This is a genomic window from Microbacterium sp. B35-04, assembly GCF_010634885.1.
Lineage (GTDB): Bacteria > Actinomycetota > Actinomycetes > Actinomycetales > Microbacteriaceae > Microbacterium.
This window is the reverse complement of record NZ_MWLP01000001.1, coordinates 57672-104485: the sequence shown is the minus strand read 5'-3', so window position 1 is coordinate 104485 and position 46814 is coordinate 57672. Positions and strand designations below refer to the sequence as shown.

Below are 46814 nucleotides of genomic sequence, written 5' to 3'. Positions count from 1 at the left end.
GCGCAGGCGGTGTTCGCCGCCCTCGTCACGCGTGAGCTGGTGGCGGCGCTGCCCGCGGAGCAGGGGGAGTGCGGCGACCTCGACGAGCTCGCGGGCCTTCTCGTCGAGACCGCCGACCGCGTGCGCCGGCTGCCGCTGGTCGATCGGCTGCGGGACACGGATCCCGAGCTCTTCGCGCACTACATCCTCGACCGGCTCGGAACGAGCCAGCGCGCCATCCACGCCGAGACCGCGCGCCGGATCGCGGCGGGGCAGCGGGCGGGGTTCGTGCGATCAGGAGACCCGGATCAGCTCGCCGCGATGGTGCTGCTGATCGCGCAATCCGCGGTGCAGTCCGCACCGCTCGTGGCCGAGTGGCTGCCCGAGCGCGCATGGCGCACCGAGCTCGCGCACGCGCTGCGGGGGTATCTCGGGTCCGAGGTCGAGGTGGCGTGAGGCGATGGCGGGTGACATGCATTACGTACCTGAGACATTGTGTTTGATACTCACTATGTTGCACCCCGAGCGATGACCGGGCGCATCGTCGGGCGCACGCCCTTCTCCTCGGCCCTCACCGCGTCCCGGCGCGCGCGAGAGCTCGAGGCGCTTGCCGACGAGCGGGAGATCGATCTGCTCGTGATCGGCGGCGGCATCACCGGGGTGGGGATCGCGTTGGATGCCGCAGGCCGCGGCCTGCGCACCGTCCTGGTGGAACGGCACGACCTCGCGCACGGCACGAGCCGCTTCAGCTCCAAGCTCGTGCACGGGGGCCTGCGCTATCTCGCGTCGGGGCAGGTCGGCATCGCGCGCGAGAGCGCCCTCGAGCGGCACATCCTCCTCACCCGCACCGCACCGCACCTCACGCGCGCGTTGGCGCAGGTCGTACCGCTGCACGGGCGGGGCCACCTCGCACGCGGCGCCTACATCGGCCTCGGCTACGAACTGGGGGACGGCCTGCGACGGGCCGTCGGAACGCCGGGCGCCCTCCTGCCGGGCCCCGGCGCGATCAGCCGCGACGAGACGCTGCGACTGGCCCCCGCGGTGCGCGCCGACGATCTGCGCGGCGGTGTGCGCGGCTGGGACGGCCAGCTCCTCGACGACGCCCGGCTCGTCGTCGCCGTCGCGCGGACGGCCGCCGGGCACGGGGCATCCGTCCTCACCCGCGTCGAGGCGGTCTCGGTCACCGGTCGCGCGGCGACGCTGCGCGACCGGGTGACCGGCGCGGTCGTCGACGTCCGTGCTCGTGCTGTCGTGAGCGCGACCGGCGTGTGGGCGGGGGACCTCGACCCCGAGGTGCGGCTGCGGCCCAGCCGCGGCACCCACCTCGTGGTGTCGACCGCGCGGCTCGGCGGCTCGGACGTCTCTCTCACGGTGCCGGTCCCCGGGTCGACGAGTCGCTTCGTGTTCACACTGCCCGCCCCGCACGGACGCACCTACATCGGCCTCACCGACGTGCCCGCCGACGGGCCGATCCCGCAGGTGGCGCACGCGACCGAGGCGGAGATCGACACACTCCTGGGCACCGTGAACACAGTCCTCGCCGATCCGCTCGACCACGGGGACGTGCTCGCGACGTTCGCCGGCCTGCGTCCGCTGCTGGCGGGTGCGGACGACGACGACACCAGCGATCTTTCGCGCCGTCACGCGATCATCGAGTCGACGTCGGGCGTGCTCAGCATCGTCGGCGGCAAGCTCACCACCTACCGACGCATGGCGGAAGATGCCGTGGACGCCGTGATCCGCCGCGATCCGGGCCTGCCCTCGCGCCCCTCGCCGACGCGCTCGATCCCGCTCGTGGGGGCGTGGCCCCGGCGCCGACTGGGCGAGATCACGGCTCCCGGCCGCCTCGTGCGCCGGTTCGGCGCCGAGGCGCCGTATGCGGCGTCGCTGCCCGGCGGTCCCGGCGGCGCCTGCGGTGTGACGGCGCAGGAGCTCCAGTGGGGCGTCGCCGTCGAGGGCGCACTGAGCATCGCCGATCTGATCGACCGTCGCACGCGTCTCGGCCTGGTCCCGACCGACGGCGAGGCGTCGACGGATGCCGCGGCCGCCGCATTCGATCGCGCCGGCGTGGAGCCGCTCGAGGAGTGAGCGGCCCGTCGCGGCGCGGTCCTCAACTGAGGACCTGAGCGGAGATGAGGGGCGGCGCGCCGGTGAGGGTCCGCATCTCGGCTCCATCTCCTCATCTGAGGACGGGCGACGATCTCCTCGAGTGGGCACGACGGCGGCGCCCGTGTGACGGCACCGGCCCCGGACACGCCTACGGAGAGGGGCGTCCGGGGCCGGACCGGTGAGACGCGTCGCCTAGACGGTGAGCGCCTGCTGCATGATGGCGGCCTGCTCGGCGGCGTGCACCTTCGGCGAGCCGGTGGCGGTGGATGCCGCGGAGGCACGCGACACGCGGCTGATGGTGCGACCGCGCAGATGCTTCACGACCTCCAGCGCGATGAACGGCCAGGCGCCCTGGTTCTCGGGCTCGTCCTGCACCCACACCAGTTCGGCGTTCGGGTACGAGTCGATGACGGCGTTGAGCTCGTCGACCGGGGCGGGGTAGTACTGCTCCAGCCGCACCAGCGCGATCGCCGGGTTCGGGTTCTTGTCGAGCTCGGCGCGCAGATCCCAGTGGATCTTGCCGGCGTGCAGCAGCACGCGCTTGACAGCGGATTTGTCGGTCACGCGATCGTCGTCTAGCACCGGCTCGAACCTGCCGTTGAGGAAGTCCTCGACCGGGCTGGTCGCGCCGCGCAGGCGCAGCATCGCCTTCGGCGTGAAGACGATGAGCGGGCGGCGCGGGCGCGCGTACGCCTGGCGGCGCAGGAGGTGGAAATACGACGCCGGCGTCGACGGGCGCGCGACGGTCATGTTGTCCTGCGCGCACATCTGCAGATAGCGCTCGATGCGGGCTGACGAGTGGTCCGGACCCTGGCCTTCGTAGCCGTGGGGCAGGAGCAGCACCACGCTCGACTGCTGGCCCCACTTCTGCTCGGCTGACGAGATGAACTCGTCGACGACCGACTGCGCGCCATTGCCGAAGTCGCCGAACTGCGCCTCCCACAGCACCAGCGAGTCCGCGCGCTCGACCGAGTAGCCGTATTCGAACGCCATCGCCGCGTACTCGCTGAGCAGCGAGTCGTAGACATAGAAGCGGCCCTGGTCCTCGCTGAGGTTCGTCAGCGGAATCCACTCCTGGCCGTTGGCACGGTCGTGCAGCACCGCGTGGCGCTGCACGAAAGTGCCACGACGGGAGTCCTGGCCGGCGAGGCGGACGTTGGTCTTCTCGAGCAGCAGCGAGCCGAACGCCAGCAGCTCCCCGAAACCCCAGTCGATCGAGCCGTTCCGGCTCATGTCCAGGCGCTTGTCGAGCAGCTGCTGCAGCTTGTTGTGCACCGTGAAGCCGCCGGGCTTGTTCACGAAGGTCTCGCCGATCAGGCTGATCATCTCGCGCGCGACCCCGGTGGTCTCAGGCTCCCCGGCCGCGGGTTCGGCCGCGGCATCCGGGACGACCACCGGTGACGACCCGGTCTCGGCCGCGTGCGTCTCGGCGAAAGCGATCTCGAGGCGGTTCTGGAAGTCCTGCTTCGCCTTCTCGTACTCCTCCTCGGTGATGTCACCGCGGCCGACGAGGGCCTCGGTGTACAGCCGGCGGACCGAGCGCTTCGCCTCGATGAGGTTGGTCATGAGCGGCTGCGTCATCGAGGGGTCGTCGCCCTCGTTGTGTCCGCGGCGGCGGTAGCAGACCAGATCGACGACGACGTCGCGGTGGAAGCGCTCGCGGTACGCGAAAGCCAGCTGCGCGACGCGCGTCACGGCCTCGGGGTCGTCCCCGTTCACGTGGAAGATCGGCGCCTGGATCGTCTTGGCGACATCGGTGGCGTAGACCGAGGTCCGCGCGTCGGTGGGCGTGGTGGTGAAGCCGACCTGGTTGTTGACGACCACGTGCACCGTGCCGCCCGTGCGGTAGCCCCGCAGCTGCGACATCTGCAGCGTCTCGACCACGACGCCCTGGCCCGAGAAGGCCGCGTCGCCGTGCACGAGGATCGGCAGCCAGGTGAACGTGCCGATCGGCTTGCGGTCCTGCTTCGCACGGACGATGCCCTCGAGCACTCCGTCGACCGTCTCGAGGTGCGAGGGGTTCGCGGCCAGGTACACCGGCAGCTCGGCCTTGTTGTCGGCGACGAACGTGCCCTCGGTGCCGAGGTGATACTTGACGTCGCCCGATCCGCTCTTCGAGCCGATGGCGACGGAGCCCTCGAACTCGCGGAAGACCTGGCCGTAGGTCTTGCCCGCGATGTTGGTCAGCACGTTGAGGCGACCGCGGTGGGCCATGCCGATCGCGGCGCCGTCGAGGCCGGCTTCGGCCGCGCCCTGCAGGATCTCGTCGAGGAGGGGGATCAGCGATTCGCCGCCCTCCAGGCTGAAGCGCTTCTGCCCGACGTACTTCGTCTGCAGGAACGTCTCGAATGCCTCGGCCTGGTTGAGCTTGTCGAGGATCCGCAGCTGCTCGTCGTGACCGGGTTTCTGGTACTTGATCTCGACGTTCTCCTGGAACCACGCGCGCTGCCCGGGGTCCTGGATGTGCATGTACTCGATGCCGATCGTGCGGCAGTACGAGTCGCGCAGCACGCCGAGGATGTCGCGGAGCTTCATCTGGCGCTTGCCGCCGAACCCGTTGGTGACGAACTCGCGGTCGAGGTCCCAGAAGGTGAGCCCGTGGTTCTCGATCTCGAGATCCGGGTGGGTGCGCTGCTGGTACTCCAGCGGGTCGGTGTCGGCCATGAGGTGGCCGCGCACGCGGAAGGAGTTGATGAGCTCCTGCACGCGGGCGGTCTTGTCGACGCGCTCGGCGAGGTCGACATTGATGTCGGCGGCCCAGTGGATCGAGGCATACGGGATGCGCAGCGCCGCGAAGATGTCGTCGTAGAAGCCGCGCTGGCCGATGAGCAGCTCGTGCACCTTCTTGAGGAACTCGCCCGAGCCCGCACCCTGGATGACGCGGTGGTCGTAGGTGCTGGTGAGCGTGATCGTCTTGCCGATGGCGAGTTCGTTGAGCGTCTTGTCGCTCGCGCCCTGGAACTCGGCGGGGTACTCGAGCGCGCCGGCGCCGACGATGCAGCCCTGGCCCTTCATGAGGCGCGGCACCGAGTGGACGGTGCCGATGCCGCCGGGGTTGGTGAGCGAGATCGTGGTGCCCTGGAAGTCCGCTGCCGTCAGCTTGTTGCCGCGTGCGCGCGTGACGAGGTCCTCGTACGTCGTGAGGTACTCGTTGAACGTCAGCCGGTCGGCGCGCTTGATGCTCGGCACGAGCAGCGCGCGGGTGCCGTCCGGCCGCGGCAGGTCGATCGCGATGCCGAGGTTGATGTGCGCCGGGGCGACGACCGACGGCTTGCCGTCGATTTCTGCGTAGAACACGTTCTGGCTGGGGAACTCCTTGAGCGCCTGGATGATCGCCCACCCGATGAGGTGCGTGAAGCTCACCTTGCCGCCGCGCGTGCGCGCCATGTGGTTGTTGATGACGATGCGGTTGTCGATCATCAGCTTCGCCGGCACGGTGCGGACGCTGGTCGCGGTCGGGACGGTCAGCGACTCGTCCATGTTGGCCGCGAGGGTCTTCGGCATGCCGCGCAGTGTCGTGACGACGTCGGCCTCGGCCTCGGCCTCAGCCGACGAGGGCTGGGACTTGGGCGCCTGCGCCGGGATGGGCTGCGGGGCTGCGGGCCGTGCCGTGGTGCGTGCCACGGGCTGTGCGCCGATCACCGGAATCGGCGCCGTCACCGGGCGGGGCTCGGATGTCGCGGCCGGCGCTGCTGGTGCCGCCGGCGCGGGTGCTGCCGGTGCTGCGGCGGCCGGGGGTGCCGCCGCCGGCGCTGCGGCTGCAGCCGGCGCCGCTGCTGCTGCTGGCGCGGGGGGCGCCGTCGGTGCTGCGCCGTCGGCAGGGTGGTAGGCCTCGAGAATGGGCCACCACTCCTTGTCGACGGAGTTCCGGTCGATTTTGAACTGTTCGTACAGTTCCTCGACGAGCCACTCGTTGGCTCCGAACTCTCCCTCGTTCGAAACCCCGACGCCCGTCACCTGGCTCGACACGCTGAATCGCCTGCTTTCATCGGTGAAGTTCTGGGATGCGCGCGGGGCTTGCGAACCCGCACACGCGACAGTTAAGCCTAGCCCAGTCTGCGTGGGCCGTTCCGGCCTGAAGGGGTGAGGCTCCTGAAAGAACCCGCATGATTATCCGCACAGGAACTGTCACTACCCTTGGCGGTCATGGAGTTCTACGGCGAAACACCCGACGTCGACCTGACCTACTCGGACGTCTTCCTCGTCCCGCGGCGTTCGGCGATCACCAGCCGCCTCGACGTCGACCTCTCGCCCGGCGACGGCACGACGGCCACGCTGCCGTTGGTGTCGGCCAACATGAACTCCGTCACGGGTGCACGCCTTGCGGCCACCCTGGCTCGCCGCGGCGGTCTCGGCGTGCTGCCACAGGACATGCCGCTGCAAGAGCTGGATGCCGCGATCCGCTGGGTCAAGGCGCAGCCGGTCGAGTGGGACACGCCTCTGGTCCTGCCGGCCGACGCGACGGTCGCCGACGCCGCCAGGCTGCTGCCCGCGACGGACGGTCACGGCATCGTGGTCGCGGACGCCGCCGCCGGCCGAGTGGACGCCGACGACATCCTCGGCATCGTGCCGGCCACGCGACTCGGCACGGCCTTGCCCGACGCGCGCCTGGGCGACCTCGCACGCGGGCGTGCAGCATCCGTCGACGCCGAGGACATCGAGAGCGCGCGCCATGCGTTCGATGTCATCGTCGCCGCCGAGGCGGACACGGTCTGCGTCCTGCACCACGGTCACCTGGTCGGAACGCTCTCGCGCCGCAGCGCTCTGCGCTCGACGCTCTACCGGCCCGCGGTCGACGCATCGGGACGCCTCATCGTCGCCGCCGCAGTCGGCATCAACGGCGACGTCGCCGCGAAGGCTCGAGCGCTCGCGGCGGCGGGGGTCGACGTGCTCGTCGTCGACACCGCGCATGGGCACCAGGAGGGCATGCTGCGCGCGCTGCGCACGGTCGCCGACCTGGACCTCGGCATCCCGATCGCCGCCGGCAACGTCGTCACTGCCGAGGGCGTGCACGACCTCGTCACCGCCGGTGCGACGATCCTCAAGGTCGGCGTCGGACCGGGCGCGATGTGCACGACCCGCATGATGACGGCCGTCGGCCGGCCGCAGTTCTCCGCGGTCCTCGAGACCGCCGAGGCCGCGCGACTCATGGGCGCGCACGTGTGGGCGGACGGCGGCGTGCGGTACCCGCGCGACGTGGCGCTGGCGCTCGCGGCGGGCGCGGCATCCGTCATGATCGGCTCGTGGTTCGCCGGCACCATCGAGGCGCCCGGCGAGCTGCAGGTCGACGGGGCCGGCCGCTCCTACAAGGAATCGTGGGGCATGGCTTCGACGAAGGCCGTCCACGAGCGGTTCGGCCGCCTCGACCCCTACGAGCTCGCCCGCAAGGAGCTGTTCGCCGAGGGGATCTCGTCGTCGAAGATCTACCTCGACCCGCTCCGCCCGGGCCTCGAGGACCTGCTCGACATGATCACCTCGGGGGTGCGCTCGTCGTTCACCTACGCCGGCGCGTCGACCGTGGCCGAGTTCCACGGCCGCGCCCGCGTCGGCCTCCAGTCCGCCGCCGGCTACGACGAGGGCAAGGCGCTCCCGGTCAGCTGGTGAAGGCGCCGGAGCGAGCCGCTCCGGCGACCTGACGACGCGCGCGGGCATCGGTCATCCCGTCCGGCGGGACGAGGTGGGGTCGGCGCCGTTCGCATCCGCGTCGTCATCGTCGTTCTCGTCCTCCTCGTGCGCCCTGCGGATGCGCCGGCCCTCCTCCACATCGTGGCGCTCCTTCTCGGCCGCCTTGTCGCTCTTGCGGGTATCGCGCGGCGGCAGCTGGATGTCCTCTTCGGCGGCGATCCCCGCCTGCAGCTGGCGCCCGCGCTCCAGCTCGGCGTCGAACTCCGCGCCGAACAGCAGCGCGATGTTCGCGATCCACAGCCACAACAGGAAGATGATGACGCCCGCCAGCGACCCGTAGGTGCGGTCGTAGTTCGAGAAGTTGGCGACGTAGAGGCCGAAGGCCACCGACGCGACGGCGAGGATGAGGATGGCCAGCAGCGACCCGAGGCTGATCCACCGGAACTTCGGCTGCTTGGCGTTGGGCGTGGCGTAGTAGAGGATCGCGACCATCAGCACGACGATCGCCGCGAGCACCGGCCACTTGACGATCTCCCACACGGTCGTGGCGACCTCCCCGAGCCCGAGTGCCGACCCGACGGCGTCGGCCACCGGCCCCGACACGACGAGGATCACCAGGGCGACGACGATCAGCGCGACGCCGATCAGCGTGATGAGGATCTGCGCCGGCTTGAGCTTCCAGAACGGCCGGCCCTCCTCGATCTCGTAGATGCGATTCATCGCTCGGCTGAAGGCGCCCACGTAGCCGGAGGCCGACCAGATCGCCAACGCCAGGCCGAGGACGAGACCCCAGCCCGCGGCGGGGGAGTCCGCCGCCTGCTCGAGGGGGCCTCGCAGGGCGTCCGCCGCGTCGGGGGCGACGGTATCGACGATGCCGATGATCTGGTCGGTGGCCTGGCTGCTGCGGCCGATCAGCCCGAAGACCGAGAAGACGGCGATGAGCCCGGGGAAGATCGCCAGCACCGAATAGTAGGTCAGCGCGGCGGCGATGTCGGTGCACTCGTCGGCCGTGAACTCGCGTGCCGTCTTGACGAAGACGTACTTCCACGAGCGCTTCTCGATCTCGCGTGGAGTGTCGGGCTTGTCGGGATGCTCGGGATCCGGTGCGTGCCGGTCATCGAGTCCGTGGTCCGTCGTGGTCATGACCTCTCCGATTCCTTCTGCCCTCGGCGGAAGCGCCTGGAGAGCCATCGTGCGAGGGCGGATCGGAGGCGGCGAGGGGCTTGACATCGGCCCGTTGGGCTCCGCACCCCTGCCGTAGACTTGTCGGCACGATGGACGACCCTCCTAGTTGCAGACAATCGCCCCACCGACCCGCTCCCCGATCCCAGGGGGGTGATGCGTGATGGATTACGTCATGTTGGGCGTGGGGCTTCTGCTCACGATCGGCACCGGCCTCTTCGTGGCGAGCGAGTTCGCGCTCGTCAACCTCGACCGGGCCGATCTCGAATCCCGCCAGGAGGCGGGCGAAACGCGGCTCTCGCTCACGATCAGCGCGCTGCGGATCACATCCACGCACCTCTCCAGCGCGCAGCTGGGCATCACACTGACCACGCTGCTGACCGGTTACACGATGGAGCCGGCGATCTCGAACCTGCTGGCACCCGTGTTCGACGCGTGGGGGATCCCGTCCGGCATCGCTCGGCCCCTCGCCGCCGTCATCGGCGTCTCGATCGCGACCGTGTTCTCGATGATCCTCGGCGAGCTCGTGCCCAAGAACTTCGCGCTGGCCATCCCGCGCCAGACCGCCAAGCTGGTCATGCCGTTCCAGGTGGCGTTCACGACGGTGTTCCGTCCCGCCGTGGTCGTCCTCAACGGCAGCGCGAACGGCGTGCTGCGTGCGGCCGGCATCGAACCCAAGGAGGAGCTGTCGGGCGCGCGCACGGCCGAGGAGCTGTCGAGCCTGGTCCGACGCTCGGCCAGTGCCGGCGTGCTCGAGGAGGACACCGCGTCGCTCCTCGACCGCAGCCTCACCTTCGCCCGCCTGTCTGCGGCCGACGTGATGACGCCGCGGCCCAGCATCCACGCCCTCGCCGCCGATGACTCGGCCGAGGACGTCATCCAGCTCGCCCGCCGCACCGGGCACAGCCGGTTCCCCGTGTACGGCGAGGACATGGACGACATCACGGGCATCGTGCACCTTAAGGCCGCCGTCGGCGTGCCGCGCGAGCGCCGTGCCGACGTTCCCGCCGCCGCGCTGGCGACCGAGCCGCTGCGGTTTCCCGAGGCGGTCCACCTCGATGCGCTCGTGGCCGAGCTGCGCGCCCGCGGGTACCAGATGGCCGTCGTCGTGGACGAGTACGGCGGCACGGCGGGCGTCGTCACGCTCGAGGACCTCGTCGAGGAGATCGTCGGCGAAGTGCTCGACGAGCACGACCTCCGTCGCGCGGGCATCGTGCGGGTCGGCGACACCGTGATCTTCCCGGGCGAGCTGCGGCCCGACGAGGTGCGCGATCGCACCGGCATCCGCATTCCGGAAGGCGACGTCTACGACACCGTCGGCGGCTACATCATGAGCGTGCTCGAACGGATTCCCGTCGCCGGCGACACCCTCGAGATCGAGGACGGATCTCTCGAGGTGCAGCGCATGGAAGGACGCAGGGTGGACCGCGTGCGGTTCACGCCCACGCCGATGCCCCACGACGACGCGACCACCGAGGCGGGTGATCGCCGATGAACGACTGGGCCGGAATCGCCTGGCTGGTGGTGCTGCTCATCGCCAACGCCTTCTTCGTCGGCGCCGAGTTCGCCGTCATCTCGGCCCGCCGCTCGCAGATCGAGCCGCTCGCCGAGAAGGGATCGCGGTCGGCCAAGACCGCGCTGTATGCGATGGAGCACGCGACGCTCATGCTGGCGACGAGCCAGCTCGGCATCACGATCTGCTCGCTGCTGATCCTGAACGTGTCCGAGCCCGCCATCCACCATCTCCTCGCGGGGCCTCTGGGCCTCACGGGCTGGTCTGAGGGGGTCGTCGACGGCGTCGCGTTCGCCATCGCGCTCCTGCTGGTGTCGTACCTCCACGTCGTCTTCGGCGAGATGGTGCCGAAGAACCTCGCGTTCTCGGTGCCCGACCGCGCGGTGCTCATGCTCGCGACCCCGCTGGTGTGGGTGTCGAAGCTGTTCCACCCGATCATCGTGACCCTCAACTGGATCGCGAACCACGTGGTGCGCCTGTTCCGCGTCGAGCCGAAGGACGAGGCCGCCTCGACATTCACGCTCGAGGAGGTCGCGACGATCGTGAACCAGTCGCGCATCGAGGGGGTGCTCGACGATGCGGCGGGTACCGTGTCGGCTGCGCTGGAGTTCACCGACAAGAAGGCCGCCGACGTCGCGGTGCCGCTGTCGCAGCTCGTGACGCTCCCCGAGACGACGACCCCCGCCGAGATCGAACGCGCGGTGGCGAAGCACGGCTTCTCGCGCTACGTGATCGTCGATGAGGTCGGCGTGCCGGTCGGCTACGTGCACCTCAAGGACATCCTGCGGGCGGCGGAGGGACCGGATGCCGCCACCGAGGTCGCCCTCCCGATCCCGACCAAGCGCATCCACCACATGGTGCCCGTGCTGGAGTCGACCGATCTCGAGGACGCACTCGCCGTCATGCGCCGCGCCGGGCGTCACCTCGCCCAGGTGCGCGACGAGGCCGGAGAGATCACAGCGGTGCTCTTCCTCGAGGACATCATCGAGGAGCTCATCGGAGAGGTGCAGGACGCGACCCGCCGACGCGGCTTCTGAGCCCGTCGCGGTCTGGCACCGCGAAAGGGTAGGTTTCCGCTCTGCGAGCGGACGCCTACCCTTCGCGGTTCCGGGGTTGTGGGTCAGCGCCGGGCGCGGAGGTACTGCTTCGGCCAGTAGTCGATGTCGGCGCCGAGTTCCGTGGCGGCGCGCAGCGCATAGTGCGGGTCGCGCAGCCATTCGCGGCCGGCCATGACGGCGTCGGCGGCGTCCTCGGCGAGCACGCGCTCGGCGTGGGCGGCGTCGTCGATCATGCCGACGGCGTTCACCGGCACGCCGGCTTCGCGTCGCACCCGGGCGGCGAGGTCGACCTGGTAGCCCGGGCCGGTGGTGAGCTGCTGGTGGGCGACGAGGCCGCCGCTGGAGATGTCGAAGAAGTCGGCGCCCCGCTCGGCGGCCCAGCCCGCGACGGTGGCGGTCTCGTCGGCACCCCACCCGCCGTCTGCCCAGTCGGTGGCGGAGAACCGCACGATCACCGGAACGCCGGGAGCGGCATCCGTCACCGCATCCAGCACCCGCAGCACGAGCCGCGCGCGGTTCTCGAGCGAGCCGCCGTACTCGTCGTCGCGGAGGTTCGACAGGGGCGAGAGGAACTGGTGCAGCAGGTAGCCGTGTGCGGCGTGCAGTTCGAGCACCTGGAAACCCGCGGCCACAGCTCGCAGAGCGGCCGCCGCGAAGGCGGCGACCACGCGGTCGATGCCCGCGAGGTCGAGGGCGACCGGCTCGGCGAAGCCGTCGAAGGCGATCGCTGACGGAGCCACGGTGTTCCAACCGCCGTCCGCGGCAGCGACAGTCCCGCGCCGGTCCGAAAATGGCGGCCAGGTCGACGCCTTGCGGCCGGCGTGGGCGAGCTGCACGCCGGCCACGGCGCCGCGCCGGCGGATCGCGGCGACGATCGGCGCCCACGCGTCGCGCTGCTCGTCGTTCCACAGTCCGGTGTCGTCGGGGGAGATCCGGCCCTCCGGCGACACCGCCGTCGCCTCGGCCACGATCAGCCCTGCGCCGCCCGACGCGAACTGCGCGAGATGGGTGTGGTGCCACTCCTGCGGCACGCCCTCGATCGCGCTGTACTGGCACATCGGCGAGACCCACAGACGGTTGCGCACCGTCACGTCGCGCAGGCTGAGGGGGGTGAACAGGCGGCTCATGGGGGGTCTCCAGCTGGAATCGGGTGCGCGGTACTGTGACCACATGGTCAGGACGTGGACGCGGGCGGATAGCTCTCACGCCCTGCGCAGGCCTACGGCCGACGACGACAAGTATTCCCGAGGCGTGCTGGGGATGCGAACGGGCTCTCAGTCGTATCCGGGCGCAGCGGTGCTCGGCGTCGAGGCCGCGTGGCGCACCGGAATCGGCATGGTGCGGTATCTCGGCCCCGATCGCCCGCGCGATCTGGTGCTCGCCCGCCGGCCCGAGACCGTGACGGCGGACGGCCGTGTGCAGGCGTGGGTGATCGGTTCGGGAACAGATGCCGCGGCCCGGCCCCCCGGCGAAGCGGATGCGCTGCGGTCCCTGCTGTCCGACACCGACCCCGTCGTGGTCGACGCGGGCGCGCTGGATCTTGCCGCCGAGGCGACCGCGCCGCGCGTCCTCACGCCGCACGACCGCGAGCACGCACGGCTGCGATCGGCCCTCGGGCTCGGGCACGCGCCCGCGGATCGCGCCGCTGCGGCGCGCGAGACGGCCGAAGCCACGGGTGCGGTCGTGCTGCTCAAGGGCGCGGTGACGGTCGTGGTCGCCCCCGACGGCTGGACGGCGACCATCGAGTCGGGCACGCCCTGGCTCGCGACGGCGGGCACGGGCGACGTCCTCGCCGGGGTCATCGGCGCGCTGGTCGCCGGGGCTGTCGCGCGCGGAGAATCGACGGATGCCGCGTCTCTCGCCGCGCTCGCCGCCTCCGGTGCTTGGCTGCACGGCCGAGCGGGGGCCGTCGCCGCCACGGGCGCGAGCATCGCGCGCGCGCCGAGCTCGCCGCCGTTCGGCGACGGCCCCATCACGGCGCTGGACGTCGCCGAGGCATTGCCGCGCGCCGTCGCCGAGACGCTCGCGCACTGAGCCGCCCGGCCACAGCGCGGAATCCCAGGGTCTGCGCAACGCGCCCGGGTCGCGGCATCCGGAATCGCGTGCCGCGTCCCATCAGAGTCGGTGTGCCGTGGGAGTGACGGGCGGAATGGGGTCGCGTCCCTAGGATGGTGGGGTGTCTCGGCGGGCGGTGGTGTGGATCGCGTTCGCCCTTGTGCACGCCGTGGTGATCTGGCTCGGCTTCGCGGGCGAGCACGCCGCCTCGTGGGACGTCGGCCAGCTGTACCGGTGGTGGGCGGGACGCGCGCTCACGCGCGAGGCGGTTCTCGGCATCACCGAGGACTGGATCTACCCGGCACTCGCGCTCGTGCCGATCGTCACGGTCGGCGCGCTGTACCCCCTGCTCGACTACACGCTCGGCTGGGGCCTGCTCGTCACCGCCATAGACGCCGCCGCGTTCGCGGTGCTCGTCGGTCGGGGGCGCTCTCGCGGACGGGTGCTCGCCGCGTGGTTCTGGCTCGCCGCCATCCTGGCCCTCGGCGGTGTGGGCATGTTCCGCCTCGATGCCGTGACCGTGCCGCTCGCCGTCGCGGGTTCGCTCTGGCTGGTGGGTCGTCCGTGGCTCGGATCGGCGCTGCTGGCGGTGGCGACCTGGATCAAAGTATGGCCGGCGGCCCTCCTGGTGGCTGCGGTGATCGCCGTACGCCGGCGGCTCGTGATCGTCGGCGGCGCGGCGATCGTGTCAGCCGTCGTCGCTGTCGCGGTCGTCATCGCCGGCGGCGGCGCCCACCTGCTCAGCTTCGTCGGCGACCAGACCTCCCGCGGACTTCAGATCGAGGCGCCCGTCAGCACGGTGTACATGCTGCTGGCAGCCGCCGGACTGCCGGGCGCGGCGGTCGTGTACGACGAGGATCTGATCACGTTCCAGGTGGCCGGCCCCGGCACGGAAGCGGTGATCGCGGTGATGACACCGCTGCTCATCGCCGGGATGCTGGCGATCGCCGCCGTCGGAGCCGTCAAGGCCTGGCTCGGAGCCACCTTCGTCACGCTGTTCCCCCCGCTCGCCGCCGCGCTCGTGCTCGGCTTCATCGTGCTCAACAAGGTCGGCTCGCCCCAGTACATGACCTGGCTGATCGCCCCCGTCGTGGTGGGTCTCGTCCTCGATCGGCGGCGCTGGTTGCGCCCGGCGGTCCTCACGGTCGTGATCCTCGCGCTCACGCAGGTGATCTTCCCGTTCTGGTACGACGCCATCCTCGTGCTGCTGCCCGGTGCGGTCGCCCTCCTCGTCGTCCGCAACCTGCTCCTCGTCGGGCTGTTCGTCTGGGTCGTGGTGCGTCTCGCGCGCGTCGGCGTGCACCGGGCGGCGCGATCGCGCGTGCCAGAGTAGACGTCGGTGACGGCATCCGTCGCCGCCCCGCAAGCCCCTCGAGAACCGGAGGTTCGCCATGCTCGTCGCCTTCTCCGTCGCACCCAGCGGACAACCACAGGGTGGGACCGGCAACGCCGACGGCTCGGTGCACGACGCCGTGGCCGCCGCGGTGCGGGTGGTCCGCGACAGCGGTCTGCCGCACCGCACGACGTCGATGTTCACCGAGATCGAGGGGGAGTGGGACGAGGTCTTCGACGTCGTCAAGCGCGCCACCGACGCGGTGGCGCCCTACGGCTCGCGGGTGTCGCTGGTGCTCAAGGCCGACATCCGTCCCGGGTACTCCGGCGAGCTCGACGGCAAGATCGAGCGCCTCGAGGCGGCCGTGGACCGGCAGAAGGCCGAAGGCGGGCTCGGCTGACCGCCGGCAGCGCCACGCAATACCGGTGACGTCCCGTTCCGAATCGATTCGACAGCGGGCGATGCCGCCGCTAACGTGACGGGGTGCCCTCCTCGAATCTGACGACTCCCTCGCTGTCGAAGAAGGCGGCGATGTGGGCGCTCCTCTCCCTCGCCGTCGGCAGCTTCGGCATCGGAATGACGGAGTTCGTCGTCATGGGGCTGCTGCCGAACATCGCGGAGGACCTGCTGCCGTCGCTGTGGGCGACGCGCTCCGAAGACGCGATCGCGCAGGCCGGCTGGCTCATCTCGCTGTACGCGCTCGGGGTCGTGGTCGGTGCGCCGACGATCGCCGGCGCGGCGGCGAAGTATCCGCGTCATCGCGTCATGATCGGGCTCGCGCTGGCGCTCACGGTGTTCAATGCGCTGACGTTCCTCGCCCCGACGTTCGAATGGGTCGCGGCGTCCCGGTTCCTCGCGGGACTGCCGCACGGCGCGTACTTCGGCATCGGCGCGCTCGTCGCCGCCGAGGTGCTCGGCCCCGGCATGCGGGCGAAGGGCGTGGCCTTCGTGCTGACCGGCCTCACCGTCGCCAACGTGGTGGGGGTCCCGCTCGGCACCTACCTCGGACAGCAGGTCGGCTGGCGCGCCGCGTTCATGGTGGTCGCGGCGATCTTCGCCGCGGCGACGATCCTCATCGCGTTCTTCGTGCCGGAGCACCCCGGCGACCCGAGCCGCACCATGCGCGCCGAGCTCAAGGTCTTCCGGATCGGGCAGGTGTGGCTCGCGCTGGGTGTCGGAGCGATCGGCTTCGGAGGCTTCTTCGCGGTCTACAGCTACGTCGCCCCGCTGGTGACCGAGGTCGCGGGCTCGCCCGAATGGGTGGTGCCCATCGTGCTGGTGGTCATGGGCCTCGGGATGACCGTCGGAAACCTCGTCGGCGGACACCTGGCCGACGTCGACCTGAAGCGCACCCTCGTCGGCGGCCTGATCGGGCTCGCCGTCGTGCTGGCCCTCCTGGCCCTGACGGCGCAGTGGATCTGGGCCCTCGCGTTCTTCGTCTTCGCCACCGGTTTCATCGCGTCGGCGCTCAGCCCCACGATCCAGACCCGTCTGATGGACGTCGCGCAGGACAACCAGTCGATCGCGGCGGCGCTCAACCACTCCGCGCTCAACATCGGCAACAGCCTGGGCGCGTTCCTCGGCGGCGTCGTGATCGCGGCGGGCTGGGGCTTCATCGCGCCCGCGTGGGTCGGTGTGGCGCTCGCCGGCGCCGGTCTCGTGCTCGCCGTGGCGAGCATCGCAGCCGAGCGGCGTCGCGCCCTCGTCGCGGTCTGATCGCCGCGCGCCGGCCGGACGCCAGCGCGGCGAGAGTGCTGGGTAGAGTGAGCGGATGCCGCAGCCGACGCCCGCCGACCGCGCGCTGCAGGCGCTGAACGACTCGATCGGCGGCGCCCGCACGCGTCGTCCCGAGGACGCGACCGACCCCGCGATCCCCGTCGCCGCGACGGTGGTCCTGCTCCGCGACAGCAGCCACGGTCTCGAGGTGCTCATGATCGAGCGGCCCGACCGCGGGTCTTTCGCCGGAGCGTGGGTGTTTCCGGGCGGCAAGCTCGAGGTCGACGACCGCGGCGCCGCCGAAGAACCGGAAGAGTCGACCGCGCGAGCGGCGGCTGTGCGCGAGACGCACGAAGAGACCGGCCTCGCCGTCGACCCGGAAGCGCTCGTGACGCTGTCGTGCTGGGACCCGCCGCCGGGACTGGCGCTGCGGATCCGCACCTGGTTCTTCGTGGCCCCGGTCGCGACAGGCGTGCTCGCGCTGTCGCCTCACGAGGCGGTCGCTTCCGAGTGGGTGCGGCCGACCGACGCGCTGGCACGGCACGGCCGCGGTGAGTTCACGCTGTACCCGCCGACGTGGGTGACGCTGCACGGCCTGGCCGGTCACGCCGACACGGCTTCCGTGCTCGGTGCCGCGCGGCTGGGCGGCGTCCAGCGCTTCGAGACGGTCGCGCACCGCGGCGGCGACGGACCCGTGCTGCTTTGGCAGGGCGACGACGAATGGGATCCGGATGCCGCAGCCGCGGCATCCGGATCCCGTCATCGCCTCGAGATCGGCGCCCTTCCGTGGCGCTACGAGCGCACGGACGGAGCCGGCCTCACGCGCCGATGATGTCCGCGACCCGGACGAGGTCGGCGAACGTGAACGCTCCGGGCGCGGCGCCCCGGGTCGGGATGAACGAGACGTTCAGCATCGAGAGCGCGTCGCGGCGCAGCAGGGTGACGAACGTGTCGGCAACGATCTTCGCCCCGAGCGGTCCCAGATGCTCGCCACCCGTGGTGACCATCGCCTCGCGCAGCACGTAGTACCAGAGCGGCGTCTTCTCGAGGAGAAGGCCGTTCTGCTGCTGCAGTACCGCGATCTCGTCGGCAGGAAGCCCGTCGGTGAGCTGGGCCGTGGTGAGCACCGGCACCCCGAGAGCCGCCGCCGTGGCCTGTCCGCTGGGCAGACCCAGCACGAGGCCGCGCAGCAGGTTGCGCGTCGCGAGGATGCTCATGAGCGCGTTGGTGCCGCTGCCGTCGAGGTCCTCGAGCGCGCTGGCGAGCACACTGTCGATCTTGCGCGCGCTGTTGAACACGGGAACGCTGAACCCGGTCTCGAAGAACGCGTTGAAGTCGACGACCCAGTTCGAGCGGACCGGCAGGTGCGGTTCGTGGATGAACGCGAAGACGTCCGACATCGGCTTGTTGCGCAGCTCGAAGTTCAGCCAGTACTCGTCGCGGATCATGCTGTGCCCGAACCGGTACGCGGCGACCGAGAACTCCACGGGCATCTGGAACCCGCTGTTCGCCTTCGCCTTGACGTTCGCCAGGGCGTCGTCGACGGCCGCCTGACCGCAGATGCGCGGCAGGAAGTCGTGCAGCACGGCCCACTGATAGTGCAGCGTCGCCTCCCGCTTCGCCTCTACGAAGATGTCGCCGGTGAACCCGTCAGCGATCAGCGCGTCGACGATCGCGTTGTGGAAGCGCAGCATCGCGTGGTGCAGCTGCGACACGATGAGGTTCTCGTTGTTGCGCGGGTCGCCGATGATCGCCGTGAGCGCCGAGGTGCGCGGCACGTCGAAGTCGGTGTGCGCGATGATGCCGTTGCCACCCGACGCGCCGCCTGCGCCGCCCGGGCCGCTGGGCAGATTCGTGCCGAGCAGCATCCGGAACGCGGATGCCGGTTCTCCCGGCGCGGGCGCGGCGTAGAGGAACGCGTCGACCGCGGGGCCTCTGCCGTACACGCTGTCGAGATCGAGCATCGGCGAGCGCATGTTGTTGATGACGGTCGCGTCGACGAGCGCCGGCGCGTCCAGCGCCGATGACACGTCGAGGGTGATGTCGTGATCGACGAACTGCCCGACGTAGGTGTAGCCCGACGGCGTGGCCGAGTCGGCCGCGGTCTCGCGACCGCTGTTCGCCATGAGGTCGCCGAGCTGAGCGAGCAGGGCGCGCGTCGCGTCGTCCAGTGGCAGCCGGCTGGCGGCGCGCACCTTCGCCTTCGTCATGTACCCGAACTTGTCGGCCGCCGACGAGAACACCTCGTGCGCGGGGAAGTACCCGAGCGAGAACTTCGCGCCGTGGAACCTCCCATGCTCCGGTCGTACCGCCTCCAGCGAGGAGCGAATGTCGACGGGAAGTCGCGGCGCCTGCCGTTTCTCTCCCGGCGACCTCTCGCGGGTTCGGTTCAGGCCCAGCTGCTCTCGCAGGAAGGGCTGCGCGGCGAACGCGTCTTCGGGTGTCTCGGCACCCGATCTGGTATCAGTGCTCATGATTCCCTCCTTGGGACATTGCCCAGTGGGAGGATCGCGCCCCGGATGCTGATACCGCTGCTGCGGAATTCAGGACTCGAGCAGGCGCCGCAGGTGCGCGCCCACGGCGTGCGTCTCGATCAGGAAGCCGTCGTGGCCGAAGTCGCTGGAGAGCACGACGGCGCGATCGCCGTCGAGCGTGTGACGGATGCCCCGCGCGATCCGGTGCTGCCCGTCGATGGGGAACAGCCGGTCGCTGTCGATGCCGAGCACGAGCGTCGTCGCCGTCACGCGGGCGAGGGCGTCTTCGACGCCGCCACGGTCGCGGCCGACGTCGTGCGAGTTCATCGCTTCGACGAGCGTGATGTACGAGTTCGCGTCGAAGCGGCGCGTGAACTTGTTGCCGTGGAAGTCCAAGTACGACTCCACGGCGAAGCGACCGCCGTGGCCGAGCGGGCTCACGCCGGACTGCCAGCTGCGCTGGAACCGCTGGTTGAGCTCTGTGGGGGAGCGGTAGTTCAGCAGAGCCATGCGGCGGGCGAGTGCCAGACCGCGGTTCGGGCCGTCGCCGTCGCCCGCGTCGTAGTACTCGCCGTTCTGGAAGCGAGGGTCGATCCGGATGGCCTCGAGTTGCACCGAGTTGAGCGCGACCTGGTCGGCGGTGTTGACCGGAGGCGACGACAGGATGCCGACACGCGCCACGCGATCCGGATCCGAGACCCCCCACTCGAGCGCGTGCATGCCGCCCATGGACCCGCCCACGACGGCAGCCCAGACGTCGATGCCGAGCGCGTCGGCCAGACGCCGCTGGGCCGAGACCTGGTCGCGGATCGTGAGATAGGGGAAACGCGAGGCCCACTCGTACCCGTCGGGACCGATGGATGCCGGACCCGTCGATCCCTGGCATCCGCCGAGCATGTTCGGGGCGACGACGAACCAGCGATCCGTGTCGATGGGGGCGCCCGGGCCGACGATGTCGTCCCACCAGCCCGACGTCGGATGCCCCGCTCCCGCCGGCCCGCGAAGGTGGCTGTCGCCGGTGAGTGCGTGGAGCACGAGCACGGCGTTGTCACGCGCGGCGTTGAGCTCGCCCCACGTCTCGTACGCGAGTCGATATGCGGGAAGCTCGCGACCGCCCTCGGTGCGGAACGAGCCGAACGCGGCGAAATGCCGCTCGCCGACCGGATCGCCGTCGCGCCAGGCGCCGGTAGCCGGCGGCCGGCCGAGCAGCAGCCGGGCATCGGCCTCCGTCACGGGTGCGCTCGGCACCGTGTCTTCGGAGGTCTGCCAGTCCATTCGTCCATTCTCGCCTGCCGGTGTGGCGGCACGCGGTCTGTTACGGGTGCGCGCAGTGTGGACATCGACCGTGCACCCGAGCATGCCAGAATGCGCGCATGTCCAGCGCTGAGCCCTTCATGCCCGCCCACGAGCCTCGGGCGCCGCTTCCCCCGCAGGAGCACGACATCGACCACGACGTCGACGTCGTCTTCGATCCGGCTGAGCCTGGGGCCGGTGGCGGCGAGCCGGCGCAGCCGTGGCACACCGACGCCGCGGCGCCGCCGCTGCCCCGTCCGGTGCCGGGCGAGCACCTCACCGCCGAGCAGCTGGCCGCCGACTTCGCGTCCGACCAGACGGAATGACGAATGCCGTGTCCCGACGCACGGCGTCGGGACACGGCATCCGCTCACCCGAGGAGGAGGGCTGTCAGGCGCGAGCGGCCTCCGACACGCGCCGGGCCGCCGCGAGCGCCTGCGCGAGGTCGGCCTTGAGGTCGTCGATGTTCTCGAGGCCGACCGAGAGGCGCACGAGGCCCGGCGTGACACCGGTCGTGAGCTGCTGCTCGGGCGTGAGCTGCGAGTGCGTCGTCGACGCGGGGTGGATCACGAGCGAGCGGACATCGCCGATGTTGGCCAGGTGGCTGAAGAGCGACAGCGAGTTGACGAACTCGCGTCCCGCCTCGACACCGCCCTTGAGCTCGAACGACAGCACCGCGCCGACGCCCTTGGGCGCGTAGTTGTTCGCGGCGGCGTACCACGGCGAGGTCGGCAGGCCGGAGTAGTTGACCGACGCGACATCCGAGTGGTTCTCGAGCCACTCCGCGATCTCCTGCGCGTTCTGCACGTGGCGCTCGACGCGCAGCGACAGCGTCTCGATGCCCTGGATGAGCAGCCACGCGCTGTTCGGCGAGATCGCGGCACCGAGGTCGCGCAGCAGCTGGACGCGCGCCTTGATGATGTAGGCGAGGCCGTCGCCGACCGCCGCAGTGTACGACGCGCCGTGGTACGACGGGTCGGGAACCGTGAGGCCGGGGAACTTCTCAACGTTCTTCGACCACTCGAACGTGCCGCCGTCGACGATCACGCCGCCGATGGTGGTGCCGTGGCCGCCGAGGAACTTCGTCGCGGAGTGGACGATGATGTCGGCGCCGTGCTCGAACGGCTTGATGAGGTACGGGGTGGCGATCGTGTTGTCGACGATGAGCGGCACGCCGTTCACGTGCGCGACGTCGGCGACGGCGCGGATGTCGAGCACGTTGATCTTCGGGTTGCCGATGGTCTCGGCGAAGAAGAGCTTGGTGTTCGGCCGGACGGCGCGGCTCCACTCCTCGGGGTCGTCCTGGTTCTCGACGAACGTCGTCTCGATGCCGAGCTTCGCCAGCGTGTACTTGAAGAGGTTGTACGTGCCGCCGTAGATCGAGCTCGACGACACGATGTGATCGCCGGACTCCGCGATGTTGAGGACGGCGGAGGTGGCGGCGGCCTGGCCGCTCGCAAGGAGCAGCGCACCGGTGCCGCCTTCGAGTGCGGCGAGGCGCTCCTCGACGACGGCCTGCGTCGGGTTCTGGATGCGCGTGTAGATGTTGCCGAACTCCGCGAGCGCGAAGAGGTTCGCCGCGTGATCGGCGTTGTCGAAGACGTACGACGTCGTCTGGTAGATCGGGGTCGCGCGAGCCTTCGTCACCGGGTCGGGCTGGGCGCCCGAGTGGATCTGCTTGGTCTCGAAACGCCAGTTCTCGGGTGCGGACATGGCTTGCTCCTGCGGGTTCGGATGCCGGGAGCAGACGCCCCCAGCCGCGTTCGACAGTACGGACCGTGCCGCGTTGTCAACAACACCCGGGAAATGTGACGTAACCTCCCCGCTTCCCTTCTCAGCCGTTCGCGAGCGAACCAGTGTGGGGGCGGGCACGCGGGTGGGTAGCGTGGAGGCATGGCGAACAGACGCGCAGTGGTGACCGGGGCGAGCTCGGGGATCGGCGAGGCGGCGGTGCGCGCGCTGCGCGACACCGGGTGGGACGTGGTCGGGGTCGCGCGACGCGCCGACCGGCTCGCCGCGCTCGAGGCCGAGACCGGCGCCGTGGCCTTCGCGGCCGATCTCACGGCGGACGCCGACGTCGAGGCGCTCACCGGCTTCCTCGCCGAGACCGGCCCGGTCCACGCGCTCGTCCACATCGCGGGCGGCGCACGCGGTACGGATCGCGTCGAGGACGGCCGCGTCGAGGACTGGCAGTGGATGTTCGAGGTGAACGTCCTCTCTGCCCAGCGTCTCGTCTCGGCGCTGCTGCCGCAGCTGCGGCGGGCCGCGGCATCCGACGGCCACGCCGACACCCTCTTCGTGACCTCGACCGCCGCGCAGACGGCGTACGCCGGCGGCGCCGGCTACAACGCGGCGAAGGCGGGGGAGGCGATGCTCGCGCACGCACTGCGCCTCGAGCTCAACGGCGAGCCGATCCGCGTCATGGAGGTCGCGCCCGGCATGGTGCACACGCCGGAGTTCACGCTGAACCGGCTCGGCGGCGACAGTGCGGCCGCGGAGCGCGTGTACGACGGCGTGGAGAATCCCCTGACGGCGGGCGACGTGGCCGACGTCATCGCCTTCGCGCTGAACGCGCCCGGCCACGTCAACCTCGACCTCGTCACGATGCGGCCCGTCGCGCAGTCGGCCCAGTTCCTGCTGGCGCGCGGTCCGCTCCGTTCGCGCAGCACGGAGGAGCTCTGATGCCCACCGGCACGGCGCGCGTCCGCAGCACCGGGCTCGGCACGATGACGGCGACCCGGGCTCGGGTGTGATGGCCCTGACGCTGCCCGAGCTCGCCGATGCCGGCCTGATCGACCCGGACTGGTCGACGGCACTCGAACCCGTCGGTCCTGACATCGCCGCCCTCGGCGACCGGCTGCGTGCCGAGGTCGCCGAGGGGCGCCCGTACCTGCCGGCCGGCGACCGGGTGCTGCGGGCGTTCCAGCGCCCGCTGCCGGAGGTCAAGGTCCTCATCGTCGGACAGGACCCGTACCCGACCCCGGGGCATCCCATCGGACTCTCGTTCGCCGTCGACGCCGACGTGCGACCGCTGCCGCGGAGCCTGGCCAACATCTACCGGGAGCTCGAGACCGACCTGGGCATCCCGCGCGCGGCCCACGGCGACCTGTCGGCGTGGAGCGACCAGGGCGTCATGCTGCTGAACCGCGTGCTGACCGTGGCGCCCGGGGTGCCGGCGTCTCATCGTGGGTGGGGGTGGGAGAAGGTGACCGAGCACGCCATCCGCACGCTCGTTGCGCGTGGCCGGCCGCTCGTGGCGATCCTGTGGGGGCGGGATGCCGCAAATCTGCGGCCGCTCCTCGGCACGACGCCGATCATCGAGTCGGCGCACCCGTCGCCGCTGTCGGCCAGCCGGGGATTCTTCGGATCACGGCCGTTCTCGCGCGCCAACGAGCTGCTCGCGGAGCAGGGCGCCCCGCCCGTCGACTGGCGGCTGCCCGACTAGGGTGCAACGCACACAACCCAGGAGGAGTGCATGCTCGAGGAGGAATACGAGAAGGATCGGCGCCGGCTTCCCCGCCATCTGCAGCGGCAGCCCGAGCCCGAGCGCCCCTTCACGTTCACGATCCGGCCCGTCGAAGACCGTGACATGCCCGACATCCGAGAGATCTACAACTACTACGTCACCAACTCGGTGGTGACGTTCGACGAAGAGATCTGGTCGGTCGGCCAGTGGCGCAAGAAGCGGGACGGCCTTGCCGCGCAGGGACTGCCGTTCCTCGTGGCAGAGTCGCCGTCCGGTCAGATCCTCGGGTATGCGCTGGTGCAGCCGATGTCGAGCAAGTCGGCCTACCGGTTCTCGGTCGAGAACTCGATCTACCTGGGGCAGGCGGCCACCGGCAAAGGCCTCGGCAAAGCCCTGCTGGAGGCGCTCATCGAGGCGAGCGAGGCGGTCGGCATCCGTCAGATGGTCGCGGTGATCAGCGACAAAGGCGCCGAGGGCTCCATCGCACTCCACGAGAAGCTCGGGTTCGTCGAGGTCGGGCGGATGGGTCGTGTCGGGTTCAAGTTCGGGCGGTGGCTCGGAACGATCTACATGCAGAAGGCTCTCAAACCGGTCAAGAAGAAGGGCGTCTTCACCCGCTGAGAGTCAGCGACCGGCGCGTCCGGATCCAGAGGACCCGCCCTGGCGGTTCCAGTCGCGCACCGCGTCGACCAGCTCGCGCCACGCGCCGACGACTGCGTCGTCGGGCAGTTCCGCCTCGTGGGGATCCGCCCCCGACCACGTCGCGCGGATGAACCACACGAAGCCGTCGGGCATCGGCGCGCGCGGCGCTGACGGCGTGCCCTCGGAGGAGGCCGGTGCGTCGGCTGCGCTCCGAGGTGGATCCGTCGCCGGCGCGGCCTGATCCTTCGCGGCGGCGCCGTCCGCCTCGGCGCCGACGGGGGAAGGGGCCTCGCTCCAGGGGCAGCGGTCGATGAGCGAGATCCACTCGGATGCCTCGGACTCCGGCGGCTGCGCCGACCACCGGCGTGTGATGCCGGCGATGCCCCCGGTCCGCGCGACATCGACCTCGACGGCGGGCGTCGGGTCGGTCGCGCGGGGCGGGTCAGGGCTGGGTAACTGTGTCATCCGGGATCACGCCGACGCACGCCCACCCGGCGCGGACGGCGTCGACCTCCTCCGAGTTCTCACCGTACTCCGCGGCCGCCGCCGTCAGGGTGGCGCGGGCGAACGTCGTGAAGTCCGCCGTGGACGGCAGCGTGCCGGCCGTCAGCGTGCGGTACCAGACCAGGCCGGCACGCTCCCACGCGCGGCCGCCCAGCGCGGTGGCCGTGAGGTAGAAGGCGTGGTTCGGGATGCCGGAGTTGATGTGCACGCCGCCGTTGTCGTCGCGCGTCTGGACGAAGTCGCGCATGTGCGCCGGCTGCGGATCCTTGCCGAGCACGTCGTCGTCGTACGCCGTGCCGGGCGCGGCGAGGGATCGCAGCGCGCGCCCCTGCACGGCATCCGTGAAGATGCCCTCGCCGATGAGCCAGCTCGCCGCGTCTGCGGTCTGCCCATCGCGGTGCTGCTCGGCGAGGGCGCCGAACACGTCGGCGATCGACTCGTTGAGAGCGCCCGACTGCCCGCGGTACAGCAGCCCGCCCTCGTCCTCGACGACGCCGTGGGCGAGCTCGTGGGCGATGACACTGAGCGACCCGGTGAAACCCCGGAACACCTCGCCGTCGCCGTCGCCGAACACCATGCGCTCGCCGTTCCAGAACGCGTTGTCGTAGTCGCGGCCGTAGTGCACGGTGGCCAGGAGCGAGCTGCCCGACCCGTCGATGCTGTCGCGGGCGAAAGCGTCCCACCAGAGGTCGTAGGTGGCTCCGAGCCCGTCGAACGCCTGGTCGACGGCAGCGTCGCCGGTCGCCGGATCGTCTTCGCCGCGCACCCGCACGCCGGGCACGACCTCGCGCTGCTGCGCGTCGGAGATCTCACGGTCGGGAGCAGGCGTGGTCTCGGCGACGAGCGTGCCCGGCTCCTGGATCGACAGGCGCAGCCGCGACCGCACCGGGCGGTAGTCGCGGGGAGCGGCGAGGGTCGTGCGCGCCGCCTCGGCGGCGCGCGCCCAGCCCTCTTCCTGCGCGGCGGCGATACGGGCGAGCAGGTACGGCGGAACGATTCCGGGGGCCATGCTCCGAACCTATCGGCGACCGCCGACGCACACCGTGAAGGGGAGGTCTCCGCGTGCCGCCGCGTGCGGAAAGCTACCCTTTCGCGGTTCCGGCGTCGATGACGGGGATGGATGCCAGCAGCCGGCGCGTGTACGCCACCTGGGGCTGCAGCAGCACCTTCTCGGTCGGTCCCTCCTCGACGATGCGGCCGTCCTTCATGACGACGACCTCGTCGCACAGGTTCTGCACGACGCCGATGTCGTGCGAGACCAGGAGCAGTGTGAGCCCGTCGCGCCGGCGCAGTTCGCCCAGCAGGTCGAGGATCTGCGCGCGCACCGTGACGTCGAGCGCCGACAGCGGCTCGTCGCCCACGAGCAGGCGGGGGCGGTGCACGATCGCGCGCGCGAGCGCGACGCGCTGCCGCTGACCGCCCGAGAACTCGTGGGGGAAGCGGTCGGCCATCCCCGCCTCGAGTCCGACGTCCTCCAGCACCTCGCGCACGCGGGCGCGCCGGTCGCCCTCGATCCCCAGGGCCCACAGCGGCTCGCCGACGATGCGCCCGACGCTCATGCGGGGGTCGAGTGAGGCGTAGGGATCCTGGAAGACGATCCCCGTCTGCCGGCGCAGCCAGTGCAGTGACCGCGCCGAGGCGCTCGCATCCACCGGGCGTCCGTCGAACTCGACCGTCCCGGCCGAGGGCGTGTCGAGACCGAGCAGCAGGCGCACGAGGGTGGACTTGCCCGAGCCCGATTCGCCGATCAGCCCCACCGACGAGCCCTCCCGGACGTCGATGTCGGCATCCTCCAGCCCCGTCGTGAAGGCGCGTCTGCCGAACAGCTGCGTCTTGGGGGCGGGGTAGCGGCGCGTCAGCGCGCGGCCGCGGATCAGCACCGTCATGCTGTGCCCTCCGTGGTCTCGCCCCGGGCCACCGGCTCGTCGGCGCGGCCATCCGGGCGCCACAGCGTGGCGGTCGCGTCGCGCAGCAGCTCCTGCGTGACGACGGATGCCGGTGCCGAGAGCAGCTGCGCCACCGGCGCCTGCTCGACCACGCGTCCGTGCTCGAGCACCACGCCGTGCGTGGCGATCTGCGACAGCACGGCGAGGTCGTGCGTGATGAAGACGAGGGACATGCCGTCGTCGCGTGCGAGCGACAGCAGGAGGTCGAGGATCTCGGCCTGGATGGTGACGTCGAGCGCCGTCGTCGGCTCGTCGGCGATGAGCAGCCGGGGGCGGCAGGCGAGGGCCATCGCGATCGCGACGCGCTGCCGCTGGCCGCCCGACAGCTGATGCGGGTAGCGGGCCACGAGGCGGTCGGGGTCGGGCAGGGAGACACGGGATGCCTCGGCGACGGCGCGGGCGGCGGCATCCCGTTTCGACAGGCCCTGGTGGATGCGGATCGACTCGGCGATCTGACGGCCGACGGTGCGGATGGGGTTGAGCGCCGTGCGCGGCTCCTGAAAGACGATGCCGATCTCGTCGCCGCGGAGCTGTGCGAGCTCGGCATCGGCGAGGCCGAGGATCTCGCGGCCGTTCCAGCGCACGCTGCCTCCGGCCGTGGCCCCGTCGGGGAGCAGTCCCAAGACGGCCAGAGCTGTCAGCGACTTGCCCGACCCCGACTCGCCGATGAGGCCGACCCTCGCGCCGTCGGGCACCTCGAAGGAGACGCCGTCGACGACACGGCGCCCGCCGATGTCGATCGTGAGGTCGTGCACCTCGAGGCTCATGACACCACCTCGGGGATGTGCAGGCGTGCGCGGCGCGTGGCGAAGGGGCTGCGCGAGAGCGTCGGGTCGGTCGCCTCGCGGAGCCCGTCGCCGAGCAGGTTGAGGCCGAGGACGGTGAGCGTGATGGCGAGACCTGGCCAGACCACCGACAGCGGGTGCACCGCGATGAACTGCTGCAGCTGCGCCAGCAGCAGTCCCCAGGACGGCTCGGTCACCGGCGCGCCGAAGCCCAGGTACGACAGCCCCGCCTCGGCGAGCACGGCGACCGCCATGCCCCACGACAGCTGGACGATGAACACGGGGGCGACGTTGGGGAGAAGGTGCCGCCAGAGATTCTGCGTCGGGGTGAGACCCGATGCCCGGCCCGCGAGCACGAAGTCGCTCTGAAGCACCCGTCGAAGCTCCGGCCGGGTCACCCGCGCGATGTTCACGCCGAAGCCGATGCCCACCGCCCAGATCACCACCCAGAGCGACCCGCCCCACACCGCCGAGATCATCATCGCGATGATGAGCACCGGGAAGGCGATGAGGATGTCGACGAACACCGCCACCGACTCGCGCACCCACCGCACGGTCAGGGCGCCGAGCGCGGCGAGGGAGATGCCGATCGCCGTCGCGACGATGCCGGCGCCGACCGCGACCAGCACCGTGGTGCGGGCACCGGCCATCAGCAGGCTCAGGATGTCGCGGCCCGATCCGTCGGTGCCGAGGAGGTGCGGCCAGCCCGGCGGTTCCCAGCGGTTCGAGATCTCCACCTGCTGCGGATCGAACGGCGTCCAGAACCGGGCGACCACGGCGGTGAGGACGACCACCGCGACGACGATGAGGCCGAACCGGCCCGTCGAGAGCGCCCAGAGGCGCCCGAGCCACGCCCAGCGCGACCGACGCCGCGATGGGGGCGGCGCCGGGGCCGCGGCATCCGTGCTCCCTCCCTGTCCCGAATCCCTCACTGCATGTCCCGAAATCGATCGTTCCGCATCACCGGGAGCGACCGAAACTGGGACATGGTCCTCGTGATCACCGGTCCCTGAGCTTGTCGAAGGGCTCACGACGCCTCCCGCTGACGCGGGTCGATCACGCGGTGCAGCAGGTCGACGACGAAGCCGACGATCAGCACGAACCCGGTGAGCGCGAGCAGCTCGCCCTGCACCTTCGGCAGGTCGCGGGCGGCGACGTCGGCGACCAGCATGCGGCCGATGCCGGGGAGCGAGAACAGCTGCTCGATGACGACGGCGCCCACGATGATCCCGGCGACCTGCAGCCCGAGCACGGTGATCACCGAGAGGCCGACCACGGGCAGGCCGTGGCGGATGAGGGCCCGGTCGCGGGTGAGCCCCTTCGCCGCGGCGGTGCGCACGAAGTCCTGCCCGACCGCCTGCAGCGTCGCGCTGCGCACGAACCGCAGCAGCATGGCACCCTCGACGATGCCGATCGTGAGCGCCGGCAGGATCAGGGAGCGCAGCGCCGCCCACGGATCGTTCCAGCCGGCGCGGGGAAAGCCCTGTGCGGGCAGCCACCCGAGCCAGACGGCGAACACCACGACCAGCATCATGCCGGCCCAGACGACGGGGACGGCGGCCAGCGCCTGCGCGCCGACGCTGAGCGCCGTGCCGTCGGCGCGTCCGCGGCGCATCGCCGAGAGCGCCCCGAGCGGCACGCTGATCACGACAGCGATCAGGAGCGACAGGATGCCGAGGGGCACCGTCACCTCCGCCTTCTGGGCGAGCTCGTCGACGACGCTGGTGCCGGTGAGGAGCGACGTTCCGAGGTCTCCCCGGAACAGGCCGCCGATCCAGTCCAGGTACTGCGCCGGAAGCGGCCGGTCAAGGCCCAGCCGCTCCCGGATCGCGTCCTGCTGCTCGGCGCTGGAGCCGACGCCCGCGATGAGCGACGCGATGTCACCGGGGAGCACGCGGAGGGTGACGAAGATCAGCACGCTGGCGACGAGAAGCCCGAGCAGGAGCAGGGCGAGTCGGGTCAGCGTGTAGCGGATCACCCGTTGCTCTTGGCGATCTCGACGATGTTGAGGCGCTCGTTCACGTTGATCGAGGGCATACCGGTGATGTTAGTGCCGACGGCGATCACGGACGCACCGTTGTACAGCCAGTCGGCGGCGTGGTCCTCGGCGACGAGGCGGCCCGCCTGCTGCAGCAGGTCGGCGGCCTCCGCCTCGTCGGTGGCCGCGAGCGACTGGGCGTACAGCTCCTGCACCTCGGGGTTGTCGTAGGTGAAGTAGTAGTCCGGGTCGGCCCAGTTCTCGAAGTCGCGGGCCTCGGTGTGGAGCACGAAGCTCAGCTCGTAGTCCTTGTTCGTGTAGACGTCGGTGAGCCAGGTCGTGAAGTCGACGGAGTTCACGTCGAGCGTGATGCCGACCTCGTCGAGGTCCGACACCAGGATCTGCGGAATGGTCGTCGAGTAGAAGCTCGGGATCGTGAGCGTGAGCTCGAGGTCCTCGACGTCCGCCTCGGCGAGCAGCTCCCTGGCGGCCTCGGGATCGTAGGGGGCGACATCCGACAGGTCCTCGTAGCCGGGGTCCAGCTCGGGGATCGGCCCGTACTGGGTCTGTCCCGACGCCAGCGCCTCGATGATGGCGTCGTGGTCGATCGCCTGGCGGATGGCCTGTCGCACGCGCTTGTCGGCGAGTGGGCCGGAGGTCTGGTTGAACGCCAGCGTGCCCTTGTCGGTGGACTGGCCGAGTTCGAGCGCGAAGTCGCCGTTCGCCTCGACCTGCTCCTGCAGGTTCGCGTCGAATCCGGTGAGCACGTCGATCTCGCCCGCCAGCGCCGCGTTGAGGGCCGCCTGGTTGTCGGGGATGTAGTCGAACACCACCTCGGCGGCGGCCGCCGCGTCGCCCCAGTAGGCGTCGTTGCGGGTGAACGTGATGCTGTCGCCCTGGCGCCAGTTCGCGAGGACGAACGGGCCGGTGCCGTTTGCCTTGGTCTTGTAGTCGACGGTGTCGCCCTCCTTGAGGACGATGCCGGCGCGACCGGTGAGGTTCCACAGCAGTGTCGAGTCCGGTGCGCTCAGCGTGAGGCTGACGTCCTGCCCTTCGGCCGCGATCGAGGTCACGTTCGCGAGCCGCGCCGAGTCGCGCCATCCGGGGGTGTCGCGGCGGGTGGTGAGCGACCAGACGACATCCTGCGGCGTCAGCGGCTGCCCGTCGTGGAAGGTGACGCCCTCACGCAGCGTGAAAGTGTAGGTCAGGCCGTCGGGCGAGACGGTCCAGTCACTCGCGAGCGCGGGCACGATGTCCTGCTCGGGGGTGCGGGCGACGAGTCCCTGGTAGATGTTGTCGACCAGGATCTGATCCAGCGCCGAGCCCGCCGTCTCGCGGATGTCGAGGTTTCCGGGCTCCAGCACCAGCCGGATCGCGACCGACGCATCGGGGTCGGGCTCGCCCGTCGACGTGGGCGCGGTCTCGCCGCCGCCGCCGGCGCAGGCGGTGAGGGCGAGGAGGCCGGCGGCCAGGAACGCGGCGGTGGCGAGAGTGGTGCGGCGGAGCATGAGGTCCTTTCGGGAGGGTCCCGGTGCTGTGCGGCGACTGCTGGTGTGCGGTGACGGCGCCGATCGGGGCGGCAACGTGCGGGTAACAGCCTAGGGATATCGCAGGGTGAGGCGGCAACCCGCTTCCCGCAACGCAACAGAAGCGTTAGAGCTTCCCGCAGGCCGTGCAGCGGCTCCTGCGTCCCCGGTCGTTGAGCGAGCGAGGAACGACCGAGACGAAACGCCTGCACCCGGCGCAGACCGTCAGTCGTTCGGGGCGTTTCGTCTCGGTCGCCGGCGCTCCCTCGCTCAACGACCGGAGAGAGACGGCCCCGGTCAGTTCACGCCGGCCAGCGTCCGCAGGCGCCCGCCGAGCTCGAGGGGGATCTCCTCCTGCACGTTGTGGCCCGACGGGACGGTGACGACGGATGCCTCGGGCACGCGTCGCAGGAACTCCGCGGCATCCACTTCCGTCACGTAGCCGCGGTCGCCGCGGATGAGCGTCGTCCGCGCCGCGACGGTGGCGAGATCCTCCCAGCCGGCCTCGTCGAGCACCGACGCGACGGCATCCTGCCGAGGCACGGGAGAGGCCGATGCGGCATTCGCGAGGTGCGCGAAGTGGTGCTTCCACTCGACGCGCCCGTCGGGGCGTACACGGGAGTTGAAGTACACACCGCGCTCGGCCTTGCGTCGGGTGCCGCCGCCGAGTCCGAACGACAGCGCGCGGTCGACGAGCTCGTCGCGCGACGCCCAGTCGACCGGTCCGGCGAAGAAGTCGCGGATCTGGGTCGGGCCCGCGTTCGGGTCGACGCCCGGCGTGATGTCGATGACGACCAGCTCGCGGACGAGATCCGGACGGGATGCCGCCACCGCGGCGGCGGTCAGCCCTCCGAGCGACTGACCGACGAGCAGCTGCGGCGCGTCGGTCCACGCCGCGATGCCGTCGGCCACATCCGGGGCGAGCACGCGCGCGACATAGGCGGCGTCGTCGCGCCACGACGAGTCGCCGTGACCAGGCAGGTCGATCGCGAGCGCGGGCAGCCCGAGCGCGAGGATCGTCGTGTCCCAGGTGTGCGCGTTGAGGCCGGCGCCGTGGAGGAAGGTCACGACGGGTGCGGCGTCCGGTGCGTCGGCGGGGGAGTAGCGCAGGGCGCTGAGCCGGCGGCCGCTCGCGAGGGGGAGGGTGAGGCGCTCGCCGCGGGGAGGGGGAGCGTCGATGCCGGCCTCGGCCGCCTGCTCGGAAAGGAACGAGAACTCGTCGATGGGGTCGCTCACCCGCTCATCATGCCGCACCGGGAAGGTGTTCGACCCGGTGCCGCCTGCCCGTCGGTAGTCTGGCGTCATGACGGCAGAACACCGCGTGCACCTCTCGCGAGCGGCGCGACCCGCCTACCAGGCGCTCTCCGCGTTCTCGAAGACCGTGGGCGGCATCGCCGCCGAGAACGGCATCGACGACCGGCTCAAGGAGCTCGTGCAGATCCACGCCTCGCAGCTCAACGGCTGCGCCTACTGCGTGCGCGTGCACGTCGAGCGTGCCGGCGCCGCCGGGATCACGGCAGACGACATCGCGCAGCTCCCGGTGTGGCGCGAGTCCGGTGTGTTCTCCGACCGGGAGCGGGCGGGGCTGGAGCTCGCCGAGGCCTACGTGTACATCCACGAGGAGGGCATCCCCGACGAGGTCTACGACAGCGTCGGCGGCGTGCTGAGCGAGAAGGAGTACGTCGCGCTCAGCTGGATCCTCGTGTCGATCAACGCGTTCAACCGCATCGCGATCGCGGGCCGCTACAGCACTCCGCCGCGCGACGACCTCGTCGGCGAAGACAAGGACGCCGCCGCGGGCGCCGCGTGGTGACAGAGCCCGCACCGGCGCCGGGCGACGCTCTGCCGCCGGATCCGTTCGTCTCCGGCGCGATGAACCTCCGCGACGTGGGTGGCCTGCGCGCGGGGTCCGGGTCGACGCGTCACGGTGTGCTGTTCCGGTCGGGCAACCTCGCTCGGCTGGATGCCGACGGCACCCGTGCGCTCGCGGAGCTGCGGCTGCGCCGCATCATCGACCTCCGGGCCGACGACGAGGTCGCGCGCGAGCCCAGCCGCATCTCCGGGCTCGACGTCGTCACCCAGCGCGTGCCCCTCTTCCTCGGCTCGGTCGAGTCGTTCTTCCGCGACGACCTCAGCCTCGATGAGATGTACCGGCGCCTCGTCGACGACTCGTCGGCGGGTGTGGTCGCGGTCGTGCGCGGCATCCTCGCCGATCAGCCGGTGCTCGTGCACTGCACCGTCGGCAAGGACCGCACCGGCGTGACGATCGCGCTGACGCTCGCCGCGGCCGGCGTCGACGCCGAGGCCGTCGTCGGGGACTACGCGCGCACCGAGGGGCTGCTCCCGCCGCGGCGCAATCGCCGCATCGTCGAGATGCTGCGAACGATGCATCCCGAGGCGGTGCACCTCGAGGACCTCGCGACGCGTTCCCCGGCACCGGTCATGCGCGCGCTGCTCGACGATGTGACCCACCGCTACGGCTCGGCCGAGGAGTACCTGCGCGCGCACGGCCTGGCCGACGACGAGATCGTTGAGCTCCGCCGCGTGCTGCTGAAGCCCGGCGTCTGAGCTGCGGCATCCGTCGCCGTATGTCGCGGTGTATCAGGAACGGTGTATCAGTGAGGTAAGGCAACCCTTCATAGTGGGTATACTGGAGGAGCCATGCCCCACACCACTCAGACTCAGGCCGTCGCGCACAACGCGTCGGCGTGCCGCGCGTCGCGTCATACGCGCGTGCAGCACCTGATCACCGCTGACGAGTCCTCGCTGGCCGAGCTCGAGGCCGTGCTGGCGACCCTGCCGATCTGCTCGACGGGCCGGGTCTTCATCGAGATCCCGGATGACTCGTGGCAAGCGGATATCACCGCGCCGAGCCGCATGGTCGTGACGTGGCTCGATCGCTCGCAGCGCTCCGGCGCCCCCGGCACGGGTCGTGGGTGCGGATCGGGCGAGGCGCTCGCGCGCGCCGTCACCGCCTGGGCCGACGAGATGCTCTGCGCCGAGGACGACCAGACCCGCATCCACCTGCTCGGCGGCTACCTGGGCACGGCCGACATCGTCGACCACCTCGTCGATCTCGGCATCCGTGCGGACTCGATCCACGCGCCCGAGCAGTACGGTCTGACGACCGCCCGCTGACCGCAGCGCCCCGGCGATGTGCCGCCGGCCCCCGGCGCGCGCCGTCGCGACGTGATCTTCATCCGGGCGACGTCGCTGGACGATTTCGTCAGGCGGCGCCGCGGGGCACGTAGTTGCCGTCGGCCAGCCCGGCTTCGATCTCGAACCGGTTGCGGAGCGGGTTGCGGCCCGCCAGCAGGTACAGCAGCGGCATCAGCAGCCCGTAGCGCTGCCATTGACGCTTGTGCACGGCCTCGTGGCGCAGCAGTGCATCGCTGAGGCGGCCGTCGCCGGTGAGGAAGCATCCGCCGACGCATGAGCCGCCCCGCGGGAACGTCCACCGTGGCATCCCACGGAACACCCACAGCCCCTCGCGCTTCTCGATGGGGCCGGTGCTCCAGAGCGTCCCCCAGATCCACCCGACCGCACACCCGTACCAGTAGCCGACGCGGCTGACGGGCGAGTCCAGCAGGAACGAGGGGATGAGCTCGTCCTGGCGCCGGCCGCGGAGCACGGCGCGCTCGGCGGCAGCGTGCCAGCCCGGCGGCGGCGTGGGGATCGGACTCACGCGAGCGCTCCGATCACGCGGAGGATCGCGCCGAGGTCGTCGGTGGCCGCCGCGGCGGACGCGGGGGAGTAGCCGGCCAGGGATGCCCCCACCATGGGCACCCGGGCGCGCAGGCGCCCGATCGCCGAGGTCAGCTCGACGACGGTGACGCCGAACGGCTCGGGGTGGGCGTTGCCGGCGATCTCGGCCGGATCCAGGGCGTCGATGTCGACGTGGATGTAGACCGCGTCGGCGCCGGTGGCGAGCACCGCCTCCGCGAGGGCGTCGGGATCGCGCAGCGCCTCCACGGTCAGTGCCGTGATGCCGAACTCCTCGACGGCGGCCAGTTCGGGGTCGTCGTACGAGCGCGCCCCGCCGACGACGACCCGGTCGCCTCGGACCGCCCCGTCCAGTGAGAGCTCCGGCACACCATCGCCGATCACGGCGCGCAGCACCATGCCCGCGAACGCGCCGGACGCCGACGTGTCGGGCGAGTTGAGATCGGGGTGCGCGTCGATCCACACCACCGCGAGGCCGGGGGACCGGCGTGCCGCGTGCGCGATCGGCGCGAGGGCGATGCCGCAGTCGCCGCCGATCGTGAGGACGTGCTCTTCGGGCGCGTCGACGTCATGCGCCTCCAGCGCGTCGGCCACCAGCCCCCGCACGCGCTGCAGGGCGCTGAGGCGGTGGATGCCGGTGCCCAGAGCCTCTCCGGCCTCCATGGGCACATCCAGCACGGTGGTCGAGGATCGGGGCAGGTCTCCTGCGATCGCGTGGGCGCCGTCGATGAGCTGCATCGCACGGGAGGACGGGCTTCCCTGCCACTGCGGAACCACGAGATATCGCGTCATCCCCTCATCTTCGCGCACCGCGCCGGCCCGCGGCATTCGTGCCGCGCAGTGGCCGCACGCTGCCGGCGAACGGGCGCCGGCCCCGCGCACGGAGAAGGGCGCCGGATCCGTGCGGACCCGGCGCCCTTCTCGTCGAACCGGGAGTCAGTTCTCGATGGCAGCCTGCACCGGCGCACCGCCGGTCTTGAGCGCCGCGAGGCGTGCCTCGACCTCGGTCAGCTCGCCGACGTCCTCGAGGGCGTTGAACTGCTGGTCGAGGCTCGACGCGGCCAGCTCCTGCTTGCCGGCGGCCAGGGCCTCCTGGCGACGCACCTTGTCTTCGAACCGGCCGAGCTCGCTCGTCGGGTCGAGCACGTCGATCGACTTGACCGCGTCGTGCACCTTGTTCTGCGCCTCGGCGGTCTTGGCACGCGCGAGCAGCTCGGAGCGCTTGGACCTCAGCTGCTCGAGCTTCTGCTTCATGCCGTTGAGGCCCTCTTTGAGCTTCTCGACGACCTCGTTCTGCGTCGCGATGGTGGGCGCGATCGCCCGCGCCTCATTCTCCTCGCTGATCTGGCGCTGCAGCGCGATCTTGGCGAGGTTGTCGAACTTGTCGGCGTCGGTGGTGTTGCCCGCCTTGCGCAGCTCGTCGGCCTTGCGGCTGGCGGCGAGGGCCTTGTTGCCCCACTCGGCGGCCGCCTGGACGTCCTCCTGGTGGTCGCGCTCGAGCAGGCGCAGGTTGCCGATCGTCTCGGCGATGGCCGACTCGGCGTCGGCGATCGAGTTCGTGTAGTCGCGCACGAGCTGATCGAGCATCTTCTGCGGGTCCTCGGCAGAGTCGAGGAGCGCGTTGATGTTCGCCTTCATGAGGGTCGAGATGCGACCGAAGATGGACTGCTTCGCCATCGGATTTCCTTCCTATCGGACTTCAGTTCCGGGTGTGGTGAGTCTGGGTGTGGTGAATCTGAGTGTGGTGAGTCGGACAGTGGTCAGTCTGACTGCGGTGAGTCTGGTCTGGAGATGGATGCCGTGCGCCACGCGTGCGGTCGGCTCCGCGCGGAGGGGTCAGAAGCGGCCACCTCCTCGACGGGCGCGTGTGCCGCCGCCTCCGAAGCTACCGGGTCGCATACCGCCGCCGGAGGATCGGCCGCCGCCGCCCAGCATGCCGCCCAGGCCGCCGAGCCCGCCGCCGGAGGAGCGGCCGCCGCTCAGCACGGAGTTGAGCACGATGCCGCCCAGTACCGCGCCGAGCATGCCGCCGCCGGACTGACCGCCGCCCTGCGGGCCGCCGAACATGCCGCCCATTCCTCCGCCGTCGAACGCGCCGACGTCGTTCTGTGCGAGCTGGATCGCCTGCCCTGCGAGCTGATCGGCGCGTTGCGCCTGCAGCAGCGCCTGCTGCGGGTCGCCCGCCTGCAGCGCGTGCGCCCGGGCGAGCGAGGCGCCGGCCTCGGCGAGGCGCGTGCGAGCCTGTGCTCCGACCGCACCGCGGCGCGCGGTGATGTAGTCCTCGGCGGCCGACACCTGAGCCTGCGCCTGCATCATGACCTGGCCGACCATCTGGCGCGCGCGCTCGGCCTGGGCGGCGGCATCCCGCACGCCCTGCACGAGCGAGTCGATCTGCGCGTTGGCCGCCTCGAGGCTCTGCAGCGCGGCGAGCGGTCGCCGTGCGGTGCCGGTGAGCTGCGTGCGTGCGGCGTCGAGCTGCTGCCGTGTGCCGGCGATGACGCTCGCGATGCGCCCGTCGGTGTCGGGGAGGGCCGCCGCCGCGGCGATGTCGCTTTCGAGTTCGGCGACCAGGGCCGTCGCGTTGCGCTCACCAGCGGAGAGATCGGCCGCCAGTTTCTCGATGGCGTCCTCGAGGAGCGTGGCCTGACCCACAGCCTCTTCGGCGGCTCGGATGCCGACTGCCGCCTCCCCGCCGTCGCCGGCGCCGATGGCGGTCTGCGCGGCGGCGAGCTGCTCGTCGGCGAACGCCAGGCGCTGACGTGCCTGCGCGGGGTTGTCGACGACGGTGGCGAGCGCCTCCGGCGCATAGGTCGACTGCAGCTGCTGCAGCTGCGCGGCGGCCTGATCGAGGGATGCCGCGGCCTTCGCCCGCTCCTCCTGCACACGTGCGAGCGCCTCGGGAGCGTTCTGCTCGAGCTTGCGCAGCTCGTCGAAGGCGGCCGCCTTCTCGTCGAGCAGGGTGTTGGACGCCTCGCAGAGGGCGATGATGCGCTCGTTCCACGCGCGGGCGTCGGCCTCGGAATCGGGATCGGCGTCGTCGAGCTTCTGCTTGAGCCCGAACGCCTCGTCGAGGTTCTGCTGCGCGGTCGCGAGCGCCGCCTCGAACTCCTCGGTGGCGGCATCGCCGAACTGCGCCTTGGCGAAGCCGAGCTCCTGGCCGCTGGTCTTGAGCGCGTCGTCGGTCTCGACGAGGAGCGTCGCCGCGCGCCTTTCGAGCTCTTCGATGCTCGGCTGCGGCGGACCGTTCGGTGCACCCGGCACCGCGCCCCGTGTGCGCCGGCGCCGCAGGAACATCACGAGCAGCACGATGCCGACTCCGACGACCACGATCAGGAGGAGCCAGGTGAGCCACGATCCGCCGCCGGAGGCGCCGGAGTCGACCCCGCCCGAACCGCCGCCGGCAGCGTCGGTGAGGCCGTCGGCCGCGGCATCGACGGCGCCGAGCCAGTCGTCCTGCGCGAGCGCAGGCTGGATCCGCTGCTGCTCGATCGCGGCGACCTGGTCTTGGGTGAGCGGGCCGGCCGGGTCGGCCGAGAGGTAGTACTGGCGCCCCTCGGTGGCGACCGCGAGAAGGTACTGCGTGACCCCGAGTCCGTTGTCGTCGGCGGTCTGGTTCGCCCAGTCCGCAGCGTCGGCGGGGTCGGTGAAGTCGTCGACGTAGACGACCCAGAGGTCGAGTCCGGTGTCGGACTTCAGCTGCTCGAGGCGGCTCTGCGCCTCGGCCTCCTCTGTCGCCGACAGCACGTCCACGTCATCGACCACGAAGACCGAGGGGAGCGAGACCGGGGGAGTCGCCTGCGCGATCCCGCCGCCGATCGCCGTGATCGCGACCACCGCAACGGACGCCAGCGCTGCAGCCCATCGCAGTCGCATCGATCCCCCCTCTGGGACTCGGGTTCCCCTCCGGCGAGTCTATTCAGCCGCGGGGATACGACGATAGCCCACGGCTCCCTTCCCGCATGTGTGTTCGCCGTGAACGTACCCGTGCTCCCGGCGCCACACGGCGCAGCGGTGCGGGTCGCTGCGGGGCGGTGCAGTGGCCGGCCGGTAATCTTGCCGATTCGGAAGGAGCACCATGGACGATCGCTACGGCGGGGATGTGCTGGCCACGGGCTGGAAAGGCCACGGGGTGCGCGAAGTGCCGCGGGTGCCGGCATCCCGCGATCTCGTCGTCGAGGTGGCGGACGACGGATTCTGCGGCGCTGTGGTCGGCGTCTCGGGCGGGTTGGTCGAGCTCGAGGACCGCACCGGTCGCCGACGCCTGTTTCCGCTGGGCCCCGGGTTCCTCATCGAGGGCAGGGACGTCGTGCTCGGCCCGCCCGTCGCAACGCCGGTGCGCACCGGCCCGCAGCGGACGGCGTCGGGGTCGTTCGCCGCCGCCGACGCCCGTGCGCGCACAGCGCGAGCCAGCCGCATCCTGGTGGAGGGCCGGCACGACGCCGAGCTCGTGGAGCGGGTGTGGGGTGACGACCTGCGAGCCGAGGGCGTCGTCGTGGAGTACCTCCAGGGCATCGATCTGCTCGATGCCGCACTCGACGAGGAGCCGCCCTCTGCGCAGCGCCGCTACGGCGTGCTCGTCGACCACCTGGTGCCGGGCTCGAAGGAATCGCGCATCGCCGACACCATCGCCCGCGGCCGCCACGGTGCGCACGTGCTGATCGTGGGGCACCCGTGGGTCGACGTGTGGCAGTGCGTCACCCCCCGTGCCATGGGCATCGAGCGCTGGCCCGAGGTGCCTCGCGGCACCGAGTTCAAGGTGGGGGTGTGCCGCGCGCTCGGCTGGCCCGCGCGCGACCAGGCCGACATCGCGCGCGCCTGGCAGCGCATCCTGGCCTCGGTGAAGACCTACCGCGACCTCGAGCCGGCTTTCCTGGGCCGCGTCGAGGAGCTCATCGACTTCGTCACCGTCGCGCATTGAGGCGGCGCGGGCTTCCCGTCCGTGACCGCTTGCGTTTCCTGCGGCCGCTGCGTCGGGGACAGCCGCGCTCGCCGGGGACTGCCGCCCTCGCCGGAGCGGCGGCGTCGGGCGGGCTGGGTAGCCTGGTGGGGTGACGAACCCTGCCGCGCCCGAGCCCCGTACCTTCCGCGAGAAGCCGGTGTCGTTCGTGCGCCGGAGCGGACGGATGTCGGAGGCGCAGGATCGCGCCTGGAGCGAGCTCGCCCCGCATTACGTGATCGACGTGCAGCGCGATCTCGCGGCGACCAGCATCCTGCCCGGATCGTCGATCGACCCGGCCGCGGTGTGGGGGCGCGAGGCGCCGCTCATCGTCGAGATCGGATCGGGTCAGGGGCACGCGATCGTGCACGCCGCGACCTCGCGGCCCCACGACGACTTCCTCGCGATCGAGGTCTTCCGGGCGGGGCTCGCCCGCACCATGCTCGATGCCGACCGCGCCGGCGCGCGCAACCTGCGGCTGGTCGAGGCGAACGCGCCCGAGGTGCTGCAGCACCTGCTGCCGGCGGCATCCGTCGACGAACTGTGGGTCTTCTTCCCCGACCCGTGGCACAAGAAGAAGCACACCAAGCGACGCCTCGTGGCCGAGGGTTTCGCCGAGATCGCGGCGACCGCCCTGCGGGACGGCGGCATCCTGCGCCTGGCCACCGACTGGGAGGACTACGCCCTGCAGATGCGCGCCGTCCTGGCCGCGGCGCCGGAGTTCGAGCCGACCTTCGAGGGGGACTGGGCGCCGCGCTTCGAGGGCCGGGTGCTCACGGCGTTCGAGCGCAAGGGCGCGCGCGTGGGACGCGACATCCGCGATCTGTCGTACCGCCGCGTCGCGAGGTCATGAGCGCGAGCCCGGGGCCGGTCCCAGGGCCCGATCCGATCCCCGGCGTCGCCCCGGCCACACGCCGCGACCACTGGCGATTCGTGCGCCCGCTCGCTCACCGCGACTTCCGCATGCTGTTCGGCGCGGTCGTGCTCTCGATCTTCGGCGCCGGCATGTGGGCCGTCGTCATGGTCTACACCGTGATCGGCGCGGGAGGCGGTCCGGTGGACCTCTCGCTGGTCGCCGCTGCGAACGCCGTCGGGCTGCTGGTGTGCGCGATCCCGGGCGGCATCGCCGCCGATCGCATACCGCGACGTCTGCTGCTGCGCGTCGTCGAGCTGCTGAACCTCGTCGCGATCACATCCGTCGCGGTGGCCGGCGTGCTGGGGGCCGTGTCGATCCCGCACCTCGCGATCGTCGCCTTCGTGCTCGGAGCGGGCGCCGGCTTCTTCTTCCCCGCCTACAGCGCGATCCTGCCTCGCATCCTGCCGCCTGCCCAGCTGCTCGCGGCGAACGGGCTCGAGGGTGCGATCCGCCCGGCGCTGCAGCAGGCCGCCGGCCCCGCAGCGGCGGGCATGATCGTCGCCGCCGTCCTCGCACCTGCCCACGCGGCGTGGGGCGTGGTCGCCGCGCACGCGCTCGCGCTGGTGCTGCTGCTGTTCGTGCGGCCGGAGCCGCCCGTCGCGGAGGGCGAGGAGCACGAGCCGGCAGCCGGCGTGCGGGGAGTGCTGCACGACCTGCGCGAGGCCGTCGCGTTCACCGTGCGGACGCCCTGGCTGCTCTGGACCCTGCTGTTCGCGACCGGCTGGGTGCTCGTTTTCCTCGGACCGGAGGAGGTGCTGCTGCCGTTCCTCACCCGCGAGCGGATCGGCGAGGATCCGCGGCTGTTCGGGTTCCTCCTCGCGATCTACGGCATCGGCGGCGTGCTCGGCTCGATCGTGGTGTCGTCGATGCGGCTGCCTCGGCGCTACCTGACGGTGATGATCGGCGTCTGGTCGGTCAGCACGCTGCCCTTCGCCGTCGTGGGCGTCACGCACGAGTACTGGGTGATGGCGCTGTGCCTGTTCCTCGTGGGGTTCGGGTTCAGCTACGGCAACGTGATCTGGGGCACGCTGCTGCAGCGGCGCGTGCCCCGCCGCATGCTCGGACGCATCTCGAGCCTCGACTTCTTCGTGTCGCTCGCGCTGATGCCCCTGTCGATGGCGCTCGCCGGCCCGCTCGCCGAGGTGGTGCCCATCGAGGCGATCTTCATCGCCGCGGGCGTGATCCCGCTCGTGCTCGGCGTGCTGGCGTACCTCGTGGCCCGGATGCCCGAGGATGAGATCGCGCACCCGCTCGACCGCTGACGCCCACCGACCCCCGGAGCCGCCCCGCATGCCTGCACACCCCGACGCCCCGCCCGCGCCGGTCGTGGCCGCGTGGTCATGGCGGCTGGTGCCCGCCCTCCTCGTGTGCCTGGCCGCCCCGGCCTTCTTCGTCGCGCGGGTGCCCTGGCTCGGCTGGCTGCTGCTGGCAGCCGGGCTCGCGACCGCCCTGCTGGTCGAGCGGACGCTCCCCACGAGCTCTCCGGGCGACGCCGTGGCACCGCGCGGAGCCTCTGAGCGCCGGGGCCCGCCCGCAGCCGCCGCGCCGGGCGACGCCGTGCGTGCGGGCTCGAGCATCGAGACGGCGACGGCCACCGGCATCCGTCCGCCGTCGCTGCTGCGCGACCTCTCGCTCATCGCCGTGGGGCTGCTCATCGTGAGCGCCATCCCGCTGAAGGCCGAGCTCGACAACCTCGCGATCCTGCGGTTCGCGCTCGCTCTGGGCGGCGCCGTGGCAGTCCCTTACGTGATCTCGCGGTGGGTGTATCGCGACGGAGCCGGGCAGCGGGGGGCGATCCGCTTCCCCTGGCGCGGCGGCGGGCGGTGGACCCGGTTCCAGTGGACCTGGCTGGTCGCGGTCCTGCTCCTCGGGTGGCTGATCCTGCCGTTCTACTTCATCACCTCCGGGGTGTACCTCAACTGGCCCGTCGTGAACACCCCCGAGCTCATCGCGCGGCTCTTCGTCGGCGTGGGCGCGGTGGGCATCTGGGACGAGCTGTTCTTCATCTGCACCTGCTTCGCGCTGCTGCGGCGCCACTTCCCGTTCTGGCAGGCCAACGTGCTGCAGTCGGTGGTGTTCGTCTCGTTCCTGTGGGAGCTCGGGTACCAGGCGTGGGGCCCGCTGCTCACGATCCCGTTCGCCCTGCTGCAGGGCTTCATCTTCATGAAGACGCGCTCGCTCGCCTACGTCGTGACCGTGCACCTGCTCTTCGACGCCGTCGTGTTCCTCGTCCTCGTTCACGCGCACAACCCCGGGATGCTCGACGGGCTCTTCCTCGTGTGACCCTTTCGCGATTCCACTGCCCAGGGCGTGCCCAGGGGGAGTGGCTAGGGTGGGCCGTGGATCCTAGACCGGATCCCCGGACGACGGATCAGTACCCGGTGAGCGACAAGACTGGCCAGGAGCACAGTCATGTCGTGGGTCGTTCTCATCGTGTCCGGAGTCCTCGAGGCCGTCTGGGCCACCGCGCTCGGCAAGAGCGAGGGGTTCACCAAGCTCTGGCCGACCGTCGTCTTCGGCGTCTCTCTGCTGCTGAGCATGGGCGGTCTCGCCTGGGCGATGCGCGACATCTCCACCGGCACCGCCTACGCGGTATGGGTGGGGATCGGCGCGTCGCTCACCGTCGCGTACGCCATGATCACGGGCGACGAGGCGTTCTCCATCGTCAAGATGCTGCTGATCCTCGGACTGGTGGGCTGCGTCGTCGGCCTCAAGCTCGTGGGCCACGAGTGAGGCGGAGGGGCGGATGCCGCGGCATCCACCCCGCGGCCTCTCTCACTTTCAACCTGACGTCGAGATGACTTCCGGGTGAACCCTTGACGACGCCCGTGCGGGGGAGGACATTCGATAGTGCGAAGTGAACACAGAGACGAGGAACCCGAAAGGGAGCCGGATACGGAAACCGTACTTCGTGCAGACGATCCCCCCGGCGCTTAGGCACCGAGGGGATCATCGCTGTGCGCCGGGCATCGCCGGGGCTCGTGCACGAAGCCGGAGCCCCGGCGAGGCTCGCTCGGCGGCGCGCCCCGCGCCCCTATCCTGACGACGTGGATTTCAGCACCTTCCTGAGCACGCCGATCACGTGGTGGCAGGTGCTCTGGGCGGTGCTGTCCCTGGTGGCAGGCTGGGTCGCCTCGCGGTTCGCCAAGCGCGGCGTCGTCGATCTGATGGGCCACGTGCCGACGGCGACGCCCGCGGCCACGCGGTTCGCCGCGCGCCTCGCGCAGTACACGCTGCTGCTGCTGGGCGTCGGCGTCGCTCTGGCGTTCCTCGGCGCCAACGTGCAGCCGGTACTGGCCGTCGTGCTGGTGCTGGCGGTCGTCGCGGCGCTGGTGCTGCGCGGCGTGGCCGACAACTTCGCCGCGAGCGTGCTCATCGCCACCCGCAAGCCCGTCACGCTGGGCGAGGAGATCACCGTCGAAGGACCGGACGGCGAGCCCCTGACCGGCACCGTCATCGAACTGAACTCTCGCGCCGTGGTCTTCACGACGCCCGACGGACGCACCGCCCACGTGCCGAACGCGAAGCTGCTGGCCGAGACCCTCGTCAACAACTCCCGGCACGGTGGCGGCGCAGCGAGGTGCAGGTGCGCGTCGAACGTGCCGACGCGAGCCTCGCCGACATCACCGCGACGCTGACGGATGCCGCAGCCGCCGTCGACGGCGTGCACCCCGAGCCCGCGGTCGGCGTGCTCGTGTCGGCCGTCTCCGACGCGCGCGTCACCGCGAGGGTCCAGTTCTGGCATACCTCGTCGACCGCGCTCGGCGTGACGTCGGCGGTGGTGGCGGCGTTGACCGCGGGCCTCGCGGAGCGGGGGTGGGCGGCGACCGTCACGAGCGAGGCCGTCGGTCCGCCGCTCGTGCCGGGCGATCGGGTGTGATGCTGCCCAGACGTGCCAAGGTGGACACGTTCGTTTCCTCCCCACGCCCCTCAGGAGCCGGCATGCAACGACCTCTTGCGGGGTTGACCAGGCACAATCTCGTCACGGAGCTGACGGCCGGCGTCACCCTGCTCGCGATCGCGATCCCCCTGAACATCGGATACGCCCAGATCGCGGGGCTCCCGCCGACGGCGGGCCTTTACGCGCTCATCGTGCCGACGCTCATCTATGCGCTCATGGTGTCGTCGCGGCAGCTGGTGGTGTCGCCGGATGCCGCGGCCGCGGCGCTCGTCGCCTCGTCGATCGGCGGGCTGGCGGCCGCGGGCAGCGCGGACTACGCGAGCCTCGCCCTGGCGCAGGCCATCATCAGCGGCATCCTGTTCGTGCTCATGGCCGTGTTCAAACTCGGCTTCCTCGCCAGCTTCCTCTCCAAGCCGATCCTCGTCGGGTTCGTCGGCGGTCTCGCGCTCGACATCATGGTGAGCCAGATCGCAAAGATGCTCGGCGTGAAGATCGATTCCGGCGGCGAGTTCGTCGAGAAGGTGTCGGGGCTCATCCTGGGGCTGAACACGTTCAACGCGTGGTCGCTCGGCGTCGCCGCCGCCTCGGTCGCGGTGCTGCTGCTCGGACGACGGTTCCTGCCGCGGATCCCGTGGGCGCTGGTGGTGCTGATCGCGTCGACGATCGTGGTCGTCGTGGCGGATCTCGACGACCGGGGCGTGGACGTGCTCGGCGCGGTGCCCGCGGGCCCTCCCGCGCTCACGTGGCCCGTCCTCGACTGGACCATGTGGTTCGCCCTCGTGCCGTCCGCGATCGCGCTCACCCTGGTGACCACCGCCGAGGGCCTTCTGGTGTCGCGCTCGTATGCCGAGAAGCGCGGCTATCCGTTCCACGCGAACCGCGACCTGCTCGCGCTCGGCCTCGGCAACGTGGCCGCCGGCGCGCAGGGCAGTTTCGCGATGGGCGCCTCGACATCGCGCACCGCCGCGATGGACCAGGCCGGCTCCCGCACCCAGCTGCCGTCGCTCGTGCTCGCGGTGGGGACGCTGCTGCTGCTGATGTTCGGGACGGCGCTGCTCGCGGACATCCCGTCGCCCGCCATCGGCGCCGTGGTCGGGGTCGCGATCCTGCCGCTGCTGGGCATCCGCGAGTTCCGTCAGCTGTGGCGTCAGGACCGCTTCGAGTTCGCCGTCGCGGCGACATGCTTCCTCGTCACCCTCTTCGTCGGCGCGATTCCCGGCATCCTGGTCGCGTTCGTGCTCGCGCTCATCAACCTCGCCCAGCGCGCCGCGAATCCGACGATCGACGTGCTCGAGGCGAACGACGACGCCAAGCAGTCCCTGCTGGAGGATGCCCCCACCGGGGCCACGACCGCGCCCGGCCTGGTCGTCGTGCGCATGGCCGCGCCGCTCTTCTTCGCCAACGGCGCGGTGTTCACCGCGGCGGTCAAGCGCGCGGTCACCGGCGCCGACCAGCCGGTGCGCCACGTGGTCGTCGACATGGAGGCGGTCACCGACATCGACGTCACCGGCGCCGAGGCATTCGAATCCCTCGAGCACTGGCTACGCGACAACGACGTGACGCTCGCATTCAGCCGTGTCCGGCCGCCTACCAGGGCCCGGCTGGAGGAGCTCGGACTGGTGTCGGGTCAGGCGTTCTTCGCCACCAATCGAGCGGCGGTCGCGGCGCTTGCCGGTCGCGACGGCGCTCCGCAAGACTGAGGATCCGGCCGTCCGGCCGGCACGAAAGGGAGAAAGCACATGCAGCAGCGCGAACCGGAAGCGTCGATCAGGGAGGCTCAGGCCCAGGCCCTGGCATCTCTGCCGTTCGACGACGTCGACGATTTCGCCGCGGCGGAGCGCGGGTTCCTGGGAACGCTCGACGACCCGAAGATCCGCAATGACAAAGGCGACGTGGTGTGGGATGCCTCCACCTACGACTTCATCCAGGGCGATGCGCCCGAAACCGTCCACCCGAGCCTCTGGCGTCAGTCCACCCTGGTCGCAAAGCACGGCCTCTTCGAAGTCGTCGAGGGGCTCTACCAGGTACGGGGACTCGACCTGTCGGTGATGTCGTTCATCGAGGGCGACACCGGCGTGGTCATCGTCGACTCCTTGATCTCGAAAGAGACCGGGGCCGCCGCGCTCGAGCTGTACCGCCGCCACCGCGGCGACC

General features: G+C 71.1%; 44 protein-coding genes and 1 riboswitch (1 of these 45 only partly in view). Of the genes, 26 read left to right on the top strand and 18 right to left on the bottom strand.

The genetic code is table 11. The features are described from left to right. Positions 1–435: TetR/AcrR family transcriptional regulator (locus B1729_RS00480; RefSeq protein WP_163630081.1), on the top strand; the 435-nt coding region annotated here is incomplete at its 5' end. Between the two features lie 72 nt (positions 436–507). Then, positions 508–2067 carry a glycerol-3-phosphate dehydrogenase/oxidase gene (locus tag B1729_RS00475; protein WP_163616719.1) on the top strand — a complete coding sequence of 520 codons (1560 nt, stop codon included), beginning with the start codon at positions 508–510 and terminating at the stop codon, positions 2065–2067. A 213-nt stretch (positions 2068–2280) separates the two neighbouring features. On the opposite strand, the gene B1729_RS00470 is transcribed toward B1729_RS00475, so the two are convergent. Then, a complete protein-coding gene (locus B1729_RS00470) occupies positions 2281–6057 on the bottom strand; it encodes a multifunctional oxoglutarate decarboxylase/oxoglutarate dehydrogenase thiamine pyrophosphate-binding subunit/dihydrolipoyllysine-residue succinyltransferase subunit (protein WP_163616717.1) in 3777 nt (1258 codons plus the stop codon). 177 nt (positions 6058–6234) lie between these two features. Between B1729_RS00470 and B1729_RS00465 the strand changes: the two genes are divergently transcribed. Continuing rightward, the gene (locus B1729_RS00465; RefSeq protein WP_163630079.1) at positions 6235–7692 is read left to right on the top strand and encodes a GuaB1 family IMP dehydrogenase-related protein; all 1458 of its coding nucleotides are present in this window, start codon (positions 6235–6237) and stop codon (positions 7690–7692) included. A 51-nt stretch (positions 7693–7743) separates the two neighbouring features. Here B1729_RS00465 and B1729_RS00460 read toward each other — a convergent pair whose 3' ends face one another. Continuing rightward, positions 7744–8856, bottom strand: coding sequence for a YihY/virulence factor BrkB family protein (locus tag B1729_RS00460; protein ID WP_163616714.1), 1113 nt, complete (start codon positions 8854–8856; stop codon positions 7744–7746). A gap of 202 nt (positions 8857–9058) precedes the next feature. Here B1729_RS00460 and B1729_RS00455 point away from each other — a divergent pair, with 202 nt between their 5' ends. Together B1729_RS00455 and B1729_RS00450 are read left to right on the top strand one after the other, a co-directional pair. Further along, positions 9059–10390: a hemolysin family protein gene (locus B1729_RS00455; RefSeq protein ID WP_163616712.1), complete on the top strand. Its 1332-nt coding sequence runs from the start codon at positions 9059–9061 to the stop codon at positions 10388–10390. Further along, a complete protein-coding gene (locus B1729_RS00450; protein ID WP_163630078.1) occupies positions 10387–11445 on the top strand; it encodes a hemolysin family protein in 1059 nt (352 codons plus the stop codon). The genes B1729_RS00455 and B1729_RS00450 overlap by 4 nt, the downstream gene beginning before the upstream one ends. A gap of 83 nt (positions 11446–11528) precedes the next feature. Here B1729_RS00450 and B1729_RS00445 read toward each other — a convergent pair whose 3' ends face one another. After that, positions 11529–12593: an NADH:flavin oxidoreductase/NADH oxidase gene (locus tag B1729_RS00445; RefSeq protein WP_163616390.1), complete on the bottom strand. Its 1065-nt coding sequence runs from the start codon at positions 12591–12593 to the stop codon at positions 11529–11531. Positions 12594–12636: 43 nt separating this feature from the next. On the opposite strand from B1729_RS00445, the gene B1729_RS00440 reads away from it, so the two are divergent. From B1729_RS00440 to B1729_RS00420, 5 genes are all read left to right on the top strand, one after another. Next, on the top strand, positions 12637–13500 hold the full coding sequence (locus B1729_RS00440; protein WP_163630076.1) for an ADP/ATP-dependent (S)-NAD(P)H-hydrate dehydratase: 864 nt from the start codon (positions 12637–12639) through the stop codon (positions 13498–13500). Between the two features lie 142 nt (positions 13501–13642). Beyond that, positions 13643–14854 carry a glycosyltransferase 87 family protein gene (locus tag B1729_RS00435; protein ID WP_163630074.1) on the top strand — a complete coding sequence of 404 codons (1212 nt, stop codon included), beginning with the start codon at positions 13643–13645 and terminating at the stop codon, positions 14852–14854. Between the two features lie 58 nt (positions 14855–14912). Further along, positions 14913–15254, top strand: a complete 342-nt coding sequence (locus B1729_RS00430) for a thiamine-binding protein (protein ID WP_163630072.1) — start codon at positions 14913–14915, stop codon at positions 15252–15254. Positions 15255–15385: 131 nt separating this feature from the next. Beyond that, positions 15386–16570: an MFS transporter gene (locus tag B1729_RS00425; protein ID WP_163630098.1), complete on the top strand. Its 1185-nt coding sequence runs from the start codon at positions 15386–15388 to the stop codon at positions 16568–16570. A 55-nt stretch (positions 16571–16625) separates the two neighbouring features. Then, positions 16626–17402 (top strand): NUDIX hydrolase, encoded by a 777-nt coding sequence (locus B1729_RS00420; protein ID WP_163616396.1) that lies wholly within the window; start codon positions 16626–16628, stop codon positions 17400–17402. Here B1729_RS00420 and B1729_RS00415 read toward each other — a convergent pair. Together B1729_RS00415 and B1729_RS00410 are read right to left on the bottom strand one after the other, a co-directional pair. Beyond that, complete coding sequence (locus B1729_RS00415) at positions 17389–19044, bottom strand: heme peroxidase family protein (RefSeq protein WP_163616398.1); 1656 nt, start codon at positions 19042–19044, stop codon at positions 17389–17391. The genes B1729_RS00420 and B1729_RS00415 overlap by 14 nt on opposite strands. Positions 19045–19113: 69 nt before the next feature. Further along, positions 19114–20319 (bottom strand): homoserine O-acetyltransferase, encoded by a 1206-nt coding sequence (locus B1729_RS00410; RefSeq protein WP_163616399.1) that lies wholly within the window; start codon positions 20317–20319, stop codon positions 19114–19116. Between the two features lie 98 nt (positions 20320–20417). Here B1729_RS00410 and B1729_RS00405 point away from each other — a divergent pair, with 98 nt between their 5' ends. Further along, a complete protein-coding gene (locus B1729_RS00405; protein WP_163616401.1) occupies positions 20418–20663 on the top strand; it encodes a hypothetical protein in 246 nt (81 codons plus the stop codon). Between the two features lie 64 nt (positions 20664–20727). Here the strand turns inward: B1729_RS00405 and B1729_RS00400 are convergent, their stop codons facing one another. Then, positions 20728–22050 carry a bifunctional o-acetylhomoserine/o-acetylserine sulfhydrylase gene (locus B1729_RS00400; RefSeq protein ID WP_163616403.1) on the bottom strand — a complete coding sequence of 441 codons (1323 nt, stop codon included), beginning with the start codon at positions 22048–22050 and terminating at the stop codon, positions 20728–20730. A 180-nt stretch (positions 22051–22230) separates the two neighbouring features. On the opposite strand from B1729_RS00400, the gene B1729_RS00395 reads away from it, so the two are divergent. From B1729_RS00395 to B1729_RS00385, 3 genes are all read left to right on the top strand, one after another. Further along, a complete protein-coding gene (locus tag B1729_RS00395; RefSeq protein WP_204259977.1) occupies positions 22231–23019 on the top strand; it encodes an SDR family oxidoreductase in 789 nt (262 codons plus the stop codon). 70 nt (positions 23020–23089) lie between these two features. Further along, positions 23090–23782, top strand: a complete 693-nt coding sequence (locus tag B1729_RS00390; RefSeq protein WP_163630070.1) for a uracil-DNA glycosylase — start codon at positions 23090–23092, stop codon at positions 23780–23782. Positions 23783–23812: 30 nt separating this feature from the next. Further along, a complete protein-coding gene (locus B1729_RS00385; RefSeq protein WP_163616407.1) occupies positions 23813–24424 on the top strand; it encodes a GNAT family N-acetyltransferase in 612 nt (203 codons plus the stop codon). A 3-nt stretch (positions 24425–24427) separates the two neighbouring features. Here the strand turns inward: B1729_RS00385 and B1729_RS00380 are convergent, their stop codons facing one another. The 8 genes from B1729_RS00380 to B1729_RS00345 all read right to left on the bottom strand — a co-directional run bounded on the left by B1729_RS00380 (position 24428) and on the right by B1729_RS00345 (position 32420). Next, positions 24428–24910, bottom strand: coding sequence for a hypothetical protein (locus tag B1729_RS00380; RefSeq protein WP_239539273.1), 483 nt, complete (start codon positions 24908–24910; stop codon positions 24428–24430). Then, positions 24888–25958 (bottom strand): M4 family metallopeptidase, encoded by a 1071-nt coding sequence (locus tag B1729_RS00375; protein ID WP_163616409.1) that lies wholly within the window; start codon positions 25956–25958, stop codon positions 24888–24890. Before B1729_RS00375 ends, B1729_RS00380 begins: the two co-directional genes overlap by 23 nt. Before the next feature lie 73 nt (positions 25959–26031). Next, positions 26032–26835, bottom strand: a complete 804-nt coding sequence (locus B1729_RS00370) for an ATP-binding cassette domain-containing protein (protein ID WP_204318826.1) — start codon at positions 26833–26835, stop codon at positions 26032–26034. Continuing rightward, positions 26832–27662, bottom strand: a complete 831-nt coding sequence (locus B1729_RS00365; protein ID WP_163616418.1) for an ABC transporter ATP-binding protein — start codon at positions 27660–27662, stop codon at positions 26832–26834. The genes B1729_RS00370 and B1729_RS00365 overlap by 4 nt, the downstream gene beginning before the upstream one ends. Further along, complete coding sequence (locus B1729_RS00360) at positions 27659–28486, bottom strand: ABC transporter permease (protein WP_163616474.1); 828 nt, start codon at positions 28484–28486, stop codon at positions 27659–27661. Before B1729_RS00360 ends, B1729_RS00365 begins: the two co-directional genes overlap by 4 nt. Positions 28487–28707: 221 nt before the next feature. Continuing rightward, positions 28708–29658: an ABC transporter permease gene (locus B1729_RS00355; RefSeq protein WP_163630068.1), complete on the bottom strand. Its 951-nt coding sequence runs from the start codon at positions 29656–29658 to the stop codon at positions 28708–28710. After that, complete coding sequence (locus B1729_RS00350) at positions 29655–31166, bottom strand: ABC transporter substrate-binding protein (protein WP_163630066.1); 1512 nt, start codon at positions 31164–31166, stop codon at positions 29655–29657. Before B1729_RS00350 ends, B1729_RS00355 begins: the two co-directional genes overlap by 4 nt. Positions 31167–31481: 315 nt before the next feature. Continuing rightward, a complete protein-coding gene (locus B1729_RS00345; protein WP_239539279.1) occupies positions 31482–32420 on the bottom strand; it encodes an alpha/beta hydrolase in 939 nt (312 codons plus the stop codon). A 67-nt stretch (positions 32421–32487) separates the two neighbouring features. On the opposite strand from B1729_RS00345, the gene B1729_RS00340 reads away from it, so the two are divergent. The 3 genes from B1729_RS00340 (at position 32488) to B1729_RS00330 (ending at position 34322) form a co-directional block, all read left to right on the top strand. Beyond that, the gene (locus tag B1729_RS00340; protein ID WP_163616426.1) at positions 32488–32997 is read left to right on the top strand and encodes a carboxymuconolactone decarboxylase family protein; all 510 of its coding nucleotides are present in this window, start codon (positions 32488–32490) and stop codon (positions 32995–32997) included. Further along, positions 32994–33752 carry a tyrosine-protein phosphatase gene (locus tag B1729_RS00335; protein ID WP_239539268.1) on the top strand — a complete coding sequence of 253 codons (759 nt, stop codon included), beginning with the start codon at positions 32994–32996 and terminating at the stop codon, positions 33750–33752. Before B1729_RS00340 ends, B1729_RS00335 begins: the two co-directional genes overlap by 4 nt. Before the next feature lie 93 nt (positions 33753–33845). Further along, positions 33846–34322, top strand: a complete 477-nt coding sequence (locus tag B1729_RS00330) for an SIP domain-containing protein (RefSeq protein WP_163616428.1) — start codon at positions 33846–33848, stop codon at positions 34320–34322. Positions 34323–34410: 88 nt separating this feature from the next. Here B1729_RS00330 and B1729_RS00325 read toward each other — a convergent pair whose 3' ends face one another. The 4 genes from B1729_RS00325 to B1729_RS00310 form a co-directional block, all read right to left on the bottom strand. Continuing rightward, a complete protein-coding gene (locus B1729_RS00325; protein ID WP_204318825.1) occupies positions 34411–34869 on the bottom strand; it encodes a Fe-S oxidoreductase in 459 nt (152 codons plus the stop codon). Then, positions 34866–35699, bottom strand: a complete 834-nt coding sequence (locus B1729_RS00320) for an arginase family protein (RefSeq protein ID WP_163630062.1) — start codon at positions 35697–35699, stop codon at positions 34866–34868. The genes B1729_RS00325 and B1729_RS00320 overlap by 4 nt, the downstream gene beginning before the upstream one ends. A 144-nt stretch (positions 35700–35843) precedes the next feature. Further along, positions 35844–36584 (bottom strand): PspA/IM30 family protein, encoded by a 741-nt coding sequence (locus tag B1729_RS00315; protein WP_163616432.1) that lies wholly within the window; start codon positions 36582–36584, stop codon positions 35844–35846. A 159-nt stretch (positions 36585–36743) separates the two neighbouring features. Beyond that, positions 36744–38780: a TPM domain-containing protein gene (locus B1729_RS00310; RefSeq protein ID WP_163630060.1), complete on the bottom strand. Its 2037-nt coding sequence runs from the start codon at positions 38778–38780 to the stop codon at positions 36744–36746. Positions 38781–38982: 202 nt separating this feature from the next. Here B1729_RS00310 and B1729_RS00305 point away from each other — a divergent pair, with 202 nt between their 5' ends. The 9 genes from B1729_RS00305 to B1729_RS00265 form a co-directional block, all read left to right on the top strand. Further along, positions 38983–39825 carry a DUF3097 family protein gene (locus tag B1729_RS00305; RefSeq protein ID WP_163630057.1) on the top strand — a complete coding sequence of 281 codons (843 nt, stop codon included), beginning with the start codon at positions 38983–38985 and terminating at the stop codon, positions 39823–39825. Between the two features lie 130 nt (positions 39826–39955). Beyond that, positions 39956–40696, top strand: a complete 741-nt coding sequence (gene trmB / locus B1729_RS00300) for a tRNA (guanosine(46)-N7)-methyltransferase TrmB (protein WP_163630055.1) — start codon at positions 39956–39958, stop codon at positions 40694–40696. Positions 40697–40806: 110 nt separating this feature from the next. Continuing rightward, the gene (locus tag B1729_RS00295) at positions 40807–42021 is read left to right on the top strand and encodes an MFS transporter (RefSeq protein WP_239539276.1); all 1215 of its coding nucleotides are present in this window, start codon (positions 40807–40809) and stop codon (positions 42019–42021) included. A gap of 28 nt (positions 42022–42049) precedes the next feature. Continuing rightward, positions 42050–43042, top strand: coding sequence for a CPBP family intramembrane glutamic endopeptidase (locus B1729_RS00290; protein ID WP_204259981.1), 993 nt, complete (start codon positions 42050–42052; stop codon positions 43040–43042). A gap of 54 nt (positions 43043–43096) precedes the next feature. Then, positions 43097–43162, top strand: a riboswitch (guanidine-III (ykkC-III) riboswitch). Between the two features lie 9 nt (positions 43163–43171). After that, complete coding sequence (locus B1729_RS00285; RefSeq protein WP_163616439.1) at positions 43172–43492, top strand: multidrug efflux SMR transporter; 321 nt, start codon at positions 43172–43174, stop codon at positions 43490–43492. A gap of 314 nt (positions 43493–43806) precedes the next feature. Then, positions 43807–44397 carry a mechanosensitive ion channel domain-containing protein gene (locus B1729_RS00280; RefSeq protein WP_163630053.1) on the top strand — a complete coding sequence of 197 codons (591 nt, stop codon included), beginning with the start codon at positions 43807–43809 and terminating at the stop codon, positions 44395–44397. Beyond that, positions 44346–44639, top strand: a complete 294-nt coding sequence (locus B1729_RS00275) for a hypothetical protein (protein ID WP_163630051.1) — start codon at positions 44346–44348, stop codon at positions 44637–44639. The genes B1729_RS00280 and B1729_RS00275 overlap by 52 nt, the downstream gene beginning before the upstream one ends. A gap of 62 nt (positions 44640–44701) precedes the next feature. Next, positions 44702–46360: a SulP family inorganic anion transporter gene (locus B1729_RS00270; protein ID WP_163630049.1), complete on the top strand. Its 1659-nt coding sequence runs from the start codon at positions 44702–44704 to the stop codon at positions 46358–46360. A 39-nt stretch (positions 46361–46399) separates the two neighbouring features. Next, positions 46400–46814: the 5' portion of an alkyl sulfatase dimerization domain-containing protein gene (locus B1729_RS00265; RefSeq protein ID WP_163630047.1), read on the top strand. The gene runs 1457 nt beyond the window's last position; the window shows 415 of its 1872 coding nt (coding positions 1–415); the start codon lies at positions 46400–46402; its stop codon lies beyond the right edge, outside the window.

What these genes read in the sequence shown, in the direction of transcription:
- B1729_RS00475 (WP_163616719.1), top strand. Translation starts at nt 508, where the DNA reads ATGACCGGGCGCATCGTCGGGCGCACGCCCTTCTCCTCGGCCCTCACC.
- B1729_RS00430 (WP_163630072.1), top strand. Translation starts at nt 14,913, where the DNA reads ATGCTCGTCGCCTTCTCCGTCGCACCCAGCGGACAACCACAGGGTGGG.
- B1729_RS00310 (WP_163630060.1), bottom strand. Translation starts at nt 38,780, where the DNA reads ATGCGACTGCGATGGGCTGCAGCGCTGGCGTCCGTTGCGGTGGTCGCG.
- B1729_RS00320 (WP_163630062.1), bottom strand. Translation starts at nt 35,699, where the DNA reads ATGACGCGATATCTCGTGGTTCCGCAGTGGCAGGGAAGCCCGTCCTCC.
- B1729_RS00460 (WP_163616714.1), bottom strand. Translation starts at nt 8,856, where the DNA reads ATGACCACGACGGACCACGGACTCGATGACCGGCACGCACCGGATCCC.
- B1729_RS00315 (WP_163616432.1), bottom strand. Translation starts at nt 36,584, where the DNA reads ATGGCGAAGCAGTCCATCTTCGGTCGCATCTCGACCCTCATGAAGGCG.
- B1729_RS00340 (WP_163616426.1), top strand. Translation starts at nt 32,488, where the DNA reads ATGACGGCAGAACACCGCGTGCACCTCTCGCGAGCGGCGCGACCCGCC.
- B1729_RS00395 (WP_204259977.1), top strand. Translation starts at nt 22,231, where the DNA reads ATGGCGAACAGACGCGCAGTGGTGACCGGGGCGAGCTCGGGGATCGGC.
- B1729_RS00370 (WP_204318826.1), bottom strand. Translation starts at nt 26,835, where the DNA reads ATGACGGTGCTGATCCGCGGCCGCGCGCTGACGCGCCGCTACCCCGCC.
- B1729_RS00425 (WP_163630098.1), top strand. Translation starts at nt 15,386, where the DNA reads ATGTGGGCGCTCCTCTCCCTCGCCGTCGGCAGCTTCGGCATCGGAATG.
- B1729_RS00285 (WP_163616439.1), top strand. Translation starts at nt 43,172, where the DNA reads ATGTCGTGGGTCGTTCTCATCGTGTCCGGAGTCCTCGAGGCCGTCTGG.
- B1729_RS00385 (WP_163616407.1), top strand. Translation starts at nt 23,813, where the DNA reads ATGCTCGAGGAGGAATACGAGAAGGATCGGCGCCGGCTTCCCCGCCAT.
- B1729_RS00270 (WP_163630049.1), top strand. Translation starts at nt 44,702, where the DNA reads ATGCAACGACCTCTTGCGGGGTTGACCAGGCACAATCTCGTCACGGAG.
- B1729_RS00450 (WP_163630078.1), top strand. Translation starts at nt 10,387, where the DNA reads ATGAACGACTGGGCCGGAATCGCCTGGCTGGTGGTGCTGCTCATCGCC.
- B1729_RS00400 (WP_163616403.1), bottom strand. Translation starts at nt 22,050, where the DNA reads ATGTCCGCACCCGAGAACTGGCGTTTCGAGACCAAGCAGATCCACTCG.
- B1729_RS00365 (WP_163616418.1), bottom strand. Translation starts at nt 27,662, where the DNA reads ATGAGCCTCGAGGTGCACGACCTCACGATCGACATCGGCGGGCGCCGT.
- B1729_RS00305 (WP_163630057.1), top strand. Translation starts at nt 38,983, where the DNA reads ATGGACGATCGCTACGGCGGGGATGTGCTGGCCACGGGCTGGAAAGGC.
- B1729_RS00415 (WP_163616398.1), bottom strand. Translation starts at nt 19,044, where the DNA reads ATGAGCACTGATACCAGATCGGGTGCCGAGACACCCGAAGACGCGTTC.
- B1729_RS00380 (WP_239539273.1), bottom strand. Translation starts at nt 24,910, where the DNA reads ATGACACAGTTACCCAGCCCTGACCCGCCCCGCGCGACCGACCCGACG.
- B1729_RS00410 (WP_163616399.1), bottom strand. Translation starts at nt 20,319, where the DNA reads ATGGACTGGCAGACCTCCGAAGACACGGTGCCGAGCGCACCCGTGACG.
- B1729_RS00465 (WP_163630079.1), top strand. Translation starts at nt 6,235, where the DNA reads ATGGAGTTCTACGGCGAAACACCCGACGTCGACCTGACCTACTCGGAC.
- B1729_RS00405 (WP_163616401.1), top strand. Translation starts at nt 20,418, where the DNA reads ATGTCCAGCGCTGAGCCCTTCATGCCCGCCCACGAGCCTCGGGCGCCG.
- B1729_RS00455 (WP_163616712.1), top strand. Translation starts at nt 9,059, where the DNA reads ATGGATTACGTCATGTTGGGCGTGGGGCTTCTGCTCACGATCGGCACC.
- B1729_RS00350 (WP_163630066.1), bottom strand. Translation starts at nt 31,166, where the DNA reads ATGCTCCGCCGCACCACTCTCGCCACCGCCGCGTTCCTGGCCGCCGGC.
- B1729_RS00290 (WP_204259981.1), top strand. Translation starts at nt 42,050, where the DNA reads ATGCCTGCACACCCCGACGCCCCGCCCGCGCCGGTCGTGGCCGCGTGG.
- B1729_RS00295 (WP_239539276.1), top strand. Translation starts at nt 40,807, where the DNA reads ATGCTGTTCGGCGCGGTCGTGCTCTCGATCTTCGGCGCCGGCATGTGG.
- B1729_RS00390 (WP_163630070.1), top strand. Translation starts at nt 23,090, where the DNA reads ATGGCCCTGACGCTGCCCGAGCTCGCCGATGCCGGCCTGATCGACCCG.
- B1729_RS00440 (WP_163630076.1), top strand. Translation starts at nt 12,637, where the DNA reads ATGGTCAGGACGTGGACGCGGGCGGATAGCTCTCACGCCCTGCGCAGG.
- B1729_RS00420 (WP_163616396.1), top strand. Translation starts at nt 16,626, where the DNA reads ATGCCGCAGCCGACGCCCGCCGACCGCGCGCTGCAGGCGCTGAACGAC.
- B1729_RS00375 (WP_163616409.1), bottom strand. Translation starts at nt 25,958, where the DNA reads ATGGCCCCCGGAATCGTTCCGCCGTACCTGCTCGCCCGTATCGCCGCC.
- B1729_RS00330 (WP_163616428.1), top strand. Translation starts at nt 33,846, where the DNA reads ATGCCCCACACCACTCAGACTCAGGCCGTCGCGCACAACGCGTCGGCG.
- B1729_RS00445 (WP_163616390.1), bottom strand. Translation starts at nt 12,593, where the DNA reads ATGAGCCGCCTGTTCACCCCCCTCAGCCTGCGCGACGTGACGGTGCGC.